Raw genomic sequence first — 56,695 nt, forward strand, 5'->3', positions numbered from 1 at the left:
AGAGAAACAGACCGCCGAGAATCACACGAAATGCGCCCATAGCTCAGCTGGATAGAGCGTCTGTCTACGGAACAGAAGGTCAGGGGTTCGAATCCCTTTGGGCGCACAGATAGAGACCCGCACCGGTTCGCCGGTGCGGGTCTCTTGTTTTGCCCGGCTGACCCAAGTAACTGGCATTAGTGGTTGTTTTGAGCGCTCATAACAACCACTAATGCCAGTCAGTTGGGTGAGCCGCGCGCAGAAACGGACAGGGCCGCCGTCGTACGTTCCGAAAAAGTACGACGGCGGCCCTTGCCGTAAGTGCGGACGCTTACTCGCCCACAGCCTCGCTGATGCGGCGGCGGATCCCATCGAAGTGACGGTTGAGAAGCTCGGCCGCGAGCACCTTGTCTCCCGCCGCAACGGCGGCATAGATGTTCCGATGAATGGCGGCAGTCTTGGCCAGGTCCTCGATACCGGCGCCGATCTCTACGTGGATCTTCCGGTATACCTTCCAGAAGACCCCCATCAGGTTGATCAGAAGCTCGTTGTTAAGGGGTTCGAATAGGCGGCGATGGAACTCGGCGTCGGCGGCCACGAAGTTCTCGCCGGCGGCAGCGAGTTCCTCCATTTGCTTCACCGATTCCTCGATGGACGCCAACTGCTCCTTGGTCATCACATCGATGGAGGAGGCAATCAGCCCAGACTCCAAGGCCTGCCGCACGTCCACCAGCTGCAAGGCTTCGAGTCCCTGGTGCCGGAGGGAAAGCCGGCCCCGGAATGTCAGGCCATCAGCCAAGGCATCGAAATTGCTGGGCGCCACGAACATCCCGAAGCCATGGCGGATCTCGATCACACCCAGGGCCTGCAGCACTTTCAGGGACTCGCGCAAGGTGTTGCGCCCTACACCGAGCGCGACCGAAAGTTCGCTCTCCGTGGGCAGCGGGTCACCTGCCTCGAGCTCACGCTCGAGGATGAGCTCCATAATGTCCGACTGCAACGCACGCAGCCGGGCCTGTGCACTGAACCGCGCTTGCGGAACGACACCGGAAGTTGTCATGGGCTCTCCTTGCCGATGCACTCCTCCCGCAGAGGCCTATGAACCTCGGATGCGAAGGAGTGCGGTGTTAATATTGAGGCGAGCTTAATGCCCACCGCAGAATGAGTGACTCGCAACATACAATATCGGATGTCCCACCTCCTTGATAGGTATGTCTTCGGAATTCCTTGAGAATTCCGCATTCTGGCGCCCGGGCGGCGAGGAGCCGCGAGGCTCCAGCTTCCCAGGCAGCCTCACCGTGATCCATCTCTCACTTGACGTCCCCTTGTGACCACACTTACAGTTTCAATACGAGCATCGGACGTCCTACATCCGATAACCCACGACAGTCGAATGGTGAGGCACCTTTATGAGCAAGACCATCAACAGCCTGCCGCTGGTCAATGACGCCAGCCGCCGCAATTTCCTCAAGCTGAGCGGCGCAGTTGGTGCAGCCGCCGCCTTCACGGCAACCCTTTCCGCGTGTGGCGGCGCTGCCAGCACCACCACGGGGAATGCAGCCAACACCGCGGCTGTGAACAAGGACCTCATCATCGAGGCAGGCATCTCATACGCCCTCTCCACAGGCTTTGACCCGCTGAGCTCTTCGGGAGCCACACCGATGGCAGCCAACCTCCACATCTTCGAAGGCCTCATTGAGCTCCACCCGGCGACGCGCCAGCCCTACAACGCCCTGGCAGCGACGGATCCCAAAAAGGTCAACGACACCACCTACCAGGTGACCATTCGCGACGGCGCCAAGTTCCACGACGGCTCCCCCGTCACCACCGAAGACGTGGCCTTTTCCTTTACCCGCGTCATGGACCCGGCGAACAAGTCGTTGTTCTCCCAGTTCATCCCTTTCATCCAGGACGTCAAGCCTCTGGACGCCAAGACAGTGGAATTCACGCTCAAGTACGCCTTCCCGGGCTTCGGGCCGCGAATTTCGGTGGTCAAGGTGGTCCCCAAGGCACTCGCCAGCGATCTAAAGGCCTTCGACGCCAAGCCAATCGGCTCCGGTCCTTACAAGCTGGTCTCCGCCGTCAAGGACGACAAGATCGTCTTCGAAGCGTTCGCAGACTACAACGGCCCCAAGCCTGCACTCGCCAAGGGCATGACCTGGCTCCTCCTTTCGGACGCTGCGGCCCGCGTTACTGCTGTCCAATCCGGCCGCGTCCAGGCCATCGAGGACGTTCCGTACCTGGACGTCGACGGCCTGAAGTCCAAGGTCAAGGTGGAATCAGTCCAGTCCTTCGGCCTGCTGTTCCTCATGTTCAACTGCGCCAAGGCCCCGTTCGACAACAAACTCGTCCGCCAGGCACTGCACTATGGCATGGACAAGGAAGCCATCATCAAGAAGGCCCTGTTCGGCAACGCCAAGGCGGCCAGCTCCTACTTCCAGGAAGGCCACCCCGACTACGTCAAGGCCAAGAACGTCTACGGTTTTGACACGAAGAAGGCCGAAGACCTGCTCAAGCAGGCGGGCGTCAGCAGCCTCGAATTCGAACTCCTCACTACGGACACTGCCTGGGTGAAGGACGTTGCACCACTGATCCTGGAGTCCTGGAACAAGATCCCTGGCGTCAAGGTCACGGTGAAAAGCCTCCAGTCCGGTGCCCTTTACAGCGACCGCGTGGGTAAGGGTGACTACACAGTGGTTGCGGCTCCGGGCGATCCATCCGTGTTCGGCAATGATGCTGACCTGCTGCTGAGCTGGTTCTACTCCGGTGCCACGTGGATGGAGAAGCGCGCCTTCTGGACAACTCCTGAGCGCACCAAGCTGCAGGAACTCATGAACAAGGGATCGCAGGCTTCCGGCGACGACGCCAAGAAGGTAGTGGCCGAAATCGTGGACATGGTCTCGGATGAGGTCCCCCTGTACCCCGTCCTTCACCGCCAGCTTCCCAGCGCCTGGGACGAGAAAAAGCTCAAGGGCTTCCAGCCGCTGCCCACCACCGGATTGTCGTTCATCGACGTCGGACGTACCGCCTAGAAACCTGAGTTGCGAGGCCTGCTTTGCGGCCTGAATCCCCAAAGTAGCGCGCAGAGCAGGCCCCACAACCAGCAGCACCCCCAACCAAACCGGAGAACAAATTGGTCACGATATTGCGTCTGCTTGGCCGCAGGCTTGCAGCATTGCCATTGATGATCCTGGGCATTACGTTGCTCGTCTTCCTCGTCCTGCAGGCCGCCCCCGGCGACCAAGCCAGCTCGGCCCTCGGTGACGGTGCCAGCGAAGAAGCCAAGCAGCAGTACCGCCAGGAAAATGGCCTGAACGATCCCCTGGTCCTGCAATACTTCCGTTTCCTGGGGAGGCTGCTGCAGTTGGATCTCGGCGTCACAACCCCGCCGGCAAAGTCAGTGGCATCCATGATCGGCTCTGCGTTCCCCCTGACGCTTCAGCTGACCTTTCTGGGCGTCATTATCGCAATTGTTCTGTCCCTGGCTTTCGGAATCCTCGGTGCCCTCTACCGCGACAAGTGGCAGGACCAGTTGATCCGGGTCTTCTCAATCGCCGCCATCGCCACGCCGTCGTTCTGGCTGGGCATCCTGCTCATCCAGTGGTTCGCACTCGGCGCCAACCCGATGTTTCCCTCAGGCGGAATTGCGACGCCGGAATCCGGCTTTGGCGGTTGGCTGAACTCGATGGCCCTCCCGGCCCTGGCACTGGGCATCCCGGTATCGGCATCGCTGATCCGCGTGGTCCGGACCTCGATGGTGGAAGAGCTTGACCGCGACTACGTCCGCACAGCCATCGGCAACGGTGTCCCCTACCGCGAAGTGGTTTCCAAGAATGTTCTCCGCAACGCCCTCGTCACCCCGGTGACCGTGCTGGGACTCCGCGTGGGCTATCTGCTGGGTGGCGCCGTCGTGATTGAAATGATCTTCGCCCTGCCCGGCATGGGCCAGCTGATCCTTAATGGCATCACCAACCTGGACGTCAATCTGGTCCAGGGCGTGGTGCTCACCATCTCGGTCACCTTTGTTCTGGTGAACATCGTGGTTGACCTTCTCTACCTGCTCATCAACCCCCGAATCAGGACGGTATAGCTCATGCGCAGCAAGCTCGCAGAACGGCTAAGTGCACCGGGCATCCGCTTCAAGGCCCTGCCCTGGGGCTCCCGCATCGCCCTGCTCTTCCTCATCATGATTGTCCTCGCGGCCATTTTCGCGCCGATCATCGCCCCGCACGATCCGCTGGAGACCTTCATTCCGGCCACCCCGCCGGGCGCTGAACACTTCTTCGGCACCGACCGCCTGGGCCGCGACATTTTCTCGCGCCTGCTCTTCGGCGCACAGTCGTCACTTTTGATCGGCCTCGGCGCGGTTGGTCTAGCCATCCTCGCCGGTGCGCTCCTGGGCTCCTTCGCAGCGACGTCCAGCAAGTCCGTGAACGAGATCATCATGCGGCTCATGGACATCCTCATGGCGTTCCCGGGTATCGCCCTTGCAGCCGTATTGTTGGCTGCCTTTGGCAACTCGGTTCCCACCATCATCATCGCGATCGCCATCATCTACACCCCGCAGCTTGCACGAGTGGTCCGCGCCAACGTGCTGGCGCAATACGGCGAAGACTACGTCCGTGCCGAACGCGTGATCGGTGCTGGCCGCTTCTACATCCTGGTCAAGCACATCGTCCGCAACACCGCCGCTCCGGTGCTGGTGTTCGCCACAGTGATGGTGGCCGACGCCATCATCCTGGAAGCCTCGCTCTCCTTCCTGGGCGCGGGCGTTCAGGATCCCGCCCCCTCTTGGGGCAATGTGATCTCCTACGGCCGCAATCTGGTTCTTTCCGGTGGCTGGTGGGCCACCACGTTCGCTGGCCTGACAATTCTGTTGACCGTCCTGTCCCTGAACATCCTCGCGGAGGGCCTCACCGACGCCATGGTGAACCCGAAGCTTCGCCGCGCGCCCGCAGTGAAGGACGACGACGGCTCTGCCGCAGTTCTGGCCGTGGACACTGAGGTTGCAACGTCCGTAGCTCAGCCGTCGGTGGTTGAGGAACACGAGCTCGACGGCGTTCGTCCGGCTTCCGATCGCACCGTCACCGAAGTCTTCGGCAAGTCAGCTCTTCTCACCGATGTGAACGCTGCAGCCGCCAAACCGCACCTCCTGCTGGACCGCGAACTGGAACTGCTGGCAGCCATCGAAGCCAAGCGCACGGACCGCCTCCCCCAGGTGCCGGCAGGCGCGCGGAATGTCCTTGAGGTGAAGAACCTCTCCATCCGTTTCCCGGGCCGCTTCGGCGAAACCGCGATCGTGGACAACGTCTCCTTCACGGTCCGCGAAGGCGAAACCATGGGCCTGGTGGGGGAGTCCGGTTGCGGTAAATCGATCACCTCACTCGCTGTGATGGGCCTTCTGCCCAAGACAGCCCAGGTCACCGGTTCCATCCTGTTTGATGGCAAGGAACTCCTGGACGCGAAGACCCAGCACAGCAACCCCAAGGCCTATGAGGGGCTGCGCGGCGAGCAGATTGCCATGGTCTACCAGGATGCGTTGAGCTCGCTGAACCCCTCCATGAAGATCAAGGACCAGCTGGAGCAGCTCACCAAACGTGGCGGCCGAAAGACACCCGCTGAACTGCTGGAAATGGTGAAACTGGACCCCGCCAGGACGCTTGCCAGCTACCCCCACGAGCTCTCCGGCGGCCAACGCCAGCGCGTGCTGATTGCCATGGCCCTGTCCCGATCGCCGAAAATCGTGGTGGCCGATGAGCCCACCACGGCCTTGGATGTCACCGTGCAAAAGCAGGTGGTGGATCTGCTCAACGAACTCCGTGAGCAACTCGGTTTTGCCATGGTATTCGTCAGCCACGACCTCGCCTTGGTGGCCTCCCTGGCTCACCGCATCACAGTCATGTACGCCGGCCAAGTGGTGGAATCCGCACAGGCTTCCGAGCTTCTGCAGAATCCCAAGCACGAGTACACCCGTGGCTTGTTGGGTGCCGTCCTCTCCATAGAGGCCGACGCCGTCCGGCTGCACCAGATCCCCGGCACAGTCCCTTCACCACGCGACTTTGCTTCGGGCGACCGCTTCGCGGCCCGCTCACTCAGGGCTGACGCCGACCCCAACCAAAAGCTCGTCCTCACCACCGTCCCGTCTCCCAATGCCGACGCTGCGGATCACTATTGGGCCAGCCACTTGAAGGAGGACGCAAAATGAGCGAATCAAGCTCCAAGCCGGTCATCGAGCTCCAGGACGTCAAGGTCTATCACCACGCCAGGACCGGCGGATTATTCCGGCCCAACATCGTCAAAGCTGTTGACGGAGTGGACTTCACCATCAGCCGCGGCGAAACCGTGGGCATCGTTGGTGAGTCCGGCTGTGGCAAGTCCACCCTCGCTTCAGTTCTCGTGGGACTTCAGCCGCCGACGTCGGGCAAGGTTTTGTTTCACGGAAAGCCAGCCATCAAGCGCAACGCTGCCATGCGCAAGCAGTTTGGCCGCTCGGTCTCCGTGGTCTTCCAGGACCCGGCTACGGCGCTCAACCCACGCATGACCATCCAGGACATCCTCACCGACCCCCTTCAGATCCACGGCATCGGGAACGCGGCAAGCCGCGCTGCCAAGGTCAAGGAACTGTTGGCGCTGGTTGGCTTGCCGCAATCGGCAGCCGAGGTGACGCCGTCGCAGGTTTCCGGTGGTCAGCGCCAACGTGTGGCAATCGCCCGGGCACTGGCGCTCGATCCGGACATCATCGTGGCGGATGAGCCGACGTCGGCCCTGGACGTTTCCGTCCGGGCGCAGGTCCTGAACCTGTTGTCGGATCTGAAGACCCAGCTGAACCTGGGCATGGTGTTCATCTCTCACGACATCCAAACCGTCCGCTATGTTTCGGACCGCATCTGCGTCATGTACTTCGGCAAAATCGTCGAGCAAGGCACAGCCGCACAGGTCTTCGACAACCCCGGAAACGATTACACCAAGAAGCTGCTGGGCGCCGCGCCGAGCCTTCTCCACATCTAGTTTTCCCCTCACCAGCTACCAACAACGGAGATTTCTGTGTCCACTCAGTTCCAGGGCGTCATTCCCCCGGTCATCACACCACGCCACTCCGACGGCAGCATCGACACTGCGTCGCTGAAGAACGTCACCAAGCACCTGATCGACGGCGGCGTGTCCGGACTTTTCGTCCTCGGCTCCTCCGGGGAAGTCCCCTACCTCACCAATGATGAGCGTGAGCTGGTGGTCTCCACCATCGCCGACGCCAACGCCGGAGCGGTCCCGCTGATCGTCGGCGCCAACGAGCAAACCACCAACCGGGTGATCGAGGAGGCCCGAAAAGTGGTGGACCTGGGCGCTGACGCGATCGTGGTGACCTCCATGTACTACGCCATCGGCAACGCCGCGGAGACTGAAACTCATTTTCGCAGCATCCACGCAGCCGTCGAGAAGCCAATCTTCGCTTACGACGTCCCCGTCCGAACCCACTTCAAACTGCCAACGGACCTCTTGGTCCGCCTGGGCCGTGATGGTGTCATCGCCGGCGTGAAGGACTCCTCCGGCGACGACGTTTCGTTCCGCCAGCTGCTCCTGGCGGCCAAGGACATTCCCAACTTCGACATCTTCACCGGTCACGAAGTTGTGGTGGACGGCGCCCTCCTTGGTGGCGCCCAGGGTGTTGTTCCGGGCCTTGGCAACGTTGATCCGGCGGGCTACCGCCGGCTGTTCGACGCCGCGCAGGCTGGCGACTGGGCGGGTGCGGCCCGGGAGCAGGACCGTTTGGCCGACGTCTTCGAGATCGTCTACACGCCCAACGGCCGTGTCTCCGGCGGCGCCGCTGGGCTGGGAGCGTTCAAGACCGCGCTGCAGGTCATGGGCGTCATTGAGTCCAACACGATGAGCGAGCCCATGCTGTCCCTGAACTCCGATGAGACGGCGCTGATCCGTGAAATCCTGGAGCGGAACGGGCTGGTCTAGGTTTTCCATGACCGCTTCCATGACCCACGTGATCGGCGTTGACCTCGGCGGCACCAAAACCGCCGCCGGGGTTGTTTCCGGCTTTGGTGAAGTGCTCTTCTCGGAATCCATTCCGACGTTGAACCGGGCCGGTGGCGAAGCGATCCTCGACGCCACCGCTGCCCTGGTATCGGGTTTGATGCAACGCGCTGCCGACGCCGGACATTCCGTGTCCGGCGTCGGCGTCGGCTCCGCTGGGGTGATTAACGCGTCTTCCGGGGCTGTCTTGTCTGCCACGGATGCGATTCATGGTTGGGCGGGGACTGAGCTTGTTACCGGGCTTGCTGCCCGTCTTTCCTTTCCGGCTGCTTCGGTGCGCACCGTCAACGATGTCCACGCTCATGCTCTCGGAGAAGCTTGGCTTGGTGCCGCAGCTGGAACGTCCACTTCTCTGATGGTGGCGTTCGGGACAGGCGTTGGCGGCAGCTTCGTGGTGGATGGCGCTCCTGTTTTGGGGCATCACTCTGTTGGCGGTCATGTTGGGCATTTTGCCTCGCCCTACGCCACATTTGATGGGGCAGCGCTGCCATGTGTATGCGGCCATGCCGGGCACGTCGAGGCCGTGGCTTCGGGGCCCGCCATTCACGAGTCGTACCTGCGATTTGGTGGTTCTTCACGCGAGGCGGCGGATACGCGTGGCGTGTTCGTGCTGGCTTCCGGTGCTCCTGCTGGCGTGCCCGACGGCGGTGCTGCCGCCACTGTCAGCCGAGCCGCCGCCTTGCGTGCCATAGGTCTCGGGGCGGCCGCCGCAGGTCAAGCCGTGGGCGGACTCATCAACATTCTTGACCCTGAAACCGTAGTCATTTCAGGTGGCCTGGCGGACGCCGGTGGGCTCTGGTGGGAGCCCATGGAAGCCGCCCTCCGCCAAGAGCTACTGGTGCCTCTTGCCGAGGTCCCCGTGGTCCGGGCAACCCTTGGCAACACCGCGGCCATCGTTGGTGCCGCGAAACTCGTCCTTTAGAAGAAAGAGACAACATGATCCTGACCCTCGAAGGCCTCGAAGCCCTCCGTTCCCAGCTGATCGTCTCCTGCCAGGCCTACCCGGGCGAGCCGATGCGTGATCCGCGAACTACGGGACAGGTGGCGGCATCAGCGGTCATCGGCGGTGCTGCGGCGATCCGAGTCCAAGGGTTGGCCGACGTACAGTTCACTCGTGCCGCCGTCGAAGTTCCCGTCGTCGGCCTCTGGAAGGACGGTCACGATGGCGTCTTCATCACCCCCACGCTCCGGCACGCGCTTGCCGTGGCGAACGCGGGCGCGCATATTGTGGCGATTGACGGAACGCGCCTGGCTCGCCCCGATGGTTTGTCGCTGGGAGCCACCGTTGCTGGCATCCACGCCGAGTCCCACGCCTTGGTCATGGCGGACTGCGGTTCCTTCGATGACGCCGTGGCAGCTGTTGAAGCCGGCGCAGACCTGATCGGAACCACCCTGTCCGGCTATACCGGCGAGCGCCCGAAGACCGACGGTCCGGATCTGGATTTGCTGAAGCAGATCGCTTCCGCCGACTTGGGTAAGCCACTCATCGCAGAAGGCCGCATCCAGACCCCGGCCCATGCACGGCAGGCCCTCGACGCCGGAGCGTTTGCCGTTGTTGTCGGGACCGCGATCACACACCCAGCCACGATTACGGGCTGGTTCAAGGGCGCGATGCACGCGTAGCCCTGACTTGCGGCGCCTACTCTGCGCCCCAAAGCCATACCAGGGCCCACGCCGCCCGGGCCTCACAACGCAGAGGTAGCAGTTGTAGGCTTCTCCCATGAATGCCGAGAGCTCCCGTGAATTCGACGTAATTGTGATCGGCGCGGGCGCCGTCGGGGAAAACGTGGCGGACAGGGTGGTTCGTGGCGGACTGACGGCAGTGATTGTGGAAAGCGAATTGGTGGGCGGCGAATGCTCGTACTGGGCGTGCATTCCTTCCAAAGCACTCCTCCGGCCAGGCAGCGTCCTCCACGCGGCGCAGGGAATTCCCGGGGCTTCGGAAGCGGTAACGGGAGTCATCGACGCAGAGTCGGCCCTGAAACACCGGGACTGGTTTACGAACAATTGGCAGGACGGGAGCCAGGTCGAGTGGCTGGATAGTGCCGGCATCGAGCTGATCCGTGGGCGGGGGCGCATCACAGGACCGCGGGAGGTCCAGGTGGACGGGCTCGACGGCAACAGCTATGCGCTCAAGGCACACCATGCAGTGGTTGTTGCTACAGGCTCAACCCCTACCATCCCGGATGTTGAGGGCCTCAAGGACGTACCCTTCTGGACCACTCGCGGCGCCACTGCCGCAAAAGTCATCCCCCAGCGGTTCGCGGTGCTCGGAGGCGGAGTGGCCGGCGTCGAATTGGCCCAGGCTTTTGCCCGACTTGGTTCGGTGGTGACACTCATTGCTCGTGGTCGACTTCTGAGCAGCTACTCCGAAGAGGCGGCCGACCTGGTCCTGGCCGGGCTGCGGGCTGATGGGGTAACAGTCCATCTCCACACTGATGTGGACAAAGTGGAAAAGAACGACGACGGCTCGGTGTCAGTCACGTTCAACGGCGAGGCCGTCACGGCCGACAAACTCCTGGTCGCATCTGGCCGGCATCCAGCGTTGGCCAATTTGGGTTTGGAAAATGTGGGCGTTGAACCGCAGAACGGGAAACCGCTCCGGCTCACTACGGACGCCAGTGGGCTGGTGGAGGGGCCGGCAAGCGATGGCACCAGCGGACTCTGGTTGTACGCGGCAGGCGATGCCGCGGGCAAAGTCTTGCTCACGCACCAGGGAAAGTATGAAGCCCGGGCAACCGGTGATGCAATCGTCGCAAGGGCAAACGGTAAACTCTCCGGCGCCCCGAAACCTTGGAGCGCGTGGGCCCACACAGCCAACGAGCACGCCATTCCAAGCGTCGTCTTCACGGATCCGGAAGTGGCCTCGGTGGGCCCGAGCCTTGAACAGGCCCTGCTCCAAGGCAAGCATGTCACCGGAGTGGAGTTGCCCATCAATGTCTCCGGATCCCAACTCTATTCCCCCGATTTCAAAGGGTGGGCGCAGATCGTGGTGGACGAGGACCGCAAAGTCATTCTGGGTGCCACGTTCGTCGGGCCCGGGGTGGCGGAACTGCTCCACTCCGCCACCATCGCGATCGTCGGCGAAGTCCCCTTGGACAGGTTGTGGCACGCGGTGCCGTCGTACCCCACCATCAGCGAGGTGTGGTTACGTCTCTTGGAGAAGTACGGCCTTTAACTCCTATTTGAACTGACCAGTCAGTTCAGTTAGACTTTCAGCAGACACCATTTCTGCGAAAGGCTCATTGTGCTGTCCGTACAGCAACTCCAGATCAACGGCCGCCGGGACGATCTCCTTCCGGCAACGTCACTCCAGGCCCGTCGTGGCGAACTCTTGCTCGTGGCTGGCGAAGGCCAGGATCAGCGGACCGCCTTGGCCTTGGCACTCAGTGGACGCATGAAACCCAGCAACGGCGTCCTCAGTTGGGACAACAACAGCAAGACCAAGAAGATCCGGCTGGCGAGCGCCTTGGTGGACTCGCCCGGCGTCAATGAGCCTGAACAGCATCTAAGTGTTCGCGACCTCGTCACAGAGGACCTCTCCCTCATCCCCCGCCGTTATCGTGGCGCCCTGCTGAGCAAGCCGTGGCTGAAGATCAACAGCTTTGAGGACATCGCCGGCCTATGGGTTGAACAGCTTTCCGCCAGCCGCCGGCTCGAGCTCCTGACCGCCCTCGCTTTGGCAGATCCGGCAACGGACCTCCTCGTGGTCGACTCCCCCGATCGCCACAGCGCCGATCCCGCGGCATGGCTGCCCCGACTTGAGGCACTGGCGTCCGACGCCGGGCGACCCCTCGCCGTCGTCGCCGTCGTCGGTGCCCTCCCGGACAACTGGACTGGCCCTGCTGCGGTGATTGGCAACTCAGTCGCCCACGCGCCGGAACCGGAAACCGTTGAAGTGTCCGCCCAGCCGGCAAAGGCAACGAACGCGCAATCGACAACGACCCCAATCGCGGCCCGCGAGATTCAAGACGAAGCATCCGAACCTGAATTCCAAGACCTCCAAAGGACTGCAAAGTGACTGTTCTGCGGCTCGCCCGCTCCGAACTCAAGCGCATGACCGGCGGGCTCCTGCCCAAGCTGACCATTCTGGCCCTGACCATGGTGCCGCTGCTCTACGGTGCGGTGTACCTCTATGCCAACTGGGATCCTTACGGCAACCTCAACCAGATCGACGCCGCCTTGGTAGTAGAGGACACCGGGGCAACCTCGAAGGATGGCACCGAGCTGCAGGCCGGCAAGAAGGTTGCCGACAGCTTGGTGGATGGCCACGTCTTCAATTGGAAGCAGGTTTCCAGCGCGGAAGCTGCGGATGCCGGCGTCCGTTCAGGCGAATACGCCTTCGCGCTGCGCATCCCCAAGGACTTCTCCGCCAACCTGGTCTCCCCCGGCAGTTTCGACGCCGCCAACCAGGCAATGCTCCATGTCACCACCAACGACGCCAACAACTACCTCCTGAGCACCATCGTGGACAAGCTCACCACAGCCGTGCACTCAACGGTGGCCAAGGAGGTGGGCGAGGAAACAGCAAACCAACTCCTCACCGGCTTCGGCACCATCCACGCCTCCATCGTGAAGGCAGCGGACGGAGCATCCCAGCTCGCCACGGGCGTGGGCCAGCTCAGCGACGGCGCAGCAACGTTGCATGATGGCACCACCCAATTGGTGACCGGAGCAGACCAGCTGGTGGCGGGACAAACGAAACTGCGAGACGGAGCCGTCCAGCTGAACACAGGCGCCAGCCAGTTAAGTTCAGGATTAAACGAACTGAAGAGCAAGACCTCCACCATGCCTGCCGATTCGCAGAAACTCGCCGACGGCGCCGCGCAAGTAGCAGCCGGGAACGCGGAGCTGAATGCGAAAGTCCAGGACGTCGTCGGGCAGCTTGATGCAGCAGACAAAGGCCTTCGCAATCGTGTTGTCGAATCCAATGTGCGGCTGGTTAGCGCCGGCGTGCTCACCCAGGAGCAGGCTGACAAGGTCCTGGCCGATTTCGACTCCACTGCAACCTCTGGCCCGGTTACCGACGCCAAGGCCAAGATCGCGGGCGACGCCGCCAAAATCCAGCAGCTCTCGGATGGTTCAGCTGCCGTGAGCGCCGGCGCATCGAAGCTTGCCGCGGCTACACCAACGTTGACAGACGCGATTTCGCAGGCAGCGGCCGGAGCCGGACAGTTGAGAACCGGGGCGTCCGCGCTGGCCGCCGGCCAGCAGAGCGCACTGGATGGCGCCATAAAGCTCGACGACGGCGCCCATCAACTCAACGACGGCGCCGGACAGCTTGCCAATGGCGCGGTGAAGGCCTCCGATGGCTCACACACACTGGCCACAGAACTCGCCAAGGGTGCCGGAGAAATCCCCAACCCGAACGATGAACAGAAGAGCAGTGTGTCCAAAGTGATCGCCGATCCCGTCGCGGTGGACAACGTATCGCAGGCCAAGGCAGGATCTTACGGGGCCGGCCTGGCACCCTTTTTCCTGACCCTGGCCCTGTGGATCGGCGTATTCATGCTGGTGCAGGCCATGCGCCCCATCACCCAGCGCGCGCTGGCATCCAACGCACGCGCCTGGAAAATCGCGGTGGGTGGCTGGCTTCCGTTCTTCGTTGTCTCGGTCCTGCAGGCCACCATCCTGACCCTCGTGGTGAATCTGGGCCTCGGCTTGAACGCCGCCCACCCCGTAGGCATGTGGTTGTTCATGTTAGCCGCGGTGATGGCGTTCAGTGCGATCATCCAGGGCATCGTGGCGCTCATGGGTACTCCGGGCAAGTTCGTGGTGCTGATCCTGCTGGTCCTGCAGCTTGTGTCCTCGGGCGGTACGTTCCCCTGGCAGACCACCCCCATGCCACTTCACGTGGTGCACGAAGTCCTGCCCATGGGCTACGTGGTGACGGGAATGCGGCACCTGATCTACGGCGGGGAACTCAGCATGATCTGGCCAACAGTTCTGGGCCTGCTTGGATACACTTTGCTGGGAGCGGCACTGTCCACTCTCGCGGTCCGCAAACACAAGATGTGGACCCTCAAGACGCTGAAGCCGGAGATCGCCGTATGAGTACCACCGAGCCGGCCCCTTCAGAGCTGGGGGCCGCGGCAGGAAACGCGGAGAAGAAGTTGCGCCCCGGGCGCACCAACGCCACCAAGCAGCGCCTCTTCGAGGCGTCCATGGAGCTGATTGGCGAACGTGGCGCTGCAGGTGTCACCGTGGATGAGATTGCGGCCGCGGCCGGCGTGTCCAAGGGTACGGTTTACTATAACTTCGGCAGTAAATCGGACCTGATCGCGCAGCTGCTGCGGCACGGCGTGGACATTATGCTGGTCCGCCTCCAGGCAATCGAAGGCCAAGCCAGCGATCCCCTGGAATCCATGAAGAACATGGTGGGCCAGGCCATGGAATTCATGGACGAATACCCGTCATTCGCTCGTCTGTGGGTCAGCGAAAACTGGCGGACGCCGGGCGAGTGGAGTGCTGTGTTCGCCGAACTCCGGGCAGAACTCCTCGCGGTCATCGGCTCTGCGGTGGAACGTGTGGCTTCCGGATACAAGGTGGACGAGTCCATCGCCCGCGGGAGCCTGGAGGCGGCCATCTTCGGGGCCATCTTCGTGGTGGGACTCGACCGGCAAACCTACAACCCGGAGCGTACCCGGGAACAGAGCGTGGCCGCGGTCATGACCATCATGCATGGGTACGTCATCAAGTAGGTGACCGTCCGCAACGGTATCCAACTGCAATCTACGACGGCGTGGCGTAGCCCGCTGGTCGGCGATGATTAGACTCATGCGTCACATGGGGAACAGCGGAAAGCTTGCGGTGGTAACCGCTTTTATGTCGCTCGGGCTCTTGGTCCTCGCAGCCGTGGTCCTTGAAGAACTGGTCCTGTATCTGTTTCTGGGAGCGGTGCTGACCTGCTATTTGGCATCGATAGTGCAGGTCTTCAACCGGCGCCGATACCTCGTGGTTCTCCTTGGCGCTGCAGGCACCAGCTTGTTCATCGGCTTCAGCATCGCGTTCCTGCGCATGTGGGGCCTCGCGTTCAACCAGGACGCCAACGCCATGGGAAGTGCCGTAAGTACCGAGGACTCAGACATCTACTTCTACCTGGCCGCCGTGGCTGGGGTTGGAACCCTGGCTGTGCTGTTCCTCGGGGCCGTGGTGCCATCGTTCGGTTCCAGCCGGGCCAGGCGACCCACGCCGGTGGCCAAAAGAACCACAACGCCAACTAAACGAGCTCCCAACTCACGTCCAGCCGCGCCGGCAAAACGCCCAACTACATCGACGGCACGTCCTTCGAGCTCCGCCAAGGCCTCTCCGGCGAAGCGTCCCGCAACACCCCGCACACCTACAGCGGCAGCCAAGCGTCCGACGTCGGGCGTTCCGTCTCAACGCAAACCTGCCTCCAAGCGCTAGCGATCTCCAAACGCCAGCCTTGCGGGGCCCGCTCTGCGTGCCTCCCGAACGATTAGACGCGCAGAGCGGCCCCTGCAACGGTCACTTCGGGACGCTTCCGCCCAACTCCCAGGACTGCAGTGGCAACACCGAGCAGCAGGATCAGGCCGCCCATGATCTCGGCAACGGTGGGAATCTCGTTCAGGACCAACCAGGCCGCCGTCATGCCGACCACCGGAACCAACAGCGTGAAAGGCACGACGTCGGAACTCGGGTAGAGGGACAACAGCCGGTTCCAGATTCCGTACCCAATAAGCGAGGCGAAAACCGCCGTGTAGATGGCGCTCAGGATGGTGGGCATTTGGAGGTTCGTGATGGTCGCCCACACGGTGTCCGGACAGTCCACCACAAGTGACAATCCCGCCAACGGGAGCGGCACCACGGCCCCCGACCACACCACCAAGCCAAGGCCTGACGCAGCCTTCGAGTGCCGGGCCACCACGTTGCCCACAGCCCAGGACAAGGCAGCGGCCAGCACAATCATGAGCGGAAGGACAGGCGCCACGGCACTTCGTCCCAGTGCCACCACTCCCAGGCCTGCGATACCCAGCACCACGCCTGCCATTTGGCGGCGGCTGGGCCTCTCTCCCAGGAACTTCGCGGCGAGCAGGATCGTGAACAGCACCTGGGCCTGGAGAACCAGCGATGCCAGGCCGGCCGGCATCCCCAGCGCCATGCCCAGGTACAGCAACCCGAACTGACCGGCGCTCATGAAAAGCCCGACGCCGATGATCGCCTTCCAGCTCACGTCCGGTTTGCGGATGAACAGGATGAACGGAAACACGACCAGCAGGAAGCGGAAGGCGACGAAAAGCAGCGGCGGGACATCGCGACCGTTGGCGTGAAGGCCCAGGTCTATGGCGACAAAGTTCACGCCCCAGAGGACAGCGACAAGGACGGCGAGTGCGGAGTGGCGGAGGTTCACAAGAATCACTCTGGCATGCGATTGGTTTAAGCACCAGCGTTGAATTCAGCATGAAACCACGTAGATTTACTTCATGATCGACATTTCAGCTTTGCGTGCTCTTGTAGCTGTGGAACAGCACGGATCGGTAGTGGCCGCCTCCGACGTGATGGGCTACAGTCCGTCAGCAGTTTCCCAGCAGATCAAGAAGCTGGAGAAGCAAACGGGCGTAGCCGTCCTGGAACGGAACGGCCGTGGTGTACTCCTTACCGAACGGGGCCTTGCCCTCGCTGGCTACGGGCGGCGAATCATGGACGAGCTCGAGGAACTGCAGGCAACGCTCCTCGCCGATCCCGCGAAGCCCTCGGGTCTGCTGCGGCTCGTAGCATTCTCCACTGCCTGCCGTGGCTTGGTGGGGCCAATGCTCGGACGCATCGGGACCACCGATTCTGAGCTTGAAATCAGCGTGCTGGCCGAGGACCCACGTGAGGCCGTCCAACGAGTGGCCTTAGGCGAAGCCGAGCTGGCCGTGGTGCACAACTGGAACTCCGTGCCGCTGGTCATTCCGGAAAATCTGGTGCACGAGGACCTTTGCCTGGACCAGGCCGACGTCCTGGTTAACAGCACCCACGCACTCGCTGGACGGACCGTCGTCGAGCGTGAAGACCTGCTGGATGAAATTTGGGTCAGTACGCCGGCTGGCGCCATCTGCAACGAAGCCCTTCTGCAGATCTTCGCAGGGCTTGGGCGCGTCCCCGACATCCGTGTCTACGATCCCGACTTCTCCACCCATATTGCCATGGTGGAGCAGGCCGTGGCCGTGGCGCTTGTGCCTCGGCTGGGCAGGCCGCCCCTGCCACCTGGCGTGGTTGCGGTGCCGGTCGTTAATCCCATTCAGCAGCGGGCAGTGGGAATCGTGTATCGAAAGACCATGACCGCCAGCCCCAATATCCGGCACGCCGTCAGGCTTCTCCGCGAAATAGCGGCCGAGCACGAACTGCCAGTACGGGGTTAAACCATCCGTACGGGCCAAACGACGGCGCTGTTACTTGCGGGGCACCTTAAAGTGCGTCAGACGGGCGTCCTGCCCATCCAGTTCCGCCCATGACTTCTCAGTCTCAAGCACCGTCAAAGCACTGGTTGGGTACCGCGTGGCAGCGTCCATGTAAGCATCATGGTCTGAGTCGCGCGATGCGAGGTGCATGGCCAGATCCTGGACGCCGGGCATGTGCGAGATCACCATCAAAGTGGTGACGGTGTCCGGGACGTGGTTGATCACGGTCAACATTCGATTCGCTGAAGCGGCGTACAAACCGTCCTCGAGCTTGGGCGTCGGGGCTTTGTCCCCCAGCTCATCGCACACCCACGTGCAGGTTTGGCGGGTCCTCACCGCAGACGAGCACAGAATGAAGTCCGGAACCACGCCATGCTTGAGCAGCCACCTACCAGCCAGCGGAGCCTCACGGTGTCCGCGTTCCTCCAGCGGACGCTCATGGTCCGGCACCCCCATGGGCCAATCGGCTTTGGCATGCCGCATAATCACCAGGCGCCTGATGTGATGGTCACTCATAAACCAACCCTATAGCCGCAAACCCCCATCCGCCGCGGAGGCCAATACTCACGGGAGCACGAGAGGGAAGCCCGGGCATGGTGCGGGCGCTGTAGCGCAGCGGGCCACTTTGGTGAGGGCGCGGTAGCGTAGCGGGGCATCTTGCAGCGGGCGCTGTAGCGTAGCGGGGCATCCCGAAAGCGCCGTTGTTGCGTGAGGCACGAGCGCAGGCGCAGGCGCAAAGGGATCGTCCCGCGAAAGCGAAAGGGCCCGCGACCTGACAGGATCGTCCCGCGAAAGCGAAAGCGCCCGCCCTTACAGGACAGGCGCTTTCGGCTGCAGCAGCTACTTAGATCGAGTATTCCGGAGCGGCCCAAACGATAACTTCGGGGTGCTCGTAGAAGCGGTAGCCCTGGCCGCGTACGGTGCGCACCGTGTTGGCCAGGCGACCCAGCTTGGAACGGAGGCGGCGGATGTGGACGTCGATGGTGCGCTCGTTCGGTACTTCTTCGGCGTTGCGCCACAGGCCCTCAAGCAGTTCGTCGCGGCCCACCGTGCGGGTGCCGTTTTCCACGAGGTAGTTGAGGAGCTCGAATTCCTTGAACGTCAGGTTCAGGGACTCGCCGTCGAGGTGGACTTCGCGGCGGGCGAGGTCGATCAGCACGCCGGAGGGGCGGGCTTCCTGCTGCGGTGCCGGGCGGGCAGCCTCGGTGCGCTGGCGGGCGGCGACTGTGGGGTCACCGAAAGTGGAACGTACGACGTCGAGTGCGGACCCGGGCGCCCCGGCCGGTGCGACGGCGACTGCAGCGTAGCTCTCAGCGCCGGTGACCAGGGACTGTGCGTAGGCCCGGATTTCCTGGGCGAGCTTAGCGATGGAGGTTCCTGCCGCTGCTGCTGTCTCTTCGTCGATGCCCATGTAGAGCACGAAACCGCGGGCCACGTTGTCGTTGGCGACGGGGCGAAGGCGGTCAGACTGCGCAATGACAGGAGTAGGCGCCGTCATGGGTGCTGGCTCGTTGGTGGGAACTGCCCGCAACTGGCCGTAGGAGTTGGGGTTGTACCCCTGTGGCACGTAGCCGGGAGCCTGCTGGCCGTTGCCCTGGGGGGCGGGGGCGTAGCCGGGACGGTTGCCGAAGCCGGGGCGGAGCCCTGCGTTTGAAGCGGCCTTGTTGGCGTTTCGGACGGAGATGTGGACGTAACCGGATGCAACTGACATGGAGTGATTACCTCAAAAGTGAATAGCCGTCATCGCGGCTTCGAATGCTGGTTGTCCCCGCAATGAGTTTGGGGAAGGGCGCCCAACGCTGGGCTAGGGGGCGAATGCCTGAAACTTCTTTGGGGTGGAAAGTTAGGCTTGCATTCGACAACAGCGGGTCACGTCGCCAGCGGGTGAGCTGGACCAGATTGCTGCGGCTGCAGGTGCTGTTGAGTTCTTGTTCACATTGGAAGTGTGCAACGTAACAATGGCAACACGCAAGTAACAAAGCGCCTAACCGTCCACATTTTGAGACAAGAGGGTCTATTGTGCTGCAGATCACAATTCTTTCACTACGGAAAATGAACGTCATTTCATTCGGTTCCGATAAGAAATATTCGGCTTATGGTGAATTTTCTTCGGCCAATGGTGCATGATGCCCTTCCTGATTCCCGGCAGGCGCAAGACGACGGAATCTCAAGATCTGAAACACTTGCTGTCCAATCGCAAGCCACTCTCGTCTCGAATTTTTCCCTCAAAATCTGCTACAAGCCGTAGAAAGGGCGCGCATGGGACGGCCATGCCCCGCAACGCCTTCCACCGAACTCCCACGTCGCTAGTGTTGACCTCACAGCGTCCTCACAGGCTCGGCAAAGCTTCGCCAAACCAGAAGAATGGAGAGTTGTCCCATGGCATCCCCGCACTCCATGACGAACAACCTTCCCCAGCTTTCCCACCCGGACGGCTCTCCTATCCGCGCCTTGGTGGTGGACGACGAACCCAGCCTCTCCGAGCTCATGAGCATGGGCCTTCGCATGGCAGGCTGGTCCGTCGCGGTAGCAGCCGACGGACCAGAAGCCGTGAAGCTTGCCAAGGACTTCCGCCCTGACGTGCTGGTGCTGGACGTGATGCTTCCAGGATTCGACGGCGTCGAGGTCCTCAACCGGATCCGTACCTTCGCGCCGGAAGTGCCCGCGCTCTTTCTCACGGCCAAGGACGCTGTCCAGGACCGCATCGTAGGTCTTGCCGCCGGCGGGGACGACTACGTCACCAAGCCCTTCAGCATGGAGGAAGTCCTCCTTCGCCTGCACAGGCTCGTCCAACGTTCGGGCGTTGCCGCCATGGACACGGCGGAACTGGTGGTGGGTGATCTCACGCTGAACGTGGATACACGGGAAGTCTCGCGCGCCGGCGAAGACATCCAGCTCACGGCAACGCAGTTCGAGCTGCTTCGTTACCTTATGGAGAACCCCAAGCGCGTGGTCAGCAAGGCGCAGATCCTGGACCGCGTCTGGGACTATGACTTCGGCGGGCAGGCCAACATCGTGGAGCTCTACATTTCCTACCTGCGCAAGAAAATCGAAGCCAACCACCCGCCAATGATCCACACCATCCGTGGCGCCGGCTACGTCATCAAGCCTGCGGACTGAATCTTGTCCACCCTTTCAGGAGTAACCCGCAAGACCCAGCGGAACTGGCTCAATCCCACCACCTGGCATCTGCGCACGCGATTGGTCCTGGTGGCCATGGCCTTGCTGGTAGCGATTTGCGGGGCAGTCGGAGTGGTGAGTTACGCCTCCATGGACATGTACTTCAACAAGCAACTCGATAAGCAGCTGGAGCAGGCGTCAAGCCGCGCGAATGACTTCGGCAGGCCGCCGTCGAACTTTCCCTCAAGCGGGCGGCCAGATCCTCTGGAGGCCCGCGGCCAAGGTGCCGGTACCCTCAACGCGAGGATTGACGGTTCCACCGTCATTAACTCCGGCCTGCTAAATTCGAATGGCCGCCGCGTCGCACTTTCGGCAGAAGACAAGCAGGTCCTGCTCTCACTCCCCCGTGACAACCGGCCTGTGGACCGTTCATTGTCCAACGGCGACTACCGGCTGGTGGCAGTAAATACCACCTACGGCGACGTGATTGTGACGGGCCTGCCGTTGGCTGATAAGCAAAATGCCGAGGCCTCGCTGGTATGGACCATGGTGTTTGTTTCCCTTGGCGGACTGGTGCTGATCGGCCTTGCCGGTACCGTCATCATTCGCCGGACCATGCGGCCGCTGGAGCAACTATCGGAGGTTGCAACCAAAGTATCGCGCCTTCCCCTCGACGCCGGTGAAGTGGCACTCGCTGTGCGCGTACCGCCGTCGGCCTCCCATCCTGGAACAGAAGTAGGCAGCGTTGGCCACGCTTTGAACCAAATGCTCAACAACGTTTCCAGGGCCCTGGAAGCCCGTCAGGAGAGCGAAACCAAGGTCCGGCAGTTCGTTGCGGATGCCTCCCACGAACTGCGGACGCCGCTGACCGCCATTCGTGGATATACCGAATTACTCCGCATGACGGAGAACTTCACGGACGACGGCCGGAAGTCCCTGGCACGCGTCCAGAGCCAGTCCGAACGCATGACCACCCTGGTGGAGGACCTGTTGCTGTTGGCGCGGTTGGACGAAGGCCAGCCATTGAAGGTCACGGATGTGGACCTTACCCAGTTGGTGATCGAGACCGTCAGCGACGAAAAGGTGATGGCACCGGATCACATCTGGAAGCTCCAACTCCCCGACGAGCCCATCACGGTACGCGGGGACGCAACCCAGCTGCATCAGGTGCTGGCCAATCTCCTGTCCAACGCCCGCAAACACACCGATCCAGGTACCACAGTGATCACTGGCGTCGTGCTCTCCGCGGACGGTACCGCGGTGGTCACGGTCACTGACAACGGGGCTGGCATTCCGCCTGAATTCCAGGGCCATGTTTTCTCGCGTTTTGCCCGCGCTGACGCCGCGAGATCAGGCTCTGAAGGAACCTCCGGATTGGGCTTGTCAATCGTCGAATCAATCGTCCAAGCGCACGGCGGAAGCGTGGCAGTAACGTCCAAGCCGGGGTGCACCGAGTTCATTCTGAGACTCCCGTCAGTTTCGAACGAACACGTATAACGAATCAGGCAACATGACGCGCCGTGACCGTGATCTCTGTTACCCAAATGTGACTTAAGCCGAAACCTCCTGTACCTTCGAAAGGGTGGGTCGCCCATAGTTGGCCCACACCCGGGATGCGCCGAGCTCTGCCACTTCCCGGAGTTCCGTTCTCATTCGAGGCAGAGACGGGGGACCCAGAGTCTCCGGGCACAGTACTTTCCTTGCCCTTGGGGTGAAGCCGCAGCTACGCGCGCGGCCGGATGACCTCATCCGAACCCGACAGCTAACTCCGCAGGCGCTGAGAGGTAATCACACATGTCTGAATTCAACGATCAGACGCGCCCTTCCGCGCGTCACCGTGACGAACACAACGCTCCCCTGACCAAATCGCAGTCTGTTCTGAAGACCGCTGCCCGCCGCGGCAAGACCGGTCAGCGCATGTCCGTTGTTGCAGGAGTCGTTGCCGCAGCATTGGGCGTCGCATCGCTTGGCCAGGCCGCAAACGCCGCATTCAACCTCCCGGAAACGAGCCAGGCATCCGAGACGCAAGCCACGGCCCAGGTCAGCAACAAATCAGCGGAAATCTCTGCGTCCCTGGATGCTGCTGCCAAGAAGGGCGCCGGCGATAGGGCCGCTGCAGATCAGGCAGCAGCAGCTGCACAGGCCGCTGCCGAGAAGGCTGCCGCTGAGAAGGCTGCGGCCGAAAAAGCCGCCGCCGACCAGGCAGCAGCCGCACAAGCCGCCGCCGAAAAGGCTGCCGCTGATGCAGCCGCCAAGCAGGCTGCCGATGCCGCCGCTGCTGCAGCCGCAGCCGCAGCAGCTGTTCCCAAGGCCGTGGACGATCCCGCTGCTGCCAAAGCTTACGCCGCCAGCATCCTCGCCAGCTACGGCTGGGGTCCGGGTGAAATGACTGCCCTGAACACACTGTGGGAGAAGGAATCCAACTGGCGGACCACCGCGACCAACGCGTCCAGTGGCGCCTACGGAATCGTGCAGTCTCTGCCAGCTTCCAAGATGGCAACTGCCGGCGCCGACTGGGAGACCAACTACCAAACCCAGATCAAGTGGGGCCTGAACTACATCAAGGAACGCTACGGCTCCCCCTCGGCCGCCCTCGCCTTCCACTTGGCCAACAACTGGTACTAAGCCAACTCAATAAGCAGGTTTGAGCCCACCCCAGCGGGCTCAAACGTGCAGGGCCTGATTACCGCCCCGTTTTCCGCCGTTCGCAGCAGTGATTACTGCAGCTGACAGCGGGAACGGGGCGGTTTTCGCGTTTCAGGTGGCGACGGCTTGCACCTCACGTAACGTCAGGACTTAGCGTTGTGCCCATGACGGGAACAACAGGAACCGGACCGTGGAGCATCGGTGAACTGGCCACAGCATGTGGCGTCAGCGTGCGGACGCTCCACCACTACGACGAGATCGGGCTGCTGTCCGCAAGCCAAAGGACATCATCTGGTCATCGCCGGTATTCGGAGAGCGACCTGCGCCGCCTATACCGGATCAGATCGCTTCAGATGCTGGGGCTTCCGCTCGCTGCCATCGGCAAGGCGCTGCAAACGCCCGAGGATGATCTGGAGTCTCTTCGAGGCCTCCTCAAAGAGCAGCTGGTCCATGTGCAGGAGCATGCCCAGCAACTCCAGGCGCTCCAAAACCGTTTGGGCGAGCTGTTGTCACGCATGGACGGACACGCCATGCCCACCCCTGAACAATTCATGTCAACGTTGGAGATGATTACCGTGCTCGAAAACAACTTCACAGCCGAACAACGCCAGCAACTCGCGGACAAGCGGGAAGAACTCGGCGCAGAAAAAGTCGAAGCCGCCAAGCAGCAGTGGGCCGTCCTTGTGGAAGAAGGACTGGCGCACGTGGAAGCCAACAGGCCCGTCACGGATCCTTCCGTCCAGGAATGGGTGCACTCATGGGACGGCATCGGTTCCATGTTCCACTCGAGTGAGGACACCAAAGGTGCAGCGCGTGCAGCCTGGCAGGAAAACAGCAAGGCCATCAGCGCCGGCCTGCCTTGGAGCGCTGAGCAGTTGGCCGGGCTGATGGCATATTTGGAAAAGGCGCGCTCGGCCCGGTAACTGGACTGTGCCTATACTTCCGGTTCGGCCTATGCTTCCGGTTCGGCCTCTGCCGCACCTCGAACGGCTGCGATGGAGGCAGCGACGTCACCTGCGTCGGTGGCCCAGTTGCTGACCGAAATCCGGAAGATGTCGCGTCCTCGCCATGAGGAACCTGACATCCACACAAGCCCTTCGGCCATGAGCCGCTGGGTGACGCGGTGTGTGCGGTCATCACTGCCGAAGGCTACCGATACCTGTGTGAACACGACGTCGTTCAGAATCTCCACACCCGGGATCTCCGCGAGTCCCTCCGCCAACGCGCGGGCGTTTGCTGCAAGCCTGTCCACCATGGCAATGACTCCGGACCGGCCCAACTGTCGCAGCGCTGCCCACACCGGGATGCCGCGGGCCCTACGGGACAGTTCCGGAACTTTGTCGAACGGATCGCCCAGTCCGGTCTCCGTTGCAATGAGGTAACTCGTGTGAACGCTGAAGGCGCGTCTAAGGGCTTCCGGCCGGGAGACGATGGCCAAGCCGCAGTCGTACGGGACGTTCAATGTTTTGTGGGCATCGGTGGCCCACGAATCGGCTGCCTCTACTCCGGCCAGCCGCCCGCGCAGATTTGGGCTGACTGCCGCCCACAGCCCAAAGGCGCCATCCACATGCACCCAGGCCTCCCGGTCATGGGCTACCGCGATGGCTTCGGACATCGGATCGAACGCACCGGAATGCAGGTTGCCGGCCTGCAGGCACACGAGGGAAGGCCCGGGTTGCTGGTCCATGGCGTCGGCAAGGGCTTCCGGCAGGATCCTGCCTTGATCGTCCGTGTCCACGGGCACGCACGCTCCCAGCCCCAGATACCGCAGGGCGAGATCCACGGCGGCGTGCCGTTCCCGGCCGGCAAACGTTGTGATGAGCGGCGCGCCGGTCAGGCCCAGGTCCGCCAGGTCCCATCCTGCCTCGTCCATCAGGTATTGGCGCCCGGCGGCCAGGCCCGCGAAGTTGGCAGTGGTAGCGCCAGTTGTGAACCCGATGTCGGACCCTCGGGGAAGATCCAATAGTTCCAGGAGCCAGGCCGCCGCGGATTCTTCGATCGCAGCGGCAGCGGGAGTCGCAAACCTGAGCCCGGCGTTTTGGTCCCACGCCGAGACGAGCCAATCTGCAGCCATGGCAGCCGGCAACGTCCCGCCCATGACCCAGCCGTAGAAGCGTCCGGACTGGATGGCCATCAACCCGGGCTCCGCCAATGCGGCGAGCTCGTCTACTACGTCAGCCGCGTCCGTTGCTTCGTCGGGAAGGCTCGAAAGAAGGCTCGCGGCAACTTGGTCGGCGTCGGACGTGGGCCGGACTGAACGGCTGGGCACTGACGCAAGCCACTCCGTAGCGTGCGCCATGGCCCGCTCCAGTGCAGCACCGTACGCCTCCGGCAACGCAGACATGCGCACAGCCTACTCCCGGTTCACCGGCTGGAACAGCGAAGGCGAACAGTGCTAGAGCGTGAAGGTGATGAGGTGACCGCCGTCGTCGTCTTTCACTGCTGTGACCATCACGGCTGAGTAGTCCGGGATCCGCCACATGCCCGGCTCAAGCTCGCCTCCGGCGTCGCCCACCACCACGGTTCGCATCCCGGCGGCGCGGGCTGCGGCGATACCTGCCGGAGCGTCCTCAAAAACCACGACGTCGGCCGGTTCCGCGCCCAGCAACGCTGCGGCTTTGAGATACCCCTCCGGGTGCGGCTTGCCCCGCGTAACGCCTTCGGCGGTGACGGTAGTCGATGGCATGGAAAGTCCGGCAGCCTTCATCCGGATGTCGGCAAGGATGCGGTCCGCGGACGTGACAAGCGCGATGGCGTCGTCCGGCAATGATGCAAGCAGGGCTTCTGCGCCAGGAAGGGCAATCACGCCGTCGGTCCTGGTGCGTTCCATCTCGCCCAGCTCGGCCGTCAAAGCTTCAAGATCAGCTCCTGCCGGAGCATAACGGCGCACAGTATCGCCCGCTTGCACCCCGTGTGACGTCCGCAGGATTTCGTTGTAGTCGAGGCCGTATCGTTCGGCGAACTCCAGCCATACTTGCTCGACGATCGCCGTGGAATCAACCAGTGTTCCGTCCATGTCGAACAGGACAGCACGAACCGTCAGGGTAGAGGATCGCTCGGCGTGTGCGGAAGGCGAGGTTGGCTCGGCAGGATGGCTCATGCATCCATCCTGCCGCACCATGCAGGGGTTGCGGCTAACTGTGACTTAGCCGTTGGGCCGGTGCGGAATGTACTGCACAGCCCACTTATTGCCGTCGGGGTCCGCAAAATGGACGAAGTGTCCCCAGTCCTGAACGTCGATATCACTGACCTCGACGCCATTGGCCTTGAGCTGTTCGTGGGCTTTATTGATGTCGCTCACCACTATTTGAAGGGATGGCGCTGTCCCGGGAGGAGCATCGCTGAGGCCCTCCCCGATCGCGATGGAACAAGCCGATCCCGGCGGCGTCAACTGCACAAAGCGGATGCCGTCCATGGGACGCTCATCGAAATCGGCATTGAAACCAACTTTGTTGACGTAGAAATCCTTCGCGCGATCCACGTCGGACACAGGGACAAACACCAGTTCAAGTTTCCAGTCCATGCGCCACAGGCTAACGGGGCGCGCAGGAAAGCGGTAGAGGCGTACGGATTAGCCGGCCACGCCGTAGAGGCGGTCGCCGGCGTCGCCCAAGCCTGGAACGATATATGACCTGTCGTTCAGCTTCTCGTCAATCGAAGCGAGGACTACCGTCACATTGGCGTCCTGCAGTTCCTCCTCCAACTTGGCGAGGCCTTCCGGAGCAGCCAGCAGGCAGATGCACGTAACGTCGGAGGCGCCGCGTTTGAAGAGGAATTTGATGGCTTCGCGCAAGGTGCCGCCGGTGGCAAGCATGGGGTCCAGCACGAAGATCTGACGTCCGGTGAGGTCCTCGGGAAGGCGCTCGGCGTAGGTGATGATGTCCAGTGTCTCTTCGTCGCGGGCCATGCCCAGGAAGCCGACCTCAGCGGTGGGGACCAGTTTGGTCATGCCCTCAAGCATTCCCAGCCCAGCGCGCAGGATGGGAACCACCAAGGGCGTCGGCTTGGTGAACGCCGTGCCGATGGTCTTTGTGACAGGAGTCTCGATCTCCACTGGCTGTGTCTTGACCTCGCGGGTGGCCTCGTAGGCCAGGAGGGTGACGAGTTCTTCAGTGAGCTGCCGGAAGACCGGTGAAGGGGTGTTCTTATCCCGCAGTACGGTGAGCTTGTGAGCGACCAGCGGGTGGTCCACGACGAGTGTGCGCATCGTCCAAAACTATCATTGAGACATGAGCGCCACGGAGCCGTATCACGCTGAACACATGGCTTGGATGGGCCTCGCCCTGGACGAGGCCCGATTGGCGATGGAAACGGACGACGTGCCGATCGGCGCGGTCGTTCTAGGACCCGACGGCGGTGTGCTGGGTTCAGGGCGCAACGAACGGGAAGCACACGGGGACCCGACCGCCCACGCAGAGATCGTCGCCATCCGCGAGGCCGCGGCTGCCCTGCAACGCCATGCCCTCGAATTGGGCGAAGGCGGCGACGGGTGGCGGCTCGAGGACTGCACCTTGGTGGTAACCCTTGAACCGTGTGCCATGTGCGCCGGGGCGATCGTCCTGGCACGGATTCCCCGCGTCGTGTTTGGCGCGTGGGATGAGAAAGCCGGGGCCGCAGGTTCGGTGTTCGATATCCTCCGCGAGCGCCGGCTCAACCACTGGGTGGAGGTGTATGCAGGAGTGCGCGAGGAAGAATGCGCAACGCTCCTCCGGGACTTCTTCGCTACACATCGTGTGCCGGCAGCGGAGCACCGCTCACCCGCCTGAGCTCTATGTAAGGAGCCAATCATGACAATCGCTTTCAACCACACCATCGTCTACGCCACGGACAAGCACGCGTCGGCTGCGTTTCTGGCCCGCATCCTTGGGCTTCCCGCACCACAGCTCATGTGGTCCTTCGTCACTGTTTCCTTGGAAAACGGCGTCACCCTGGATTTCCTCGATGCCACAGGAACCATCGCGCCCCAGCACTACGCCTTCCTGGTCAGCGAAGAGGAGTTCGATGCGATCTTTTTGCGGATCACGGCCGAACACATTCCCTATTGGGCCGATCCCGCACGTTCCCGTGCGCAACAAATCAACCACAACGACGGCGGCCGCGGGATCTACTTCAGCGACCCGGACGGGCACTTCCTTGAAGCAATCACCCGGCCGTATGGTTCGGGCTGAATGCCTTTCGGGCTGAGTGCGTTACAGACCAGCGGCCTCGTTGAGGGCGTCGATCCGTAGCTGCCGGGACGCCGGTGAGTCCAGGCTGAACGACCTGAAGTCGCCGAGTTCATCGCGGATCCATGCTTCTATTTCGGCGATGCGCTTGCTGACTGCGGCAGTGGGCTTGGCGAACGTCCACGCCGCGATGCGTTCGTTGCCGGGATCATACTGCCACAGGCCGATGATCCGGCCCCGGTCCAGAATCGGGTGATCCGGGAGGTCGGCCTGAAGCGCAAGGGTGGTGTCCAGGACCTTCTTTCCTTTGTCCTCCTCTGCGAACATCTCAGCCGAATTCCGCCTGTGGAGGACCAGTGAGTCGGTGCCTGCAAGCAACTGGATCTGCTCGTCGCCGGGTTCTTGGAAGTCGGCCAAGCGTTCGACGTCGTCCGGCAGCATCCACAGCACGTCACCGTTCGCGGTGGCCACTTCCACGGCCCCGACGCCGGCGAGCGCCGCTTTGGTCTGGGCTACGGTGAACGCAGTGAACCACTGGCTCTGCTTGAGAGTCGCTCCGCCTGTCCAGCGCAAGTACCGTTCGAGCAGGAGGCGGCGAGCGCCGTCGTCGTCGATTTTGCTGGGCCCAAGGCCCCACTTGGTGTAGGCATAACGCTGCTGGTCGAGGCGGCCGTTGATGGGGACCCGGCGGATGCGGCCGTCGGCCTGAAGCAGGCCCAGGGCCGTGGGCAGCGTGGTGGCTGCACCCTTCTTCTTGCCTTCCTCCCCGAGGCTCCGGACAGAATCGCCCAGTTGGTCCTTGAGCTGCCTGGGATCCAGGGGATCGCTGGACTCCTGCAGGGCGTGCTCCACTTGGTCCTCTAGAAGGGTGATCTCGCTGCGCTCCACGCCGAGTCGCGCCAATACCTTGAAGGGTGCAACGGCGGCGTCGCGGCCGATCTGCAGGCCCCAGGCGAAGTCGGCCCGGCCCAGTACGTACGTGCAGCCGCGGGCAGTGGGGAGTTCGTGGATGTTGAGTTCTTTGACATCGCGGTCGGCCTGTTCCCGACTGATTCCCGCCCTCGCAAACAGGGTGAGGTACGGATTGGCGCCGCCCACCGAGCGTGCCCATCCGGCGTGATCGAGGACTTCCTCGGATGTCTTTCCTGCGAGCGACCCGTCGAGGCCCTGTTTGTGCCAGGCCCAGGCCCGGAGGTGCTCCGCGGTGAGGGTTGCTGCGGCCGGAATGGTCTGGACTTTGGGCGTCATGGCCCTATTCTGCACCCTCGCCGGTTCCGAGGGCTTTCAGAACCTTTGCTGCTGTGGTGTCCCACCCGGGAAGGTTGGCCCGGGCCTGGATTGCGGCAGTGCGCCAGGTCTGCTGGAGTTCGTGGTCGCTAAGCCATCTCCGGATGGTGCTGGCAAGGTTGTTGGGCTGTGTTAGGTCAAGCGCCGTCCCCGCTCCTGCGCTTCCGAGCGCTTCCACGGCACCGGTCCCCTGCCGGACAAGAACCGGTACGCCATGGGCCAATGACTCCGTCACCACCAGGCCGAACGCCTCGGACTTCGAAATGAGGATGCTGAGATCGGCTTTGCGCCACTGATCCTCCAACAATTCTCCGGTCAACTCGCCGGTGATGATGATGCGGTTTTGGAGGCCATGACGTTCGACGGCGGCCCTCACCTTCGTCGCGTACGCCGGGTCAGCGTGTTCCGTGCCGATCAGGGCCGCGGCCCACGGAAGGTCCTTCAGTGTGGCGAGGGCTTCCACCAGTTCTGATTGGCTCTTATTGGGCAGCAGCGCGGCGAGGGCGATGATGTGCGGGGGTTCCGAGCCCTTGGCAATTTCAGCCGCTTCAACACCGGGATGGGCGATCACCACGTTTTTGAGGCCATGCCTGTTTTCCAGTTCCGCGACGGCGTGGGCGCTGGGGCAGACAACGCCTGAGGCTGCAGCCAGAGCCCGGGCTTCAAGATCCGCGTGATCGGCCAGCGCCATATGAGAGAGTACCCACACCTTGGTTCCTGCACTCACCGCGCCCGCCACCTCTTCCGGGGCCCCGCTCGCAACCAAACCGTCGGCAATCACTGTAGCGCCGCCGTCGAGCACTTCCGCGAACCGGCGCCGGTCTGCCGCGCTCCCAACCGGCCAATCGCCGTCGACGATGACTGTCTCGACCCCGACGCCCAGGGCCATCAGGTGCTCGGCGAGTTTGGCGTTGTACTTGTTCCCGCCGGAACCATGCCGGACGTTTCCCGGCACCAGGAAGCGGATGTGCACTTACTTGACCGGGAGCTCCAGTGAATATCCTGCCCACGCGTCCGGATTCTCGCGAAGGACGACGTCGATACCGCTGAGGGCCGGCCCATCCTCTGTGTTCTGGATCCGGGTGGCAACGGCGTCGGCGATGTGCTTCGCCAACGCCTCCGTGGTGGACAACTTGCCCTTGAACGCAGGGTGTTCGTCGAGGTTCTTGTAGTTCAGGTCTTCAAGAATTTCCTCAAGAATGCCGCCTGCCGCGCCAATATCCAGGACGATTGCGTCCTCGTTGAGCTCGGTGCGGCGGAAGGTCACTTCGGCGACGAACGTGGCACCGTGGAGGCCCTGCGCTGGGCCGAAGGCTTCGCGGGGAAGGCTGTGGGCGATCATGAAATGGCGTCGGACGGTCAGGCTGAACATGTCTTACTCCTCCGGCTTTGGATAGGCGACCACATGGCAAAAGCCGCCAGGCTTTTCAAACAACTTAACGAGGCTGGTGGGCAGATTCTGAAATTGGCATTCGCTGCTCAGGAACGTGTCGAACACCGGGTCTCTTAATTGGTTCGCGGCGAGTTCGAGGCGCTGGGCGTTGGTTCTTCTGTGTCTCCTCGGCAGCGCCACCACGCCCACTTGGCTGGAGCGGATCGTCAGCCTGCGCGCGTGGAAATCCTCGCCCAGCGGCAGAGTGACTTCCTTGTCAGCGAACCATGAAAGCTCGATCACGTCGGAATCGTCGCCAGCAAGTTGAAGGCTCAGTTTGAGTCCCTCGTTGGCGGCGGAGCAGTGGAAAACGATGTCGCAATCGTTCTCTGCTTCGTCCGGGAGCGCGAAGTTGATGTTGAGTTTTTCGGCGAGATCTCTCTTGTCCGTATCTGCGTCCACGAGTTGCAGCCGGCCGAGCGGATACTTTCGGAGTATGGTCGCCAGAACGCCGCCCACCAAGCCACCCCCGACGACGGCGACACGGTCTCCCAGCCTGGGCCCGGCTTCCCAGAGGGCATTGATGGCCACCTCCACGATGCCCGTGAGTACGGCCCGGCGCGCAGGCACGTCGGCCGGTATGGCTGTGAGCTGATTCGTCGGGACGACATAGAAATCCTGGTGCGGGTGCAGACTGAAAACCGTTTTGCCGAGCCAGTTGTCCGGGCCTTGTTCTACGACGCCCACGGACAGGTAGCCGTACTTGACCGGGCCGGGGAAGTCGCCTTCTTGATGCGGCGCATGCATCAGATCCGCCACGCGCTCCGGGACCCGCCCCTCATGCACAACACGCTCCGTGCCGCGGCTGACGCCCGAGTAAAGGGTCCTGACGAGGGCTTCTTTGGGGCCCGGCGTTGGTATGGCCTCCGGGCGCAGCTCACCGTGCCCCGACTCAGTGACCCAGTAGGCCTGGGCCTCGTGTTCTTGTTCGCGCGAGATAGTCATGATGCTTATGAATCTATCGCTGGGTTGGGGTGGGCGGAAGCTGGCGTTGGTTGTCGGCGTTTCCTGGGTGGTTGGCTTGCGTCTGCTTGGTGGCTCGTTTGTGGCGCGTTTGTGGCGCGTTTGTGGCTCGTTTTGGGGAACGGGCCCGAACTCCGGTACCCTATTTCAGTTGGTGACGTGTCCGAGCGGCCGAAGGTGCAACACTCGAAATGTTGTTTGGTGTAAAAGCCAACGTGGGTTCAAATCCCACCGTCACCGCCACTTGAAAGGCCCTGCTTCCCTTTGTTTATGAGGGTTGCGGGGCCTTTTGCTTTGCTTGGATCCCCTTGACGTCATAACCCCGTACCTGTCCTGACAACCTGTCCAACTTCGTAGAGGGTTGAAGGACTAACCTCGAAGGATCCTACCTGGGGCTACTTCTGATGCTGCCATCACCCCGGCTGGGGGTCGTGTATAGTGAAGTCCATAAACACCGGCACCGCTTTCAGACTTTGACTGCTCGCAGATCAAGACTTGATAAGTGCCGGTCTTCATTTAACAAGCGTTCTAGGATGGCGTGTGACCTACCAGAAGCCGCACCTTCAATACAGCGAACTTAGAGCGACTCTTTCGCGTCGCGGCATGGACGTTGGCGACAGGTCGACGGCGGAAACCACGCTAAGAACCATCGGCTATTCTCGCCTGAAGGCGTACACATATCCATTTCGAGTGCCGCTGCCGTCCGCCTCCGAGCAGGAAACGCCCTATCAAATGCGTGGCAAGGATTTTTTCCCCGGAACTTGTTTGGAACATGCCTCAGCCCTATACAAGTTTGATCAGAACTTACGAAGAATCTGCCTTGACGGACTTCAGGATCTTGAAATCTCCTTCCGGGCCGCTATCGCTCACACCTTGGGGAAGCGCTCCCAGTTCGCTCACCTAAATGCCGCTCATTTGGACACTGGCGCCTGCACTGCGCTGGATATCGAGGGCAAGGCGGGTTGGGACCACTGGCTGAAGACCTACAGGGAGGCGCGGACTCAGGGGAAAGAAGAAGATTTTGTCGCCCACCATCTCATCAAGTACGGCAACGATCTCCCGATATGGCTGACGACCGAGATCCTGACTTTTGGTTCACTTGTTCGCCTCTTCAGTTTGTTGGTTGACTCCGACAAGACCGCTGTAGCCAGGTACTTTGGCGTGACCGACGGCAGACGATTTCACAAGTGGCTTCTCGCGATGAACGGGCTGCGAAATGTGTGCGCGCACCATCATCGACTATGGAATCGAATCCTCACCTATGAACTTAAGGTGCCGTCAGCAACTGTGGGCCCCGAGCTGGCGCATCTGTCGGCACTCCCAAGGGAGAAGCGCCTCTATGACGCACTGGCCCTTCTTAGCTACCTCTTGAAGTCCCGCGACTCGGGCAGCCAGTGGCCCGCGACGCTGAGAACGCAACTTAAGAAGTTCCCGAAAGCAAGCGAACTGCTGACGGAGGAAGGCCACCCCGTGCTGGATATGGAGTACAGCATGGGCTGTCCGAAGGGGTGGGAAACTCTCCCGCTGTGGCAGCCTAACTAGATCGGTTCGGGCTCCACTTCACATAGGAAGATATCGAGAGGAATTCTAGGAACTTTCCGTATTACTGGTGATGCAGGAGAGGTTTCAAATCCCACCGTCACCACCACTTGAAAGGCCCTGCTTCCCTGTGTTTATGAGGGTTGCCGGGCCTTTTCTTTGGTGGACTGGGGGCAGGAGGCATGCCAGCGGTTTGAACTCCTGACGGCACCTTACGGCAGTTGCAATAGGAGCGGATTGACCGGCTTGAACCGCAGCAATCTGATGGTTTGCGCGAGGATGGCGACGCGAAAGATCAAGCTGACGACGTTGGGCATCTCCCCTGTGGTGGTTACGGTATCAACAACGCTTACGACGTCGAGGACGAGCTCTAGTCCGACCAGGACCAGTGCCGCTACCAATGGAGTTTTGGAGTTGCTGCGCCGGGTGGCAACATTCCAGATTCCGACGGCCAGCAGGAAAGCGGTCAGAATGATGTTCTGAGCATCAGCCATCATCAGTTCTGTTCGCTCAGTCTCATTGAGAGCGGCAATTTCCGAACTGGCTCCGCCATACGTGCGCCACAAGAGCAGTACCCATGCCAGGCCGATAAAGATCAGACAGAGGCCGACGCCGGTCCGCCCGTTGCGGGATCTCTTCGCTTCCAGTGCACCGGCTTCTGTGGTTGATGGAGCAGTTGGCTCCGGAAACTGCATGCTCATGTGGGACCCCTGAAGATTCCAGGGAGTACCCGATGCGCCCCCATCGAGAACAATTTAGCAGCCTGCGTCTTATGTTCAAGGGCACGGCTGCCAAAAAGGACCCAGCCTCGCAGCGGTCCAGGGGACGCTAAACCTAACTTTCATTTCGTGACGCGAAAAACTAAAGAATTAATCAAATCGAGACTAAATCTTTAAATGCTTACCACCACCAAACTGCAAGGAAAAAGCTCGATTGTTTGAATCGAGAAAAATACATTACCTTTGAAAATCGTGCATGTAGCGCATCCAACCACGCTGAGGAGCGTCATGAACTCGCTGGATCAAGCCGAAGCATCTCCGCCCCATTTTCGAGTGCGGAGCTTGGCCATCATGTCTTCCAGGACGCTTCGAAATCCTTGGTGGATCGCGGTGTTTGTGGGATTACTGGCCCTGCTGTTCCGGGTGTTCGGCGTTCAGCGGGCGAACGATGTATTTATCGACGAGGTTACTTACGCGGACCTCGCCAGAGAAATTGCTGATGGGAAAATGCCATCAATTCTCGGCAACCCTTTTTTTCTTCATCCCCCGGCCTCGTACGCTCTGAACGCGCTCGTAATACGCGTGCTCGGTCTTGAGGGCCACCCCATGGACCTGGCTTTGCAATTGCGCTGGGTCAACACGGTCCTCGGAGCATTGACGGTGGTTGTCTGCTTTCTGTTGGTGCGCCGTCTGGTCGGAGTAGGACCAGCTGCGGTGGCTGCCGTCATACAGGCCAGTGATCCCTTTGTCCTCCGCATGGACGGGCGCTTGATGATGGAGACTCCAGCTGGCCTGGCTGTACTGTCGGGATGGCTACTCGTCCTTCACCTGATAGACCGCAAGTGGGACCGCACACGCTTGTGGCTTGAACTCAGCGCCGGGTTGGTCTTCGGGCTGGCAATCGTCACCAAAGACATGACTGCTGCGTTCACTGTCGTCCCGCTCGTGGCCGCCACGTTCTGGCGTAGAACCGTTCCACTGCTTACAGCTCTGCGAATCCTCGTCGTTTCCGCCGTGCCCTATTTGATCTATCTAGGCGTGATCGGAGCAAACGGCCTGCTTCCGCAGTTCATCGAACAAAAGTCGGTGGGCGTTCTAAGAATGATGGGAGCCGTTCAAATGACCGGCTTCAATTCAGTTCCGGGCGTGAACCTGACAGAACGGCTTATAGACATGGCTGGCCGGTTCGGCACCAGCTATCTGCTCCTGGGGCTATCGATTCTGGCCGGTGCCGTGGCCGTCACCTCACAGGTGACGAGTCGGCGCGTCATTGGCTTGTTTTCGCTTTTCACAGGTTTCGTGGGCATCTATTCAGTTTTCTTTGGGGCGGCAGAAGAACAATTTGGATACTGCGTTGTTCTTGCAGCCCTGGTTTCAACGCCGGTGGCTCTGGCGATGTTGGTTTCGTGGCGACCCCGACTTCGCAGGATCACAACTGCCGCAGTGGCAGTCGTGGCAGTTCTCAGTCTCGGTTTGGGCCTACAGGCAAGGTCAGTCGTGGACGACGGGCTTGTCCGCGCACGAGATTGGATGAACGCCGAACTGCCCGGATCTTCCAAGGTGGGGTTGACGTCGGTAACCGGTGAATTCGCACTAATGCCACACGAAGGTTGGGAGGTTTTGCCCTCGTTGCAGTCGTTAAGGAACGCTGGCGCCGAGTACGTCCTGACTCAGGGAAGGCCGCTGAGCGAGGGCTACGGCTTCGCGGCTCCTGAACTCCTGGACTGGCTGGAGGGCAATGCTCAGCCGGTTTTCATTTTTACCGGACCCACTTCAGGTGAGACGGTCATTTGGAAGCTGGACCGAACTAAGCTGGACGCCGCAGTCGCCGGAGGGACGATCCTGCCACCGATAAATGGCGGATACCGGTAGAGGCAGGATTCTAATCTCATGGCCGGATCCCAGGCATGAAGCACGGCCCACGCCTGAATAGATGCCAGCCGAGACACCCTTGGGAAGTCGTTCTTCACGTCACGTTTACAGAGCTGCAGGCACTAAAGAAGTAAAGGCGACCGGGACAAGTGAACGATCCGCGTCGTAGTCATCAGCCTCGAGAATTTGATCGGACACTAAATCAATGACTTATTACATCGACAGCTCTGGGCTCCACTCGTCGCCGCCGTGTGGTGCAAATGATGAGTCTTCTCCGGCAGCTGCAAAGGTGTCAGGTAGGAGTCGGAGCAAGCGCCAGCGCCTGCTCCATTTCGTAACTTCTGCAAGCGCTACACTTCTGGTCTTGATTGCAATGACGCCGGCAGCGCCCGCCGCGACTGCGACATCGGTTCAGAATTTCGTGCCTCTTGCAGTTACGTCGTCCTGCACTTTAAGTGGTGCCACGGGTAGCAGCGCGACCAACCTTTACCCCGTCACGGCCACTCCAGATGACGCCATCGACGATACGGCCGCCATCCAAGGCAGGATCAATGTGGCAGGCGCGGCCGGCGGTGGCGTTGTGAAACTATCTGCGGGGACGTTTGTTATCAACGGCAAACTTCGCATGGCGAGCAATGTGAAACTCGAAGGATCCGGGCCAACAACCGTTTTGAAGGCCGGGCCAACCTTCATGAACAACAGCGGTCCGGCGGGCGGTTTTCCGATCGTGACGACGGCAGGGGCCGACAATACAACACTGACGAACTTCACTGCAGATCAGTCAGGTGACACTCTGAACGGCAACGTCACGGGCCGGTTGAATGAGTACATGATTGACGTCCGCGACTCGTTGAACTCGCTCGTCCAAGGTGTTCACACGAAAAACCCTTTGACGTACTCAATTGCGTTCGTCGGCGGTTCCACCTGGTGCGTCAAGGACAGCAGCACTGAATCTACAACCAACGGCAAATATGTTGAACTGGACGGCATCCACGCAATGAACACGAGTAACGGCGACATTGTTGGGAACGTCGTTGACCAACGCAAAGGCACCGATGGGGATGACGGAATCGCCATCCACACGTACGGCGCCGAGGACGTTCACGACGTCAGGATCGCGAACAACGACGTGCGCGGCGGTCGTCATGGCGCCGGGATCGACCTCGCTGGCGGATCCGGCGTGATTTACAACATTGATCTCACGGGTAACACCGTCTGGGGTTCCCCACGCGGGCTGCACGACGCTTATTACGATGGAACGCAGCAAATCCATCACATCCAGATCGTGGGGAACACCTTTAGGAACAACGACATCCAGACTGCCGGAGGGGCCATCGACTTCGAGCGCGCGGTGAGGTACGTGACAATGACGGACAACACGGCCTGCAGCTCAGGCGGTTACAACCTTCCGGCCGGCACGGGGAATGTGAACCTCAGGAACACTCTGACCGCGACGTGCGGAGATTGACTGCTCCCGGTAACTAATCCTGATAGGTTTCCCTGTAATCCTTGGGAGCTTCAATGCGTGCTAGGCGACGGTTTCTGAGAGCCACTTTGCTGGCCGCGACTTTAGGGCTTCTCGCTGTTTCTTCGTGTGCGCAACCAGGCGATCCTGCCTGTGAAGTATCCACTTCCACTGCGAACCCGGTGGAGGTGTCTTCAGGGACATCTGGGCCTGCATCCGCCACAACGATGCAATCGCCGACACCTTTGCCGAGTCGCACCCCTACGGATAAGTGCTTAGACAACACACAAGTGTTGAGATAGGACCACAGCTCAGCGCAGCGGGCCTCCCGGGGAGCCAGCATCACCGTCGATTCCTATGGCGGTGTGCTCGGTCAGGAAACTGCCGCAGTGCCAACAGCCTGGATATAACCGTTCATTTCTCATCGGTAAATTACTGCCAGGACATCGTGAACCAGATGATCGCGATGGCATAGCCCACCAGTGCAAGCAAAGCGAAGCGTCTGGGCGTGCCGACTGGGTTCTTCTTGGTAAAGCCGAAGAACGAGTTGATATTGAACAAATGAAGCAGCAACCCTCCGCCGAGCAGTCCGGCGAACATCGAGGGAGGCGCCACCAAAAGAACAGTTACGGCAAAGAACGCATACTCCAGGACGAATGCCAGTCGAGGGCGGCTCCATAAACCAAAACCTACACGTCGATCACTCCGGCCCCAGCCAAGAACTGGAAGGTCCCGGAGGTGGACCACCACATCCAGAAGCCAGTGAGACAGGACGCCAACCCAGAACAGGACACCCACAAGGACACTCTGGTAGATCACGCCAGCCAGCAGTGCAGGCACAATGCTGAGCGCACCACCGAGGACCAGCGAATGCGAGTATGGGTATGAAGTGAATTTGACGCGGGATTGCAACGGATTATTGGGGTCCACTTTCACCGACTCTTTGCCAGCGAAGACCAATGCGGGCCAAACAATGTCCGGCCACGCAACTGCGACCGCGATTGGTAAGGCGGGCGTTTCAGGCGCCACTGCGAGAATGACAGCAGCTGCGGCGAAATGACCTATGTACACAATCGCCAAGCCTAGTGTCGGCAAGATCTGCATCCTCAATCTGCCAGCGCGAGTCGCCCTTTTGAGCATCAGCAGAGAGCTCACCAAAAGTGAGATCGGGCCGCTCCTGGAAAGCTAAGGCGCCGGGACCAACCTCTCGGTACGATTAGCAGCGGAGGCACCAATGGCCAGGTCAATGCAACGAACCAGCAAAAGCACCGACTACGAGTTCCTGACGGTCTGGAGAGTGGCCGGAACGCGCGAGGAAGTGGTGGATGTCCTCGGTAACGCGGCCACCCTCAAACAGTGGTGGCCCTCGGTGTACCTCAAGGTGACACCCGTGGCGCAAGGCAACGCGGACGGCGTGGGCGCCTCGTTCGACCTCCACACCAAGGGCTGGCTCCCGTACACCCTGCGTTGGCGGCTCACCGTTACCGAACCCATTACCCTGCACGGCTTTGCGCTCAAAGCCGAGGGAGACCTCAACGGCAGGGGCCGCTGGACATTCGAAACCGACGGCCCGGAAGTCGTCATCACCTACGACTGGCGGGTCAGCACAGCGAAGCCACTCCTGCGAAAGCTGAGCTGGCTGCTGAAGCCTGCGTTCTCGGCCAATCACCACTGGGCCATGGCGCGCGGCGAGGAAAGCCTGAAACTTGAGCTCCGCCGTCGTCGGCCCGGTGCGGATCCCAGCCGCATACCGGAACCACCGGGACCAACGTTTGTGCGTACCAAGGGCCGACTTTCAGAGCAATAAACCCGGGGCCAGCATCTCCACACGCGCGCAAAGTATCCACATAGGCACCCATCCGAGGCCAGTCCGGCTCCGAACTCCCGATAGAATCAAGACGCTGACACCAGGCAGCATCCGGCCAGACGATCGAGGGAGGACTCCGTGCGCTCATTGCAGCCCCGGGCACCCTTCCATGCGTTGCGGTCCGGTGCGATCTCGCTCGTCATAGTGCTTCTTGCAGCTGGGGCTCACGTGATCGGCGGCGGGGAACTACCCACTACCGTGGTGTTGTTGGCCCTTGTCGCATTGACAGGATTGGCCGCGACGCTGGCTACGCGCTTCAAGCTCAACTTGACCGCCATGACGGCCTTGCTTGGAACCAGCCAGCTCGTGCTCCATGAGGCCTTCACGGCGTTGAGTCCAGTAACGGCAACAGCTCCAGGGAACTCGCACCACGCTGCCGAACCTCTGACTCCCTTGCTCTACACAGCGACGCCCCACGTCCATGAGCTCGGCACCACCCTGGGCACCGCGATGCTGGCTGGCCACATCCTGGCCACGATCGGCTCTGCCGTGATCCTGGCCAAGGGCGAGGATGCGCTGTGGCAGCTGGGGGCCTGGCTGCGTCCTTTAGCTGCCCTGCCAACCCTGCTGTTCAGGCCCGACGCCGGCGCCTCTCCTATCGCAGTCGGCGCGCCTGACGTTTTCCTGCCGCGCCCTTGGCGGAACCTGAGGCAAGACAGCCGCCGCGGCCCGCCCGCCGTCGTCGTTCTTCCCTGATTCCGCCCGGCACCAGCGCAACGCACTCAGCAGACGCCCTTGGTGACGGGCCACAAACCCGTACCCAGCGCCGACACTGGCGCCCCCGAAAGGCAATCCCATGAAGAAGTCCACCCTCCGCCGCACCCTGTCCGCGACCGCCGCCGCTGGCGGAACCGCTGTTCTGATGATGGCCGGCCTCGCCGGAGCATCCGCACATGTATCAGCCGATCCAAACAAGACTGCTGCCAACTCGTACGCACTGTTGACGTTCGGTATCCCCCACGGCTGCGACACGTTTGGCACAACAAAAGTCGCTATCTCGTTGCCCGAGGAACTGACCGATGCCCAGCCCACGGTCAACCCAAATTGGACGGTTGAGAAGGTCACGGAGACGTTGCCCGCACCGAAGAAGCTGGACGATGGCACCACCATCACCAAGCGGACCAGCCAGATCGTCTACACAGCCAAGGCCCCGCTGGACCCGCATCTTCGTGATGCTTTGGTTCTCTCGGTCAAACTGCCCGACGCCGCGGGCAAGACGCTCTACTTCCCCACGCTGCAGACCTGCGAGCAGGGCCAGACTGACTGGTCGGAGATCCCAAAGGATGGACAAGACGAGCACGAGCTCAAAGCACCGGCCCCGTCCGTCACCATCACACCTGCCGAAGCCGAAGGTGACCACCACGCAGCAGGCACGGTGTCCACCGAGCAGGCGTCATCGGTAACCGACGATGGATCACAGGCCCGCAGCTGGGCCGGCCTTATCGCCGGCATCGCTGGTTTGGGCCTGGGCGGCGCCGCGTTCTTCCGCGGCCGGTCAGCAAAGACAGCAGCAGTCAAGGACGACGCCAAGTAAAAGCGTGAACCTTTAGAGGATTGGCGTTCGGAAAGATTACGATCCGGACGCCAATCCAATTTCCTTGCCGTGGCTCAATTGACTCCCGTCACACCCGGCGCAAGGCTGGTGCCCATGTGGACTCAGCGCATCAAAACTGGACTTGTGACGACGACGGCCGCAGCCTCGCTGCTGCTCCTTGCTGCTTGTGGGCCAAGCCCAAGCCCGGCTGGAAGCAGCAGCGCCCCTCCCACCTCCTCTTCCGCATCTCCGACGTCGGCCTCTCCCAGCGCGAGCAACTCGCCTTCGCCGTCCGGAACGGCCACCTCCGCAGCGCCTGCGGCCGAAGGCCAATGCAAGGCCGGTTCCCTCACCGCCGCCACTGATTCCACCGGCGGCGGCGCTGCTGGGAGCATCTACGAGAAACTGATCCTGACGAACTCCGGAACCACGCCTTGCACCTTGGAAGGCTTCGCGGGAGTTTCCCTGACGGCCGATGCCAACGGCGCCCCTATCGGTGAGCCCGCTACCCGTGAAACCACTACGCCCGTCACCAAGATCGAGCTTGCCCCAGGGAAGTCGGCGTGGGCTGAACTGCGTTACACCCAGGCTGGAAACTATGGCGATTGCACCAAGGTTCCGGCGGCTGGTTACCGCATCTACCCGCCTAACGACACAGCGTCACTGTTCGTCGCTGAGCAACACGATGCCTGCAGCAACGCAGGCATCAAACTCCTGACCATCACTGCCTTCCAGGCTGTCTAACCATCAGCCCACGGCTCGGGCTTATTCTGTCTGAGCCGTGGGGCATGATGGAGGAATGCAGGAGCAGCAGGCGTCCATCGGCGCCATAGGCCGTTTCAGCCAGGCAACCAGGGAATGGTTCCTTGGCGCTTTTTCCGCGCCCACTCCCGCCCAGGATGGTGCGTGGAACGCTATCTCGTCGGGCTCGCATGCCCTGGTGGTGGCCCCCACTGGTTCCGGTAAGACCCTCGCCGCTTTCCTTTGGGCCTTAGACCGGTTGCATTCCACGCCGTCGGATACGTTGCCCGGATTGGAGTCCGTCCCCGACGGGAAGGGCCGCGCGAAGCGTCCCAAGACAAAGACCCGCGTCCTTTATATATCGCCCCTTAAAGCACTGGGTGTTGACGTGGAGCGGAACCTTCGCTCACCGCTCATCGGGATAACGCAAACTGCCAAGCGATTAGGGCTCCCGGCACCACTGGTGACAGTCGGCGTCCGTTCCGGAGATACGACGGCGGCAGATCGCCGCTCGCTGTTATCGAACCCGCCGGACATCCTGATCACTACGCCGGAGTCCCTGTTCTTGATGCTGACGTCCCGTGCCAGGGAAACGCTGAGCGAAGTAGACACCATCATCATTGACGAAGTTCACGCTGTCGCAGGAACCAAGCGTGGGGCCCATCTTGCGGTGTCTCTGGAAAGGCTGGATGCTCTTCTACCGAAGCCGGCCCAGCGGATTGGCCTCTCTGCTACGGTGCAGCCGCGTGAGCTTGTAGCCCAGTTCCTGGCGGGCCAAGCCCCTGTGGAAATTGTGGCCCCGCCGTCCAAGAAGAACTGGAATCTCACAGTCACTGTGCCTGTGGAGGACATGTCGGACCTCCAAGGGGCTGCGGGCGCCTTTGACTCCGGCCCTGCTTCCGGGCTTCAACCCCAAGCATCCATCTGGCCCCATGTTGAGGAACAGATTGGCGATCTTGTCCTTTCCAAGCAGTCCACCATCGTCTTCGCCAACTCACGCCGCCTGGCCGAACGGCTGACAGCCCGATTGAACGAGATCTATGCCGAACGGCAAATGCTGGCCGCGGCCGGAGGAGAGTGGGGCGCTCCCGACAACGCAGAGGATTCGGGAAGCTGGGGCACCGGGCCGGCCACCAAGTCAGCGGGCGCTCCCGTGTCCACGGCGACGCCGGCCCATATGATGGCCCAGGCCGGCAGCACGAGCGGAGCAGATCCTGTCTTGGCGCGCGCCCACCACGGTTCGGTCTCCAAGGACCAGCGGGCCATGATCGAGGATGACCTGAAGTCAGGCAGGCTGCGCTGCGTCGTTGCCACCTCATCTCTGGAACTTGGCATCGATATGGGAGCCGTGGACCTGGTCATCCAGGTAGAGTCACCGCCCTCGGTAGCCAGCGGCCTGCAGCGTGTAGGGCGTGCCGGCCACCAAGTGGGCGAGATCTCCGAGGGCGTGTTGTTCCCCAAGCACCGGGCTGACCTCCTTCACACCACCGTCACAGTCGAACGGATGCTAAGCGGCCAAATCGAGCGCCTAAGCATCCCCACGAATCCTTTGGACATCCTTGCCCAGCAAACTGTGGCCGCTACGGCCCTGGGCAGCATCGACGTCGAGGAATGGTTCAGCACGGTCCGCCGGTCGGCGCCTTTTGCCAGCCTGCCCCGGTCCGCATTTGAGGCCACGCTGGACCTTCTTGCCGGCAGGTATCCGTCCGACGAATTTGCAGAACTTCGGCCACGCATTATCTGGGACCGGCATGCAGGAACTATTGAGGGCAGACCAGGGGCACAGCGCCTTGCCGTCACCTCAGGCGGCACCATTCCTGACAGAGGCCTCTTCGGCGTGTACATCATCGGCACGGAAGTTGAAGGATCCTCATCCTCTGCCAACGCCGATGGGGAAGGTCCCAGCGCCTCCGCCCGTGCCGCGAAGGGTGGACGCCGCGTTGGTGAACTCGACGAAGAAATGGTTTACGAATCACGGGTAGGCGATATCTTTGCCCTCGGAGCCACCAGCTGGAAAATTGAAGACATCACCCACGACCGCGTTTTGGTCTCCCCTGCTTTCGGCCAACCGGGAAAGCTCCCCTTCTGGAAAGGCGATTCGCTCGGCCGTCCGGTGGATCTCGGCCGCGCTTTGGGGGCCTTCATCCGCGAACTCTCCGCGGCCGATCCTGCGCCGGCAATGGAGCGCTGCCAAGCGAGTGGGCTCGACGCCTTTGCTGCCGGCAACCTGCTGCAATATCTGGAAGAACAGAAGCAGGCTACGAACATCGTTCCCAGCGATCGAACATTGGTCGTGGAACGCTTCCATGATGAGCTCGGGGACTGGCGTGTTGTCCTGCACAGCCCCTTCGGCATGCCTGTTCACGCGCCGTGGGCTCTGGCCGTTGGTCAACGCCTTCAGCAGCGCTACGGCTTGGATGGCTCAGCCATGGCCGCCGATGACGGCATCGTTCTTCGCGTCCCCATGATGGAGGACGAGCCACCCGGCGCCGAGCTGTTCCTCTTCGATCCCGAAGAACTGGAACAGATCGTCACCGCTGAGGTTGGGGGCAGCGCGTTGTTCGCCTCCCGGTTCCGTGAGTGTGCCGCCCGCGCGCTGCTGCTGCCCCGCCAAAACCCCGCCAAGCGCCAACCCCTGTGGCAGCAACGTCAACGCTCTGCCCAATTGCTGGACGTCGCCCGGAAGTACCCGTCGTTCCCCATCGTGCTCGAAACCGTCCGGGAATGCTTGCAGGATGTTTACGATCTGCCCGCCCTCAAGGACATCGCCGCATCCGTCGAGCGCCGCGAACTGCGCATTGTGGAGACCACCACCCAGCAGCCGTCACCGTTCGCGAAGTCCCTGTTGTTTGGCTATGTGGCACAGTTCCTCTACGAGGGCGATTCCCCCTTGGCCGAGCGTAGGGCGGCGGCCCTCGCTTTGGATTCCACGCTGCTCAATGAGCTTTTGGGCAGGGTGGAGTTGCGCGAGCTTCTTGACGCGGCGGTCATCGATGCCACGGAACGCGAGCTGCAGCGTCTGGTGCCGGACCGTCGCGTGCGCGGAATGGAAGGTGTCGCTGACCTCCTCCGGCTCCTTGGTCCACTCAGCGTCGAGGAAGTGATGGAGCGTCTTGAAGAAGCGGCGGATGCGGGCTCACACCTTGCCGCACTCCAGAAAGCCAACCGGGCGCTGAAGGTAACGATCGGCGGCGTCGAACGTTTTGCAGCAGTGGAAGATGCCGCCCGTCTGCGCGACGCCATCGGTGTTCCCCTGCCCATGGGCGTGCCGCTTGCCTTCATTGAGCCTGTCCACGATCCCCTGGGCGATCTCGTCTCACGGTATGCGCGCACCCACGGACCGTTCACAGCAGCCGAGGCCGCGTCCAGGCTGGGACTTGGCGTCGCCGTCGTCAATACTGCACTGAAGCGGCTCGCGGCCGATGGCCGTGTTGTGGAGGGTGAGTTCCGGCCGCATGCCGTGGCGACGGAGAGCAGCACGGTGGAAGCGGCAAATCCAGAGCTCATGTCCGCAGACGCACCGCCGTCCAGCGAATGGTGTGATGCCGAGGTCCTACGGAAGCTCCGGCGTCGTTCGCTGGCTGCTTTGCGCGCAGAGGTTGAGCCCGTTGACACTGCCGCGTATGGGCGGTTCCTGCCGGCGTGGCAGAACGTGACGGCACCGGGGAAATCCCGGAGCCAGGCATTGCGCGGACTCGACGGCATCATCACGGCGGTCGATCAACTCTCAGGCGTTCCCATCCCCGCTTCCGCATGGGAGCCATTGGTGCTCTCGAGCCGCGTGGCGGACTACAAGCCCGCCATGTTGGACGAACTGATGGCCGCCGGTGAGTTGCTGTGGTCCGGGGCTGGGGCCTTGCCTGGAAACGACGGCTGGATCACGCTCCACGTGGCTGACTCCGCCGAGCTGACGCTCAATCCGGCGCCCGATTTCGAACCCGGCGATGCCCAACAACGGCTCCTGGACTACTTGGGTGCAGGAGGCGGTTACTTCTTCCGCCAACTCACTGAGGTGGCGGGCGGAATGGACTCTGTGTTGAGCGATGACGCCGTGGTCTCGGCACTCTGGGACCTGGTGTGGGCCGGCCGCGTCACCGGCGACACCTTTGCTCCGGTGCGGGCCATGATCGCCGGCGGGCGCACAGCACACCGGCAGGTCGCCAAGGCACCTCGCGCCCGTGCCCCGAGAATGAGCAGGTTGGGGCGCTCCCACGGCACGGGCCTTCTGGGATCCCCCGGGCTTACAGGTGGGCGTTATGGTTCCGTCTCCGGCACCGCTCCCGCCCCGCCATCAGCCGTAGGACGCTGGTCCGCGCTGCCTTCGCCCGAACTTGACCCGACCATCCATGCACGCGGCACCGCCGAGTTGCTGCTGGACCGGTATGGCGTGGTCACGCGGGGGTCGGTCATGGCCGAGAACATCATTGGCGGTTTCGGGCTCATGTACAAAGTCCTGGCAAGACTCGAGGAAGCCGGGCGTTGCCGCCGTGGCTACTTCATCGAGCATCTGGGTGCCGCCCAATTCGCCGTCCCCGCAACGGTGGATAGGCTGCGTTCCTTCACCGAAGATGCGCGCATCGCCAAGGCAGAACCCGCGGCTTTGGCACTCGCAGCCACGGACCCGGCCAACCCTTACGGCGCAGCGCTGCCTTGGCCGGCGCTGTCCGTCGACGCCGGTTCCGGACACCGCCCCGGACGGAAGGCCGGCGCTCTGGTGGTGATGGTCGACGGCGCGTTGGTCCTTTACGTTGAGCGCGGCGGTAAGACTCTTCTCACCTTCAGCCATGACGACGCCGTCCTAGGGGTCGCTGCCGAAGCCTTGGTGGATGTGGTGCGTCGCGGAGCGGTGGACAAGCTTTTCATGGAGAAGGTCAACGGTCACGACCTCCTGGATACGCCGATTGCTGCAGCGCTTGCGGCCGCAGGAGCGTATTCAACTCCGAAGGGGCTGCGGATCCGTGCCTGAGGGAGATTCCATTTGGCGGGCAGCCTCGCGCCTCAACGCGGCCTTGGCCGGGCAGGTCATTACAGCTTCAGACTTCCGGGTGCCGCGTTTCGCCACCTTGAACCTTGCGGGTTGGACAATGACCGAGGTGGTTCCCCGAGGTAAACACCTGCTCATGCGCTTGGTGGGGCCTGAGGACGAGGAACCTGGAGCGAGCAGGAAACCCCGTGAGCTGACCATCCACTCCCATCTCAAGATGGAAGGGAGTTGGATGGTCTACCCGCCGGGAGGTCGCTGGACCAAACCGGGGCACACTGCACGATGCGTGTTGCGGACGGCTTCCGCTGATGCGGTCGGGTTCTCGTTGGGCATTCTCGAGGTGGTGCCAAGTGGCGAGGAAGATCGGATCGTCGGGCACCTAGGGCCTGATCTGCTCGGCCCTGACTGGGATGAGGAAGAAGCCCTCCGCCGGCTCCAGGCTGAACCCGACGTCCCCATCGGCTACGCCCTGCTCGATCAGCGGAAGCTGGCCGGGATCGGCAACATCTACCGCTGCGAATCATGCTTCCTTTCCGGAATCCACCCCGCGTTGCCTGTGGGCTCAGTGCCGGATCTCGCCAAGACCGTCAACGATGCCAAGAGACTCCTGGGCGAGAACCTCGGTCCAGGCCTGCGGACCACCTTGGGTCCCCGGGCGATGAGGCCCGGCTACTGGGTTTACGGCAGGGCACGCCAGCCATGCAGGCGCTGCGGAACGCCTATTCGCCGCGACGTCCTTGCAGCGCCGGATGGAACCGAGGAGCGCGACATCTACTTCTGTCCCAGATGCCAACCCCTCCCGTAGTCCGTGGGTAGCGTTGGGACGGCTGGCCGTCAGGCGGCCGGCGCGGCCTCCACAGCCTCCGTAGCTTCAGCCGGGGCCGGAGCCTTGGCAGGTTCAGGGACCATGAACTTCGGCAAGAGAACCTGCACGATCGGACCGATTGCCAGCGCGTAAACTACCGTACCGACACCTACGGACCCACCCAGCAAGAAGCCGACGGCCAGGACCACTACTTCAATTCCCGTTCGGACAAGGCGGACAGACCACCCTGTCCGGCGAACCAGCCCCGTCATCAGGCCATCACGGGCTCCCGGGCCGAGGCGTGCTCCGATGTAGCAAGCGGACGCGATCCCATTCAGGATCACCGCGCCGGCCAGCATCGCAATTTGTCCGCCCAGGTGTGAGAACTCCGGGATCAGCCATAAGCCCAGATCAGCAAAGACTCCCACAAGGATGGCGTTTGCCAAGGTTCCGAATCCGGGCATTTGCCGCAGGGGGATCCAGAGGAGGAGGACGAGGAAACTGACGGCGATCACCACAACCCCAATGCTGAAACCGGTCTTTTCCGAAACGCCCTGGTGGAAGACGTCCCAAGGGTCAAGGCCAAGACCGGCGCGGATGAACATGGCCAGCGAGATGCCGTACATCGCCAGGCCGATCAGGAGTTGTGTGATTCTTCGGGTCATCATGAATCCATGGTCGTGGAAAACTGGCCTTGTATTCCATAGCCAGTTTGGAATACTGGTCCTATGCCAGGCTCATTGAACCCCACCGCACTCGTCCGCCTCCTGGGCTCTTGGAGTAGCGGCGCCCTGCCCGCCTACCGCGAGCTGGCCGACGTCGTGCGTTTGCTGGTGATGGATGGGCGCATTCCGCTGGACGTCGCACTACCCAGTGAGCGTGCGCTGGCGCAGACGCTCGGCCTGAGCCGCACCACTGTCACTGCGGCCTACGCGAGCCTTCGCGAACAAGGTTTCCTCACCGCAGGCCAAGGCAGCCGCGGCCGGACAAGCATCCCCCACCGCGACGCACCTGTGAGCGTTCCGGGCCTTGCTGCGCCTGAAGGACTCCTGGACCTGGCATACGCATCGCTTCCGGCGGCCGGTGAAGTTGTCCACCGGGCGTTCGCTGATGCCCTCACTGAATTGCCTGCGCTGCTCCCCGGTTTCGGGTACGACGCCCTTGGAGTGCCAGCCCTGCGGCAGGCAATCGCGGAGAAGTATGCCGCGGAAGGAGTACCCACTACCGCGGATCAGATCCTGGTGACATCCGGTGCGCAGCACGCCCTCAACGTAGTTCTCCATACCCTCGTGGGAAAGCAGGACAGGGTTTTGGTGGAACACCCCACTTATCCAAACGCCCTGGATGCCATACGGGCGGCGGGCTGCAAAGTGCTGCCTGTCGGGTTGCCACCCCACGCTTCCCCTGCTTGGGACGTTGATGCCATGGTGTCCACGATGAACCAGCAGCGCCCCGCAATGGCCTACCTTGTCCCTGACTTCCACAACCCCACAGGGCGCATCATGTCCGATCTGCAGCGCCGCCGTTTAGCCCGGGCGGCCGCTGCCGCCGGGACCGTGCTGGTGGTGGACGAGACATTGCGCGGATTGAACCTCGACGCCGTCAAGACCTCGCCGATGTCAGCCTTCAGTGCCAGGGTCGTTTCGATCGGCTCGCTCAGCAAGTCGCATTGGGCCGGACTCAGGACGGGCTGGATCCGGGCGGACGAAGCGATGATCACCCGGTTCGTGGCGACCAGGACCACCATGGACCTCGGTGGACCCGTGGTTGAGCAGTTGGCTGCCGCGCGACTGGTGAGGTCATTCGCCGAACCGCTCGATGCCCGCCTGCACGAGCTGCGTCACAACCGGGAGTCCCTGCTCGCACTGCTTGCCGAACACCTGCCGGAATGGGAGGTGGAAAGGCCCCGCGGCGGACTCACGGCTTGGTGCCGCCTGCCCACAGCCTGCAGCACTGCTCTCACTGTGCTGGCGCCGGATTTCGGGCTTCGTTTGGCAGCCGGACCGCGGTTCGGAGTGGGTGGCGCCTTCGAGCATTACCTACGCGTCCCCTATACATTGCCACCAGCGCAGCTCGAATTCGCCGTGAGCGCCTTGCGCGCCGCCCAGGACAAGCTCGACGCCTCTCCCCAACTCCGCCGGACCCTCAAGGCCGGGCGGCCACCCGCCGTCGCAGTCGCCTAAGAGCCGCTCACCCGCTACTTGGGCGCCACGCCAGCAGCTGAACCCATGCGCTGTTTCGCCGTGTTGCTGCCCGGGCCGACGGGAACATGGGAAGTTGCCTTGGCCAAGCCAAAGAGCGGCATGCCGTTGTACACCACTTCAATGCCCGACGCCGGTACCTGGTACGTCTCGTGCCACACCCCGATATCGCCACTGCCGGAAATTTCCTTCATGAACTTCCGCCATGGACCCAAATGTGGGGATTCACGGTCCGCCGCGAAGCGCCTCAGATGCTCGGGACTTTCCCAATAACTGAGCAGAATGGTGGTGCGCCCGAACCATTGCTCACTCCCGAGCAACCCGGCCTCGGGATTGGCGGCAAGATGCCGCATCATCGTGGGCATGGATGATGCTACCCGCGCCACCTTGCCCATCTTCCACCACCGGTTGGCCCGCATCCCGATCAGGAAGACAGTCATTGTTTCTCCCCCGATGTCAGCCGCAAAACGTCCGGGAAAAATCTCCTGTGCCATGTCGCTCCTTTGGTTGGGAAACTTTGGATTCCCAGTTTCGTAACGTTGTTATGAAACGATGTTATGAAACACTTGGAGACATGGCAAGACCCATTGTTCATGATCAGCACGTTCAGCAACGGCTCCTGGAAGTAACCGCGGAGCTCGTGGACCGCGAAGGTCCCGCTCGTGTCACTCTCCGCGACGTCGCCGCGGCCGCAGACACCTCCACCTCGGCGATTTACTCGCTCTTCGGCGGGAAATCGCAACTCTTGACGGCCGCCGTCGACGACGGTTTTCGCTCTTTCGGCGAGTCTCAACAGGACGCGGCCAAAGACGGACTCCYGGGCCTGGGCCGGGCGTACCGCGTCTGGGCTTTGGAACATCCGGCGCTTTACCGGCTCATGTTCAGCGGCGCGCTGGCCGCGTATGTGGATTGCAGCCCGACGCCGGAAGTCGCCTCAGCCTCGATGCTCCCGCTGGTGGAGGCAGTAGTCGCCGCCCAAAGGGCCGGGAGGATCCGTTCCGATGATCCCTCCCTCATCGCAATGGCCATTTGGGGGCAGGTTCACGGACTCGTCAGCCTGGAGCTGGCGCGGATGAATGAACCCGAAACGGACTGGGCCGGGATCTATGACGCCTCCCTTGAAGCAGTCGCCCGCGCTTGGGCCCCTTAAGCCCAAAAGTAGGTAGCAGTTGATGCCGTTCTGAACGTTCAAAACGGCATCTACTGCTACCTACTTGGGGCAGGCCCGGAAGGTGACCCTACGCGTACACCTTCTCCAGGAACGCACCCCACGCCTTCGCCGTCAGCTCGGAGTCCCCCGAGCCACCGAATTCATGCACGGTCATGCCCACCGGCGCACCAAAAGCATTCCTGCCGAAGAAACGGAGCAGCGTGTCGGAGGTGCGCAGGCCCAGGAAGTTCTCGTTGGAGAAGTCCACCTCGCCACTCAGCCGACCCACGCCGTCGACGTCCACCTCAAACGGGGTACCGGCCGTCATGCCATCCACGCCCAAAGCCCTTTTCAGCTGCACGAATCCATCCGGAGTCTGCGAAGAAGCCGGCGCTTGGACATCCGTGAAGACCACGGGCTGCCCATCGAAATACTGCAGGTACTGGCCCAGGGTGTGGAGGTAAAACTCCGTGTGCTTGCTGGCGCCGTCGTACTGTTCGTCCCAGTTGTCGGCGAAGATGCCGCTGTGGACATAGTGCAGCTTGGCGCGGCCACCCTCGACGGGCTCCAGGACGTGCTCCAATTGGTTGAACCAACCATTGGGACCCTCCATCCGCGACACAAGGTGGCTGGGGTATTCTTCGACGGTTTTCACATCGGGCCACTGATCCGTGGGGAACATCCAGGCCGCCGTGTCCTTGGTAACCGCCTGCCACACCCGCTCTGGAGTGCCCGGCAGTTCGGCGTCCGCCACGATCTCGAATTTCCGGTTGTCAGTCATTGCGTTGTTCCTTTTCTGCTGTTTTTTCCGTTGACGGTGTCTTGAGTGTTGGATGAAGTACGACGACGAGCCGGTGCTTTCGTGCTCCGCCCGCCACTGCGGCAGCACCGCCGTCGTGGTACTTATCGACGAGCCGCGTGACCGCCACGCCGAGCTCTTCAGCGAAAGCGGCGCGTTCTGCGGCTGAGCGGAAGGTAATTTCGCCGTCGATCGCGAAGCTTGCGAGCTTCTTCTTGGCAGCGGCCGCACCGGAAATAAGCTTGCCCATTTCCTGGACTGTGCGGGAGGCGAGCGCCAGGAGCCAGAAGGCGGAGAACCTGTCGGAGAAACGCTGCGGATCCGGGGCCACCGAAGCCAACGCGACGGGCGAGATCAGGTACGAGGCCGCCGTCGCCTGAAGTACGCGCTCCGTGACGTTGCCTTTCCGGCGTTCTTCCACAAGCTCCACCAAGCCATGCCGCTCGAGAGCTTTGAGGTGATAGTTGACCTTTTGCCGGGGCAACCCCACCTTGGCGGCCAGTTGAGTGGCCGAGCCCGGCTCCGCCAGCTCTTGAAGTATGCGTGTGCGGATCGGGTCCAACGAGGCCTCTGCCGCCGCTGCGTCCTCAATCACTTCGATGTCCAACATGCTTCAAGTATGCTCACCGACAATTTTTATTGTCAAGAACTATTTTATCGTCGGCTAGAGCTGCGTTGTGGGAGCCACAGTAGAATTGTCCGGTGATGCAATCCCCCCTTCCCGTGCGCGACGGCGTAAACGCGACCCGCCTGCGCCTCCCGGACGAGGGGCCCTGGGACACTGCGATGGACTACATGATGCACCGCTGGGGACACATCGACCCCCAAGGCATCGAGGACCGTTTCGACGCCGGCGAAATCGTGGGCGAAGGCGGCGTGCGCCTGAGCAGGAGCACCAAGCTCGAGGACCACACCTTCATTTGGTACTACCGCACACTCCCCCCGGAAACGCGCCTGCCGGTGGACATCAACATCCTGCATCAGGACGAACACATCCTCGTGGTGGACAAGCCGCATTTCCTGCCAACGACACCCGGCGGCACGTACATCCAGGAGTCCGCGCTGGTCCGGCTCCGGAATCTGCTCGACCTTCCGGACCTCATCCCCATGCACCGCCTCGACCGCATGACCGCCGGCATTTTGCTGCTCTCAACCAACCCGGAGACCCGCGGCAAGTACCAGGTTCTCTTCGAGAAGCGCCAGGTCCAAAAAGAATACGAGTGCGTGTCCGCCGCGGCGCCTGCCGCAGGTTTTCCCACCGTCGAATTTCCGGTGGTGGTCCGCAACCGCATGACCAAGTCCCGCAGCTATCTGCTCGCCGAAGTTATCGATGGCGAACCGAACGCCGAAACGCGTATCGAACAGACAAAAACGTTCGACGCCGGGACTCACCAGCGCGCGCTGTACCGGCTGGAGCCGCACACCGGAAAGACACACCAGCTCCGGGTGCACATGGCATCGCTGGGTCTGGGCATCGTCAACGACGCCTTCTACCCGGACCTGTTGGACAAGGCCCCGGACGACTACAGCAAACCGCTTCAATTGTTGGCACGCGGTATCACTTTCGTGGATCCCATCACCAAGGAGCGCGTGGAATACCGTAGCCAACTGGAGCTCAGCGAAGCCCACGGCTGACCTTGCTCTCAACGACGCCACAGGCGCTGTGTTCAACGTGCTCGTCATCCCGGTGACCTGCCTGAGCGGGAGCAGCCCAGCGGAGGCTCAGGACTCAAACACAGACCGGAAGACCGCCGTCGTGTCCTCCGAAAACAGCACGAACTCCACCAACTCAAGTCCGCTGGCGGTCGTGGCACCAGCTGAAGACTCAGATGAGAACGACCTCACGGCGTCGAGCGCTACTTTAGCGACCTCGCGGGCGTCCCAACCATAGATCCCGGCGCTGATCGCGGGAAAAGCGACGGACCGCGCACCCACCTCCACAGCGGCTTTCAGGCTTTCGCGGAAGCACGAGGCGAGCAGCGCGGGATCGGTTTGCCCGGCGTGCCGGTTGGGACCCACGGTATGAATCACCCAGCGCGCCGGGAGCCCGAATCCGGGGGTCACGACGGCGGCCCCAACAGGCAGCCCGTCCGGCAGTTTGCTGCGACGAACCTCGCGACAAGCCTCAAGCAGTTCTGGCCCGGCGGCCCGATGGATCGCTCCGTCCACTCCCCCTCCACCAAGCAGTGACGAGTTGGCGGCGTTGACGATCGCGTCGACGTCGCGCATGGTGATGTCCCCGGGCAAGATTTCGATCTGCATTGCGCCAGTCTCCCGCCGAGCGGCCGGAGCGGCAAGTGCGGTACCTTGTGCCAATGGACTTCATCGCCCCCGAGACGTGGGGATCCGCAATTTACTTGTGGATCGTTCCCATGGTGCTGGGCGATGCCATCTTCCCCCCGATCCCGTCCGAAATGGTGGTCATCACCGGTGGAGCTCTGGCAGCCGACGGACACGCCAATTTCTGGCTCATCCTGCTGCTAGCGGCCTTCGCGTCCTGGCTCGGAGACATGGCTGTCTACTTACTGTTTAAGCGGCGCGTGAGCCATGTACTGGATCGCTGGGCATGGGGCAGGAAAGTCCACCGTGGAATCCACGAGGCCATCGCCAAGGCAGGCCGATCCTCCACTTATGGGGCTATCATCGGTGCCCGTTTCGTCCCTGGCGGCAGGCTCGCAACCTCATCCGCAGCTGGAATCGCCAACGTCTCCGTCCGTGGTTTCAGCCTCTGCGCCGGATTGGGCGCCGTGCTGTGGGCCGTGTGGCAGGTGGGCCTGGGCTACTTCACGGGCTCCGCGACCAAACTGCCATTCTGGGCCAGCTCACTGATTGGGGTGGGCGTCGGCTTGGTCATCGGCGTGGTGGTCGGACTGATTGTCACACGACGGCGCGGGAGCCGCTCCCCAGTGGATGAACCCTTCGATGGCGACGTGCCCCAACCGGAATGACGTTCGCCTAGATCGGCGCCCAGCGACCACGGCTGCGACGCAGCACGTAAAGGCTTCCGGTCAGCGCAACGCGTTCGACGGCGTCGCGCATCATGGCAGCCGAAGTCCGGGCTTCGTCGTTCTCACCGGTATAGTCGCGGTCGTTCACGGTGAAGCGCAGGCTGAGCTGCGGGACACCGCCCACAATGTCCAGCTGGTTCGATTCCACATGATGGCGGGTTTCCAATGCTTCGATGGCCGCCGCCATGACCGATTCGGGAGGGTTGCCAGGCTTGAGGCCAGTGATCTTTAACTTGGTCTGGAACGACGGCATCCAACAACCTTAACGCCCACGCGCAGCTGCTTTAAGCCGGAACGCTCCCCCGCCCCGTTGACGCTTCGTGGGGCGAGAGAGCGATCCGGAAAAACCGGCCGGATGTGAGAGAAGGATCCGGAAAAACCGGTGGGACGTGAGAGAGCGTCTAGCCGGTGTTGCGCAGGCCGGCGGCCACACCGTTGACGGTGATCAGCATGGCGCGCTGGAGCCGTTCATCAATCTCCGCGCCGGACACCGATTCCTCGCGCACGCGGCGGAGCAACTCCACCTGAAGGTAACTGATCGGGTCCAGATACTGATCACGGATTTCCAGCGATCGCTTCAGGGTGGGCTGCGCGTCAAGGAGCTCGAGCTCCCCGGTCAGGCGCTCGATTTCGGCAACTGTGAGCTCGTACTCGTCCCGGATCATGTGGAACAAGCGGTGCAGTTCCTCAGGAACCAAGGAAGAAACGTAGTGTCCCGCGATCTCCATGTCGGTCTTGGCCAAGGTCATTTCGACGTTGGAAATCACCGAACGGAAGAAGTGCCAACGGTCCATCATTTCCATGAGCTGGTCAGCGTCACCGGCTTCGCGTGCAGCCTTCAGACCCGAGCCCACGCCGAACCAACCTGGAACGATCTGGCGCGACTGCGTCCAACCGAACACCCACGGGATGGCCCGGAGCCCACCGAGGCCGGCCCCGGAATCGGGACGCTTGGAGGGGCGTGATCCGATGTTCAAGGAGCCCAACTGCTCCACTGGTGTGGACGCCAGGAAGTAGGCGGGAAGATCGGCGTCGTCGATCAATGCCCGATAGCGTGCAAAGGCAGCATCGGAAATGGTTTCCATGACATTTGCGTAGCGCTCGCGCTCGTTTTCGGAAGTACGCGGAGTCCGGTGCAAGGCAGAACCCTGCATGACAGCTGCCAAGGACAGCTCAAGGTTCTCGCGGGCAAGTTCGGGAAGGGAGTACTTGTCCGAGATGACCTCGCCCTGCTCCGTGAACTTAATTTCGCCCTCGAGCACACCATTGGGCTGGGCCATGATGGCGTCATACGTCGGACCACCGCCACGGCCCACGGAACCACCACGGCCATGGAACAAGCGGACCCTCACGCCGTGCTTGGCAGCCACATCACGCAGCTTCCGCTGGGTCTTGTGGATCTCCCACTGGCTGGTCATGACACCGGATTCCTTGTTGGAATCGGAGTACCCGAGCATGATTTCCTGGACGTCGCCGCGGAGACGGACCAAGTCACGGTAGGACGGATCAGAGAGCAACTGATCCACAATCTCAGCGGAGGCGCGGAGCTCCTCCACGGTTTCCAGCAGTGGAGCAAAGCCAATCTTGGCATGCGGCTTGGCCCCGAAGAGGTCAATCAAACCGGCCTCGCGTGCCAGCACAGCGGCGGCCAGGACGTCATCGGCGCCCCGGGTCATGGAAATGATGTACGTTTCCACGACGTCCGGACCATAAGTGTGCAGGGCCTGGCGGATGCTCCGGAAGACGTCGTAGGTGCCGTCCGCAGTGCCTTCGAGCTTGATCGGATGGCCGGAGAGCGGACGGCGTGAGGCCAGCTCGGCACCGAGGAATTCGAAACGTTCCTCGCGGGTCAAGGAGGCATACGGCTTCTCGGTACCAAGACGGTCCACGAGCTGTCCGACGGCGTCGTGGTGGTAATCGGCATGTTCACGGATGTCCAGGGTTGCCAAGTGAAGGCCAAAGGCGGCGATCGCAC

Annotated in this window: 53 protein-coding genes, 2 tRNA genes and 1 riboswitch (1 of these 56 running past the window's edge); of the genes, 34 read left to right on the forward strand and 21 right to left on the reverse strand. The window is 62.0% G+C overall.

Features of this window, described 5'->3' with window-relative positions:
- The first annotated feature begins 32 nt into the window (after positions 1-32).
- Positions 33-106 (forward strand) — tRNA-Arg (locus tag AC1DCM_RS17815).
- Between the two features lie 204 nt (positions 107-310).
- On the opposite strand, the gene AC1DCM_RS17820 is transcribed toward AC1DCM_RS17815, so the two are convergent.
- Positions 311-1,039, reverse strand: coding sequence for a FadR/GntR family transcriptional regulator (locus AC1DCM_RS17820; protein ID WP_442017356.1), 729 nt, complete (start codon positions 1,037-1,039; stop codon positions 311-313).
- Positions 1,040-1,388: 349 nt separating this feature from the next.
- Here AC1DCM_RS17820 and AC1DCM_RS17825 point away from each other — a divergent pair, with 349 nt between their 5' ends.
- The 12 genes from AC1DCM_RS17825 to AC1DCM_RS17880 all read left to right on the forward strand — a co-directional run bounded on the left by AC1DCM_RS17825 (position 1,389) and on the right by AC1DCM_RS17880 (position 15,426).
- Complete coding sequence (locus AC1DCM_RS17825; RefSeq protein ID WP_442017357.1) at positions 1,389-3,011, forward strand: ABC transporter substrate-binding protein; 1,623 nt, start codon at positions 1,389-1,391, stop codon at positions 3,009-3,011.
- A gap of 101 nt (positions 3,012-3,112) precedes the next feature.
- On the forward strand, positions 3,113-4,069 hold the full coding sequence (locus AC1DCM_RS17830; protein WP_477519197.1) for an ABC transporter permease: 957 nt from the start codon (positions 3,113-3,115) through the stop codon (positions 4,067-4,069).
- Between the two features lie 3 nt (positions 4,070-4,072).
- Positions 4,073-6,184, forward strand: coding sequence for a dipeptide/oligopeptide/nickel ABC transporter permease/ATP-binding protein (locus AC1DCM_RS17835; protein WP_477519198.1), 2,112 nt, complete (start codon positions 4,073-4,075; stop codon positions 6,182-6,184).
- Positions 6,181-6,987, forward strand: coding sequence for an ATP-binding cassette domain-containing protein (locus AC1DCM_RS17840; protein ID WP_442017360.1), 807 nt, complete (start codon positions 6,181-6,183; stop codon positions 6,985-6,987). The genes AC1DCM_RS17835 and AC1DCM_RS17840 overlap by 4 nt, the downstream gene beginning before the upstream one ends.
- Positions 6,988-7,023: 36 nt before the next feature.
- The gene (locus AC1DCM_RS17845; RefSeq protein ID WP_442017361.1) at positions 7,024-7,941 is read left to right on the forward strand and encodes a dihydrodipicolinate synthase family protein; all 918 of its coding nucleotides are present in this window, start codon (positions 7,024-7,026) and stop codon (positions 7,939-7,941) included.
- A 19-nt stretch (positions 7,942-7,960) separates the two neighbouring features.
- On the forward strand, positions 7,961-8,941 hold the full coding sequence (locus AC1DCM_RS17850) for an ROK family protein (RefSeq protein ID WP_442017444.1): 981 nt from the start codon (positions 7,961-7,963) through the stop codon (positions 8,939-8,941).
- 14 nt (positions 8,942-8,955) lie between these two features.
- Positions 8,956-9,642 carry an N-acetylmannosamine-6-phosphate 2-epimerase gene (locus AC1DCM_RS17855; RefSeq protein ID WP_442017362.1) on the forward strand — a complete coding sequence of 229 codons (687 nt, stop codon included), beginning with the start codon at positions 8,956-8,958 and terminating at the stop codon, positions 9,640-9,642.
- Between the two features lie 97 nt (positions 9,643-9,739).
- A complete protein-coding gene (locus tag AC1DCM_RS17860; protein ID WP_442017363.1) occupies positions 9,740-11,197 on the forward strand; it encodes a dihydrolipoyl dehydrogenase family protein in 1,458 nt (485 codons plus the stop codon).
- 69 nt (positions 11,198-11,266) lie between these two features.
- Positions 11,267-12,040 carry a P-loop NTPase family protein gene (locus AC1DCM_RS17865; protein WP_442017364.1) on the forward strand — a complete coding sequence of 258 codons (774 nt, stop codon included), beginning with the start codon at positions 11,267-11,269 and terminating at the stop codon, positions 12,038-12,040.
- Entirely contained in the window at positions 12,037-14,073 is a 2,037-nt protein-coding gene (locus tag AC1DCM_RS17870) for a YhgE/Pip family protein (protein ID WP_442017365.1), read from the forward strand. The genes AC1DCM_RS17865 and AC1DCM_RS17870 overlap by 4 nt, the downstream gene beginning before the upstream one ends.
- The gene (locus tag AC1DCM_RS17875) at positions 14,070-14,720 is read left to right on the forward strand and encodes a TetR/AcrR family transcriptional regulator (RefSeq protein ID WP_442004723.1); all 651 of its coding nucleotides are present in this window, start codon (positions 14,070-14,072) and stop codon (positions 14,718-14,720) included. Before AC1DCM_RS17870 ends, AC1DCM_RS17875 begins: the two co-directional genes overlap by 4 nt.
- A 109-nt stretch (positions 14,721-14,829) precedes the next feature.
- Positions 14,830-15,426: a hypothetical protein gene (locus tag AC1DCM_RS17880; protein WP_477519199.1), complete on the forward strand. Its 597-nt coding sequence runs from the start codon at positions 14,830-14,832 to the stop codon at positions 15,424-15,426.
- A gap of 52 nt (positions 15,427-15,478) precedes the next feature.
- Here AC1DCM_RS17880 and AC1DCM_RS17885 read toward each other — a convergent pair whose 3' ends face one another.
- Positions 15,479-16,390: an EamA family transporter gene (locus AC1DCM_RS17885; protein ID WP_442017445.1), complete on the reverse strand. Its 912-nt coding sequence runs from the start codon at positions 16,388-16,390 to the stop codon at positions 15,479-15,481.
- Positions 16,391-16,463: 73 nt separating this feature from the next.
- On the opposite strand from AC1DCM_RS17885, the gene AC1DCM_RS17890 reads away from it, so the two are divergent.
- Positions 16,464-17,384: a LysR family transcriptional regulator gene (locus AC1DCM_RS17890; RefSeq protein WP_442017367.1), complete on the forward strand. Its 921-nt coding sequence runs from the start codon at positions 16,464-16,466 to the stop codon at positions 17,382-17,384.
- Between the two features lie 30 nt (positions 17,385-17,414).
- Here the strand turns inward: AC1DCM_RS17890 and AC1DCM_RS17895 are convergent, their stop codons facing one another.
- Together AC1DCM_RS17895 and AC1DCM_RS17900 are read right to left on the reverse strand one after the other, a co-directional pair.
- Positions 17,415-17,939, reverse strand: a complete 525-nt coding sequence (locus AC1DCM_RS17895; RefSeq protein WP_431118312.1) for a SixA phosphatase family protein — start codon at positions 17,937-17,939, stop codon at positions 17,415-17,417.
- A 328-nt stretch (positions 17,940-18,267) separates the two neighbouring features.
- A complete protein-coding gene (locus AC1DCM_RS17900) occupies positions 18,268-19,134 on the reverse strand; it encodes a winged helix-turn-helix domain-containing protein (protein WP_442004719.1) in 867 nt (288 codons plus the stop codon).
- Between the two features lie 668 nt (positions 19,135-19,802).
- Between AC1DCM_RS17900 and AC1DCM_RS17905 the strand changes: the two genes are divergently transcribed.
- The 4 genes from AC1DCM_RS17905 to AC1DCM_RS17920 all read left to right on the forward strand — a co-directional run bounded on the left by AC1DCM_RS17905 (position 19,803) and on the right by AC1DCM_RS17920 (position 24,112).
- Entirely contained in the window at positions 19,803-20,543 is a 741-nt protein-coding gene (locus AC1DCM_RS17905) for a response regulator transcription factor (RefSeq protein WP_431118309.1), read from the forward strand.
- Positions 20,544-20,546: 3 nt separating this feature from the next.
- Positions 20,547-22,040: a sensor histidine kinase gene (locus AC1DCM_RS17910; RefSeq protein ID WP_442017368.1), complete on the forward strand. Its 1,494-nt coding sequence runs from the start codon at positions 20,547-20,549 to the stop codon at positions 22,038-22,040.
- 134 nt (positions 22,041-22,174) lie between these two features.
- Positions 22,175-22,332, forward strand: a riboswitch (cyclic di-AMP (ydaO/yuaA leader).
- Between the two features lie 5 nt (positions 22,333-22,337).
- Complete coding sequence (locus tag AC1DCM_RS17915; RefSeq protein WP_442017369.1) at positions 22,338-23,168, forward strand: aggregation-promoting factor C-terminal-like domain-containing protein; 831 nt, start codon at positions 22,338-22,340, stop codon at positions 23,166-23,168.
- 185 nt (positions 23,169-23,353) lie between these two features.
- On the forward strand, positions 23,354-24,112 hold the full coding sequence (locus AC1DCM_RS17920; protein WP_442017370.1) for a MerR family transcriptional regulator: 759 nt from the start codon (positions 23,354-23,356) through the stop codon (positions 24,110-24,112).
- A 29-nt stretch (positions 24,113-24,141) separates the two neighbouring features.
- Here AC1DCM_RS17920 and AC1DCM_RS17925 read toward each other — a convergent pair whose 3' ends face one another.
- Genes AC1DCM_RS17925 through upp form a run of 4 tightly spaced genes read right to left on the reverse strand, consistent with a single transcriptional unit; the run spans position 24,142 to position 27,396 of the window.
- Positions 24,142-25,533: a pyridoxal phosphate-dependent decarboxylase family protein gene (locus tag AC1DCM_RS17925; RefSeq protein ID WP_442017371.1), complete on the reverse strand. Its 1,392-nt coding sequence runs from the start codon at positions 25,531-25,533 to the stop codon at positions 24,142-24,144.
- A 51-nt stretch (positions 25,534-25,584) separates the two neighbouring features.
- Positions 25,585-26,289: an HAD-IA family hydrolase gene (locus tag AC1DCM_RS17930; RefSeq protein ID WP_442017372.1), complete on the reverse strand. Its 705-nt coding sequence runs from the start codon at positions 26,287-26,289 to the stop codon at positions 25,585-25,587.
- Between the two features lie 45 nt (positions 26,290-26,334).
- Positions 26,335-26,712 (reverse strand): VOC family protein, encoded by a 378-nt coding sequence (locus tag AC1DCM_RS17935; protein ID WP_431118300.1) that lies wholly within the window; start codon positions 26,710-26,712, stop codon positions 26,335-26,337.
- 48 nt (positions 26,713-26,760) lie between these two features.
- Complete coding sequence (upp, locus tag AC1DCM_RS17940; RefSeq protein ID WP_442004713.1) at positions 26,761-27,396, reverse strand: uracil phosphoribosyltransferase; 636 nt, start codon at positions 27,394-27,396, stop codon at positions 26,761-26,763.
- Positions 27,397-27,418: 22 nt separating this feature from the next.
- On the opposite strand from upp, the gene tadA reads away from it, so the two are divergent.
- Together tadA and AC1DCM_RS17950 are read left to right on the forward strand one after the other, a co-directional pair.
- Positions 27,419-27,955, forward strand: coding sequence for a tRNA adenosine(34) deaminase TadA (gene tadA / locus AC1DCM_RS17945; RefSeq protein ID WP_442004712.1), 537 nt, complete (start codon positions 27,419-27,421; stop codon positions 27,953-27,955).
- 21 nt (positions 27,956-27,976) lie between these two features.
- Positions 27,977-28,357, forward strand: coding sequence for a VOC family protein (locus AC1DCM_RS17950; protein ID WP_442004711.1), 381 nt, complete (start codon positions 27,977-27,979; stop codon positions 28,355-28,357).
- Between the two features lie 21 nt (positions 28,358-28,378).
- Here the strand turns inward: AC1DCM_RS17950 and AC1DCM_RS17955 are convergent, their stop codons facing one another.
- Genes AC1DCM_RS17955 through AC1DCM_RS17970 form a run of 4 tightly spaced genes read right to left on the reverse strand, consistent with a single transcriptional unit; the run spans position 28,379 to position 32,018 of the window.
- Complete coding sequence (locus AC1DCM_RS17955) at positions 28,379-29,602, reverse strand: DNA glycosylase AlkZ-like family protein (protein WP_442017373.1); 1,224 nt, start codon at positions 29,600-29,602, stop codon at positions 28,379-28,381.
- A gap of 4 nt (positions 29,603-29,606) precedes the next feature.
- Positions 29,607-30,614 carry a glycosyltransferase family 4 protein gene (locus tag AC1DCM_RS17960; RefSeq protein WP_442017374.1) on the reverse strand — a complete coding sequence of 336 codons (1,008 nt, stop codon included), beginning with the start codon at positions 30,612-30,614 and terminating at the stop codon, positions 29,607-29,609.
- Positions 30,615-31,013, reverse strand: coding sequence for a 6-pyruvoyl trahydropterin synthase family protein (locus AC1DCM_RS17965; RefSeq protein WP_442004708.1), 399 nt, complete (start codon positions 31,011-31,013; stop codon positions 30,615-30,617).
- Between the two features lie 3 nt (positions 31,014-31,016).
- Positions 31,017-32,018, reverse strand: a complete 1,002-nt coding sequence (locus AC1DCM_RS17970) for a zinc-dependent alcohol dehydrogenase (RefSeq protein ID WP_442004707.1) — start codon at positions 32,016-32,018, stop codon at positions 31,017-31,019.
- 171 nt (positions 32,019-32,189) lie between these two features.
- Between AC1DCM_RS17970 and AC1DCM_RS17975 the strand changes: the two genes are divergently transcribed.
- Together AC1DCM_RS17975 and AC1DCM_RS17980 are read left to right on the forward strand one after the other, a co-directional pair.
- Positions 32,190-32,279, forward strand: a tRNA-Ser gene (locus tag AC1DCM_RS17975).
- 297 nt (positions 32,280-32,576) lie between these two features.
- The gene (locus AC1DCM_RS17980) at positions 32,577-33,578 is read left to right on the forward strand and encodes an Abi family protein (protein WP_442004706.1); all 1,002 of its coding nucleotides are present in this window, start codon (positions 32,577-32,579) and stop codon (positions 33,576-33,578) included.
- 209 nt (positions 33,579-33,787) lie between these two features.
- On the opposite strand, the gene AC1DCM_RS17985 is transcribed toward AC1DCM_RS17980, so the two are convergent.
- Positions 33,788-34,276, reverse strand: coding sequence for a hypothetical protein (locus AC1DCM_RS17985; protein WP_442004705.1), 489 nt, complete (start codon positions 34,274-34,276; stop codon positions 33,788-33,790).
- Between the two features lie 306 nt (positions 34,277-34,582).
- Here AC1DCM_RS17985 and AC1DCM_RS17990 point away from each other — a divergent pair, with 306 nt between their 5' ends.
- Positions 34,583-36,166, forward strand: coding sequence for an ArnT family glycosyltransferase (locus AC1DCM_RS17990; protein WP_442017375.1), 1,584 nt, complete (start codon positions 34,583-34,585; stop codon positions 36,164-36,166).
- 421 nt (positions 36,167-36,587) lie between these two features.
- Complete coding sequence (locus tag AC1DCM_RS17995) at positions 36,588-37,634, forward strand: glycosyl hydrolase family 28-related protein (protein WP_442017376.1); 1,047 nt, start codon at positions 36,588-36,590, stop codon at positions 37,632-37,634.
- A gap of 429 nt (positions 37,635-38,063) precedes the next feature.
- On the opposite strand, the gene AC1DCM_RS18000 is transcribed toward AC1DCM_RS17995, so the two are convergent.
- Positions 38,064-38,726, reverse strand: coding sequence for a hypothetical protein (locus AC1DCM_RS18000; protein ID WP_442004703.1), 663 nt, complete (start codon positions 38,724-38,726; stop codon positions 38,064-38,066).
- A 151-nt stretch (positions 38,727-38,877) separates the two neighbouring features.
- On the opposite strand from AC1DCM_RS18000, the gene AC1DCM_RS18005 reads away from it, so the two are divergent.
- The 6 genes from AC1DCM_RS18005 (at position 38,878) to AC1DCM_RS18030 (ending at position 47,562) form a co-directional block, all read left to right on the forward strand.
- Positions 38,878-39,438, forward strand: coding sequence for an SRPBCC family protein (locus AC1DCM_RS18005; protein WP_442017377.1), 561 nt, complete (start codon positions 38,878-38,880; stop codon positions 39,436-39,438).
- Between the two features lie 138 nt (positions 39,439-39,576).
- Positions 39,577-40,194, forward strand: coding sequence for a hypothetical protein (locus tag AC1DCM_RS18010; RefSeq protein WP_442017378.1), 618 nt, complete (start codon positions 39,577-39,579; stop codon positions 40,192-40,194).
- A gap of 100 nt (positions 40,195-40,294) precedes the next feature.
- A complete protein-coding gene (locus tag AC1DCM_RS18015) occupies positions 40,295-41,032 on the forward strand; it encodes a YcnI family copper-binding membrane protein (protein WP_442017379.1) in 738 nt (245 codons plus the stop codon).
- Between the two features lie 114 nt (positions 41,033-41,146).
- Entirely contained in the window at positions 41,147-41,776 is a 630-nt protein-coding gene (locus tag AC1DCM_RS18020; RefSeq protein ID WP_442017380.1) for a DUF4232 domain-containing protein, read from the forward strand.
- 55 nt (positions 41,777-41,831) lie between these two features.
- A complete protein-coding gene (locus AC1DCM_RS18025; protein ID WP_442017381.1) occupies positions 41,832-46,739 on the forward strand; it encodes an ATP-dependent helicase in 4,908 nt (1,635 codons plus the stop codon).
- Entirely contained in the window at positions 46,732-47,562 is an 831-nt protein-coding gene (locus AC1DCM_RS18030) for a DNA-formamidopyrimidine glycosylase family protein (protein WP_442017382.1), read from the forward strand. Before AC1DCM_RS18025 ends, AC1DCM_RS18030 begins: the two co-directional genes overlap by 8 nt.
- 29 nt (positions 47,563-47,591) lie before the next feature.
- Here AC1DCM_RS18030 and yczE read toward each other — a convergent pair whose 3' ends face one another.
- Complete coding sequence (gene yczE, locus AC1DCM_RS18035; protein WP_442017383.1) at positions 47,592-48,230, reverse strand: membrane protein YczE; 639 nt, start codon at positions 48,228-48,230, stop codon at positions 47,592-47,594.
- 60 nt (positions 48,231-48,290) lie between these two features.
- Here yczE and yczR point away from each other — a divergent pair, with 60 nt between their 5' ends.
- On the forward strand, positions 48,291-49,745 hold the full coding sequence (gene yczR / locus AC1DCM_RS18040; RefSeq protein WP_442017384.1) for a MocR-like transcription factor YczR: 1,455 nt from the start codon (positions 48,291-48,293) through the stop codon (positions 49,743-49,745).
- A 14-nt stretch (positions 49,746-49,759) separates the two neighbouring features.
- Here yczR and AC1DCM_RS18045 read toward each other — a convergent pair whose 3' ends face one another.
- Positions 49,760-50,257 carry a DUF4188 domain-containing protein gene (locus AC1DCM_RS18045; RefSeq protein WP_477519200.1) on the reverse strand — a complete coding sequence of 166 codons (498 nt, stop codon included), beginning with the start codon at positions 50,255-50,257 and terminating at the stop codon, positions 49,760-49,762.
- An 80-nt stretch (positions 50,258-50,337) separates the two neighbouring features.
- Here AC1DCM_RS18045 and AC1DCM_RS18050 point away from each other — a divergent pair, with 80 nt between their 5' ends.
- Positions 50,338-50,913, forward strand: coding sequence for a TetR-like C-terminal domain-containing protein (locus AC1DCM_RS18050; protein ID WP_477519201.1), 576 nt, complete (start codon positions 50,338-50,340; stop codon positions 50,911-50,913).
- Between the two features lie 88 nt (positions 50,914-51,001).
- Here AC1DCM_RS18050 and AC1DCM_RS18055 read toward each other — a convergent pair whose 3' ends face one another.
- The gene (locus tag AC1DCM_RS18055) at positions 51,002-51,694 is read right to left on the reverse strand and encodes an SRPBCC family protein (protein ID WP_442004692.1); all 693 of its coding nucleotides are present in this window, start codon (positions 51,692-51,694) and stop codon (positions 51,002-51,004) included.
- Positions 51,687-52,322: an ArsR/SmtB family transcription factor gene (locus AC1DCM_RS18060; protein ID WP_442004691.1), complete on the reverse strand. Its 636-nt coding sequence runs from the start codon at positions 52,320-52,322 to the stop codon at positions 51,687-51,689. Before AC1DCM_RS18060 ends, AC1DCM_RS18055 begins: the two co-directional genes overlap by 8 nt.
- Before the next feature lie 95 nt (positions 52,323-52,417).
- On the opposite strand from AC1DCM_RS18060, the gene AC1DCM_RS18065 reads away from it, so the two are divergent.
- Positions 52,418-53,347, forward strand: a complete 930-nt coding sequence (locus tag AC1DCM_RS18065; RefSeq protein WP_442017446.1) for an RluA family pseudouridine synthase — start codon at positions 52,418-52,420, stop codon at positions 53,345-53,347.
- Between the two features lie 87 nt (positions 53,348-53,434).
- On the opposite strand, the gene AC1DCM_RS18070 is transcribed toward AC1DCM_RS18065, so the two are convergent.
- Positions 53,435-53,974 (reverse strand): O-acetyl-ADP-ribose deacetylase, encoded by a 540-nt coding sequence (locus tag AC1DCM_RS18070; RefSeq protein ID WP_442017386.1) that lies wholly within the window; start codon positions 53,972-53,974, stop codon positions 53,435-53,437.
- A 53-nt stretch (positions 53,975-54,027) separates the two neighbouring features.
- On the opposite strand from AC1DCM_RS18070, the gene AC1DCM_RS18075 reads away from it, so the two are divergent.
- Positions 54,028-54,660 (forward strand): DedA family protein, encoded by a 633-nt coding sequence (locus tag AC1DCM_RS18075; protein ID WP_431118258.1) that lies wholly within the window; start codon positions 54,028-54,030, stop codon positions 54,658-54,660.
- Between the two features lie 7 nt (positions 54,661-54,667).
- On the opposite strand, the gene AC1DCM_RS18080 is transcribed toward AC1DCM_RS18075, so the two are convergent.
- Both AC1DCM_RS18080 and ppc read right to left on the reverse strand, forming a co-directional pair.
- Positions 54,668-54,973: a hypothetical protein gene (locus AC1DCM_RS18080; protein ID WP_442017387.1), complete on the reverse strand. Its 306-nt coding sequence runs from the start codon at positions 54,971-54,973 to the stop codon at positions 54,668-54,670.
- Positions 54,974-55,121: 148 nt separating this feature from the next.
- Positions 55,122-56,695, reverse strand: partial view of a phosphoenolpyruvate carboxylase gene (gene ppc, locus AC1DCM_RS18085; RefSeq protein ID WP_442004688.1) — the 3' portion only. It continues 1,225 nt past the right edge of the window; only the last 1,574 of its 2,799 coding nucleotides appear in the window; the start codon falls outside the window, past its right edge; its stop codon occupies positions 55,122-55,124.

The sequence above is a fragment of the Paenarthrobacter sp. 10N417 genome (assembly GCF_056394745.1).

Coding starts and splice junctions, on each gene's coding strand:
- AC1DCM_RS17820 (WP_442017356.1), bottom strand. CDS start 1,039: ATGACAACTTCCGGTGTCGTTCCGCAAGCGCGGTTCAGTGCACAGGCC.
- AC1DCM_RS17825 (WP_442017357.1), top strand. CDS start 1,389: ATGAGCAAGACCATCAACAGCCTGCCGCTGGTCAATGACGCCAGCCGC.
- AC1DCM_RS17835 (WP_477519198.1), top strand. CDS start 4,073: ATGCGCAGCAAGCTCGCAGAACGGCTAAGTGCACCGGGCATCCGCTTC.
- AC1DCM_RS17840 (WP_442017360.1), top strand. CDS start 6,181: ATGAGCGAATCAAGCTCCAAGCCGGTCATCGAGCTCCAGGACGTCAAG.
- AC1DCM_RS17850 (WP_442017444.1), top strand. CDS start 7,961: ATGACCCACGTGATCGGCGTTGACCTCGGCGGCACCAAAACCGCCGCC.
- AC1DCM_RS17855 (WP_442017362.1), top strand. CDS start 8,956: ATGATCCTGACCCTCGAAGGCCTCGAAGCCCTCCGTTCCCAGCTGATC.
- AC1DCM_RS17860 (WP_442017363.1), top strand. CDS start 9,740: ATGAATGCCGAGAGCTCCCGTGAATTCGACGTAATTGTGATCGGCGCG.
- AC1DCM_RS17875 (WP_442004723.1), top strand. CDS start 14,070: ATGAGTACCACCGAGCCGGCCCCTTCAGAGCTGGGGGCCGCGGCAGGA.
- AC1DCM_RS17890 (WP_442017367.1), top strand. CDS start 16,464: ATGATCGACATTTCAGCTTTGCGTGCTCTTGTAGCTGTGGAACAGCAC.
- AC1DCM_RS17895 (WP_431118312.1), bottom strand. CDS start 17,939: ATGAGTGACCATCACATCAGGCGCCTGGTGATTATGCGGCATGCCAAA.
- AC1DCM_RS17900 (WP_442004719.1), bottom strand. CDS start 19,134: ATGTCAGTTGCATCCGGTTACGTCCACATCTCCGTCCGAAACGCCAAC.
- AC1DCM_RS17905 (WP_431118309.1), top strand. CDS start 19,803: ATGGCATCCCCGCACTCCATGACGAACAACCTTCCCCAGCTTTCCCAC.
- AC1DCM_RS17915 (WP_442017369.1), top strand. CDS start 22,338: ATGTCTGAATTCAACGATCAGACGCGCCCTTCCGCGCGTCACCGTGAC.
- AC1DCM_RS17920 (WP_442017370.1), top strand. CDS start 23,354: ATGACGGGAACAACAGGAACCGGACCGTGGAGCATCGGTGAACTGGCC.
- AC1DCM_RS17925 (WP_442017371.1), bottom strand. CDS start 25,533: ATGTCTGCGTTGCCGGAGGCGTACGGTGCTGCACTGGAGCGGGCCATG.
- AC1DCM_RS17930 (WP_442017372.1), bottom strand. CDS start 26,289: ATGAGCCATCCTGCCGAGCCAACCTCGCCTTCCGCACACGCCGAGCGA.
- AC1DCM_RS17935 (WP_431118300.1), bottom strand. CDS start 26,712: ATGGACTGGAAACTTGAACTGGTGTTTGTCCCTGTGTCCGACGTGGAT.
- upp (WP_442004713.1), bottom strand. CDS start 27,396: ATGCGCACACTCGTCGTGGACCACCCGCTGGTCGCTCACAAGCTCACC.
- tadA (WP_442004712.1), top strand. CDS start 27,419: ATGAGCGCCACGGAGCCGTATCACGCTGAACACATGGCTTGGATGGGC.
- AC1DCM_RS17950 (WP_442004711.1), top strand. CDS start 27,977: ATGACAATCGCTTTCAACCACACCATCGTCTACGCCACGGACAAGCAC.
- AC1DCM_RS17955 (WP_442017373.1), bottom strand. CDS start 29,602: ATGACGCCCAAAGTCCAGACCATTCCGGCCGCAGCAACCCTCACCGCG.
- AC1DCM_RS17965 (WP_442004708.1), bottom strand. CDS start 31,013: ATGTTCAGCCTGACCGTCCGACGCCATTTCATGATCGCCCACAGCCTT.
- AC1DCM_RS17970 (WP_442004707.1), bottom strand. CDS start 32,018: ATGACTATCTCGCGCGAACAAGAACACGAGGCCCAGGCCTACTGGGTC.
- AC1DCM_RS17985 (WP_442004705.1), bottom strand. CDS start 34,276: ATGAGCATGCAGTTTCCGGAGCCAACTGCTCCATCAACCACAGAAGCC.
- AC1DCM_RS17990 (WP_442017375.1), top strand. CDS start 34,583: ATGAACTCGCTGGATCAAGCCGAAGCATCTCCGCCCCATTTTCGAGTG.
- AC1DCM_RS18005 (WP_442017377.1), top strand. CDS start 38,878: ATGCAACGAACCAGCAAAAGCACCGACTACGAGTTCCTGACGGTCTGG.
- AC1DCM_RS18015 (WP_442017379.1), top strand. CDS start 40,295: ATGAAGAAGTCCACCCTCCGCCGCACCCTGTCCGCGACCGCCGCCGCT.
- AC1DCM_RS18020 (WP_442017380.1), top strand. CDS start 41,147: ATGTGGACTCAGCGCATCAAAACTGGACTTGTGACGACGACGGCCGCA.
- AC1DCM_RS18025 (WP_442017381.1), top strand. CDS start 41,832: ATGCAGGAGCAGCAGGCGTCCATCGGCGCCATAGGCCGTTTCAGCCAG.
- yczE (WP_442017383.1), bottom strand. CDS start 48,230: ATGATGACCCGAAGAATCACACAACTCCTGATCGGCCTGGCGATGTAC.
- yczR (WP_442017384.1), top strand. CDS start 48,291: ATGCCAGGCTCATTGAACCCCACCGCACTCGTCCGCCTCCTGGGCTCT.
- AC1DCM_RS18045 (WP_477519200.1), bottom strand. CDS start 50,257: ATGGCACAGGAGATTTTTCCCGGACGTTTTGCGGCTGACATCGGGGGA.
- AC1DCM_RS18055 (WP_442004692.1), bottom strand. CDS start 51,694: ATGACTGACAACCGGAAATTCGAGATCGTGGCGGACGCCGAACTGCCG.
- AC1DCM_RS18060 (WP_442004691.1), bottom strand. CDS start 52,322: ATGTTGGACATCGAAGTGATTGAGGACGCAGCGGCGGCAGAGGCCTCG.
- AC1DCM_RS18065 (WP_442017446.1), top strand. CDS start 52,418: ATGCAATCCCCCCTTCCCGTGCGCGACGGCGTAAACGCGACCCGCCTG.
- AC1DCM_RS18070 (WP_442017386.1), bottom strand. CDS start 53,974: ATGCAGATCGAAATCTTGCCCGGGGACATCACCATGCGCGACGTCGAC.
- AC1DCM_RS18075 (WP_431118258.1), top strand. CDS start 54,028: ATGGACTTCATCGCCCCCGAGACGTGGGGATCCGCAATTTACTTGTGG.
- AC1DCM_RS18080 (WP_442017387.1), bottom strand. CDS start 54,973: ATGCCGTCGTTCCAGACCAAGTTAAAGATCACTGGCCTCAAGCCTGGC.